The sequence below is a fragment of the Deinococcus peraridilitoris DSM 19664 genome, from assembly GCF_000317835.1.
In the GTDB taxonomy this organism is placed as follows: domain Bacteria; phylum Deinococcota; class Deinococci; order Deinococcales; family Deinococcaceae; genus Deinococcus_A; species Deinococcus_A peraridilitoris.
This window is the reverse complement of the sequence record NC_019793.1, coordinates 399,728-455,785: the sequence shown is the minus strand read 5'-3', so window position 1 is coordinate 455,785 and position 56,058 is coordinate 399,728. Positions and strand designations below refer to the sequence as shown.

The 56,058-nt window shown below is 64.9% G+C and carries 55 protein-coding genes and 1 tRNA gene (2 of these 56 only partly in view); 32 read left to right on the top strand and 24 right to left on the bottom strand.

The annotated features are described in order from the left end of the window. The 8 genes from DEIPE_RS02075 to DEIPE_RS02040 all read left to right on the top strand — a co-directional run. On the top strand, positions 1-538 hold the 3' portion of the coding sequence (locus tag DEIPE_RS02075) for a metallophosphoesterase (protein ID WP_015234330.1). It extends 305 nt beyond the left edge of the window; only the last 538 of its 843 coding nucleotides appear in the window; the start codon falls outside the window, past its left edge; the stop codon is at positions 536-538. A 66-nt stretch (positions 539-604) separates the two neighbouring features. After that, positions 605-1,171 carry a GNAT family N-acetyltransferase gene (locus tag DEIPE_RS02070; protein WP_015234329.1) on the top strand — a complete coding sequence of 189 codons (567 nt, stop codon included), beginning with the start codon at positions 605-607 and terminating at the stop codon, positions 1,169-1,171. Positions 1,172-1,199: 28 nt separating this feature from the next. Then, complete coding sequence (locus DEIPE_RS02065) at positions 1,200-2,582, top strand: dipeptidase (protein ID WP_015234328.1); 1,383 nt, start codon at positions 1,200-1,202, stop codon at positions 2,580-2,582. A 200-nt stretch (positions 2,583-2,782) separates the two neighbouring features. Further along, entirely contained in the window at positions 2,783-3,346 is a 564-nt protein-coding gene (locus DEIPE_RS02060; protein ID WP_015234327.1) for a PaaI family thioesterase, read from the top strand. Between the two features lie 37 nt (positions 3,347-3,383). Then, complete coding sequence (locus DEIPE_RS02055; RefSeq protein WP_015234326.1) at positions 3,384-3,830, top strand: hotdog fold thioesterase; 447 nt, start codon at positions 3,384-3,386, stop codon at positions 3,828-3,830. Positions 3,831-3,908: 78 nt separating this feature from the next. Continuing rightward, positions 3,909-4,883: an aldo/keto reductase gene (locus DEIPE_RS02050; protein WP_015234325.1), complete on the top strand. Its 975-nt coding sequence runs from the start codon at positions 3,909-3,911 to the stop codon at positions 4,881-4,883. A 148-nt stretch (positions 4,884-5,031) separates the two neighbouring features. Next, positions 5,032-5,121: transfer RNA gene (locus DEIPE_RS02045), tRNA-Ser, on the top strand. A 446-nt stretch (positions 5,122-5,567) separates the two neighbouring features. Beyond that, on the top strand, positions 5,568-5,843 hold the full coding sequence (locus DEIPE_RS02040) for a GlsB/YeaQ/YmgE family stress response membrane protein (protein ID WP_041231088.1): 276 nt from the start codon (positions 5,568-5,570) through the stop codon (positions 5,841-5,843). A gap of 249 nt (positions 5,844-6,092) precedes the next feature. On the opposite strand, the gene DEIPE_RS02035 is transcribed toward DEIPE_RS02040, so the two are convergent. Next, complete coding sequence (locus DEIPE_RS02035) at positions 6,093-6,401, bottom strand: hypothetical protein (protein WP_015234322.1); 309 nt, start codon at positions 6,399-6,401, stop codon at positions 6,093-6,095. Positions 6,402-6,821: 420 nt separating this feature from the next. Between DEIPE_RS02035 and miaB the strand changes: the two genes are divergently transcribed. Beyond that, on the top strand, positions 6,822-8,204 hold the full coding sequence (miaB, locus tag DEIPE_RS02030; RefSeq protein WP_015234321.1) for a tRNA (N6-isopentenyl adenosine(37)-C2)-methylthiotransferase MiaB: 1,383 nt from the start codon (positions 6,822-6,824) through the stop codon (positions 8,202-8,204). A 613-nt stretch (positions 8,205-8,817) separates the two neighbouring features. Here the strand turns inward: miaB and DEIPE_RS24640 are convergent. From DEIPE_RS24640 to DEIPE_RS01990, 7 genes are all read right to left on the bottom strand, one after another. Then, positions 8,818-9,687, bottom strand: a complete 870-nt coding sequence (locus tag DEIPE_RS24640) for a DUF7662 domain-containing protein (RefSeq protein WP_015234320.1) — start codon at positions 9,685-9,687, stop codon at positions 8,818-8,820. 150 nt (positions 9,688-9,837) lie between these two features. Next, the gene (locus DEIPE_RS02015; RefSeq protein WP_041230640.1) at positions 9,838-10,302 is read right to left on the bottom strand and encodes a hypothetical protein; all 465 of its coding nucleotides are present in this window, start codon (positions 10,300-10,302) and stop codon (positions 9,838-9,840) included. A 45-nt stretch (positions 10,303-10,347) separates the two neighbouring features. Continuing rightward, positions 10,348-12,159, bottom strand: coding sequence for an N-acetylmuramoyl-L-alanine amidase family protein (locus DEIPE_RS02010; RefSeq protein WP_015234318.1), 1,812 nt, complete (start codon positions 12,157-12,159; stop codon positions 10,348-10,350). 83 nt (positions 12,160-12,242) lie between these two features. Continuing rightward, positions 12,243-12,686 carry a hypothetical protein gene (locus DEIPE_RS02005; protein WP_015234317.1) on the bottom strand — a complete coding sequence of 148 codons (444 nt, stop codon included), beginning with the start codon at positions 12,684-12,686 and terminating at the stop codon, positions 12,243-12,245. 115 nt (positions 12,687-12,801) lie between these two features. After that, complete coding sequence (locus DEIPE_RS02000; RefSeq protein ID WP_015234316.1) at positions 12,802-13,221, bottom strand: hypothetical protein; 420 nt, start codon at positions 13,219-13,221, stop codon at positions 12,802-12,804. Further along, positions 13,218-14,378 carry an amidase gene (locus DEIPE_RS01995; RefSeq protein ID WP_015234315.1) on the bottom strand — a complete coding sequence of 387 codons (1,161 nt, stop codon included), beginning with the start codon at positions 14,376-14,378 and terminating at the stop codon, positions 13,218-13,220. Before DEIPE_RS01995 ends, DEIPE_RS02000 begins: the two co-directional genes overlap by 4 nt. Positions 14,379-14,420: 42 nt before the next feature. Next, complete coding sequence (locus tag DEIPE_RS01990) at positions 14,421-14,924, bottom strand: LEA/WHy family protein (RefSeq protein ID WP_015234314.1); 504 nt, start codon at positions 14,922-14,924, stop codon at positions 14,421-14,423. 155 nt (positions 14,925-15,079) lie between these two features. Here DEIPE_RS01990 and DEIPE_RS01985 point away from each other — a divergent pair, with 155 nt between their 5' ends. Together DEIPE_RS01985 and DEIPE_RS01980 are read left to right on the top strand one after the other, a co-directional pair. After that, a complete protein-coding gene (locus DEIPE_RS01985) occupies positions 15,080-15,961 on the top strand; it encodes a hypothetical protein (protein ID WP_015234313.1) in 882 nt (293 codons plus the stop codon). A 179-nt stretch (positions 15,962-16,140) separates the two neighbouring features. Next, complete coding sequence (locus tag DEIPE_RS01980; RefSeq protein ID WP_245557579.1) at positions 16,141-16,806, top strand: outer membrane lipoprotein carrier protein LolA; 666 nt, start codon at positions 16,141-16,143, stop codon at positions 16,804-16,806. Between the two features lie 137 nt (positions 16,807-16,943). On the opposite strand, the gene DEIPE_RS01975 is transcribed toward DEIPE_RS01980, so the two are convergent. Continuing rightward, positions 16,944-17,591, bottom strand: a complete 648-nt coding sequence (locus DEIPE_RS01975; RefSeq protein WP_041230639.1) for a C40 family peptidase — start codon at positions 17,589-17,591, stop codon at positions 16,944-16,946. Between the two features lie 197 nt (positions 17,592-17,788). Between DEIPE_RS01975 and DEIPE_RS01970 the strand changes: the two genes are divergently transcribed. From DEIPE_RS01970 to DEIPE_RS01930, 9 genes are all read left to right on the top strand, one after another. Beyond that, positions 17,789-18,151, top strand: coding sequence for a hypothetical protein (locus tag DEIPE_RS01970; protein ID WP_015234310.1), 363 nt, complete (start codon positions 17,789-17,791; stop codon positions 18,149-18,151). Positions 18,152-18,166: 15 nt separating this feature from the next. Then, positions 18,167-18,802 carry a uracil-DNA glycosylase gene (locus DEIPE_RS01965; RefSeq protein ID WP_015234309.1) on the top strand — a complete coding sequence of 212 codons (636 nt, stop codon included), beginning with the start codon at positions 18,167-18,169 and terminating at the stop codon, positions 18,800-18,802. Between the two features lie 97 nt (positions 18,803-18,899). Then, positions 18,900-19,160: a DUF1844 domain-containing protein gene (locus DEIPE_RS01960; RefSeq protein WP_041231085.1), complete on the top strand. Its 261-nt coding sequence runs from the start codon at positions 18,900-18,902 to the stop codon at positions 19,158-19,160. Positions 19,161-19,185: 25 nt separating this feature from the next. Further along, positions 19,186-19,623, top strand: a complete 438-nt coding sequence (gene dtd, locus DEIPE_RS01955; protein ID WP_015234307.1) for a D-aminoacyl-tRNA deacylase — start codon at positions 19,186-19,188, stop codon at positions 19,621-19,623. Between the two features lie 103 nt (positions 19,624-19,726). Continuing rightward, entirely contained in the window at positions 19,727-20,755 is a 1,029-nt protein-coding gene (locus DEIPE_RS01950; RefSeq protein ID WP_015234306.1) for a peptidoglycan DD-metalloendopeptidase family protein, read from the top strand. Between the two features lie 19 nt (positions 20,756-20,774). Further along, entirely contained in the window at positions 20,775-21,383 is a 609-nt protein-coding gene (gene aat, locus DEIPE_RS01945; RefSeq protein ID WP_015234305.1) for a leucyl/phenylalanyl-tRNA--protein transferase, read from the top strand. Positions 21,384-21,426: 43 nt separating this feature from the next. Beyond that, positions 21,427-23,046, top strand: coding sequence for a phosphoglycerate dehydrogenase (gene serA / locus DEIPE_RS01940; RefSeq protein ID WP_015234304.1), 1,620 nt, complete (start codon positions 21,427-21,429; stop codon positions 23,044-23,046). A gap of 7 nt (positions 23,047-23,053) precedes the next feature. Beyond that, a complete protein-coding gene (locus tag DEIPE_RS01935; RefSeq protein ID WP_015234303.1) occupies positions 23,054-24,241 on the top strand; it encodes a pyridoxal-phosphate-dependent aminotransferase family protein in 1,188 nt (395 codons plus the stop codon). A 237-nt stretch (positions 24,242-24,478) separates the two neighbouring features. Further along, entirely contained in the window at positions 24,479-24,796 is a 318-nt protein-coding gene (locus DEIPE_RS01930; protein WP_157448733.1) for a hypothetical protein, read from the top strand. Positions 24,797-24,897: 101 nt separating this feature from the next. Here the strand turns inward: DEIPE_RS01930 and DEIPE_RS01925 are convergent, their stop codons facing one another. Further along, positions 24,898-25,677, bottom strand: a complete 780-nt coding sequence (locus DEIPE_RS01925) for an alpha/beta fold hydrolase (protein WP_157448732.1) — start codon at positions 25,675-25,677, stop codon at positions 24,898-24,900. A gap of 238 nt (positions 25,678-25,915) precedes the next feature. Here DEIPE_RS01925 and xth point away from each other — a divergent pair, with 238 nt between their 5' ends. From xth to DEIPE_RS01910, 3 genes are all read left to right on the top strand, one after another. Next, on the top strand, positions 25,916-26,680 hold the full coding sequence (xth, locus tag DEIPE_RS01920; RefSeq protein WP_015234300.1) for an exodeoxyribonuclease III: 765 nt from the start codon (positions 25,916-25,918) through the stop codon (positions 26,678-26,680). Between the two features lie 95 nt (positions 26,681-26,775). After that, a complete protein-coding gene (recQ, locus tag DEIPE_RS01915; protein ID WP_015234299.1) occupies positions 26,776-28,956 on the top strand; it encodes a DNA helicase RecQ in 2,181 nt (726 codons plus the stop codon). Positions 28,957-29,083: 127 nt separating this feature from the next. Next, entirely contained in the window at positions 29,084-31,213 is a 2,130-nt protein-coding gene (locus DEIPE_RS01910; protein WP_015234298.1) for a S8 family serine peptidase, read from the top strand. A gap of 37 nt (positions 31,214-31,250) precedes the next feature. Here DEIPE_RS01910 and DEIPE_RS01905 read toward each other — a convergent pair whose 3' ends face one another. From DEIPE_RS01905 to DEIPE_RS01885, 5 genes are all read right to left on the bottom strand, one after another. Then, on the bottom strand, positions 31,251-32,141 hold the full coding sequence (locus DEIPE_RS01905) for an EamA family transporter (protein WP_015234297.1): 891 nt from the start codon (positions 32,139-32,141) through the stop codon (positions 31,251-31,253). A 132-nt stretch (positions 32,142-32,273) separates the two neighbouring features. After that, the gene (glgP, locus tag DEIPE_RS01900) at positions 32,274-34,787 is read right to left on the bottom strand and encodes an alpha-glucan family phosphorylase (protein ID WP_015234296.1); all 2,514 of its coding nucleotides are present in this window, start codon (positions 34,785-34,787) and stop codon (positions 32,274-32,276) included. Between the two features lie 149 nt (positions 34,788-34,936). Continuing rightward, the gene (gene dxs / locus DEIPE_RS01895) at positions 34,937-36,793 is read right to left on the bottom strand and encodes a 1-deoxy-D-xylulose-5-phosphate synthase (protein WP_015234295.1); all 1,857 of its coding nucleotides are present in this window, start codon (positions 36,791-36,793) and stop codon (positions 34,937-34,939) included. Positions 36,794-36,867: 74 nt separating this feature from the next. Then, a complete protein-coding gene (locus DEIPE_RS01890) occupies positions 36,868-37,545 on the bottom strand; it encodes a hypothetical protein (RefSeq protein ID WP_245557577.1) in 678 nt (225 codons plus the stop codon). Positions 37,546-37,870: 325 nt separating this feature from the next. Beyond that, positions 37,871-38,545 carry a PspA/IM30 family protein gene (locus DEIPE_RS01885; protein WP_015234293.1) on the bottom strand — a complete coding sequence of 225 codons (675 nt, stop codon included), beginning with the start codon at positions 38,543-38,545 and terminating at the stop codon, positions 37,871-37,873. Positions 38,546-38,767: 222 nt separating this feature from the next. On the opposite strand from DEIPE_RS01885, the gene DEIPE_RS01880 reads away from it, so the two are divergent. Then, positions 38,768-40,006, top strand: coding sequence for an MFS transporter (locus DEIPE_RS01880; protein WP_015234292.1), 1,239 nt, complete (start codon positions 38,768-38,770; stop codon positions 40,004-40,006). 96 nt (positions 40,007-40,102) lie between these two features. Here the strand turns inward: DEIPE_RS01880 and DEIPE_RS01875 are convergent, their stop codons facing one another. Further along, on the bottom strand, positions 40,103-41,167 hold the full coding sequence (locus DEIPE_RS01875) for an NADH:flavin oxidoreductase/NADH oxidase (protein WP_015234291.1): 1,065 nt from the start codon (positions 41,165-41,167) through the stop codon (positions 40,103-40,105). Between the two features lie 153 nt (positions 41,168-41,320). On the opposite strand from DEIPE_RS01875, the gene DEIPE_RS01870 reads away from it, so the two are divergent. Beyond that, positions 41,321-41,737 carry a hypothetical protein gene (locus tag DEIPE_RS01870; protein WP_015234290.1) on the top strand — a complete coding sequence of 139 codons (417 nt, stop codon included), beginning with the start codon at positions 41,321-41,323 and terminating at the stop codon, positions 41,735-41,737. 8 nt (positions 41,738-41,745) lie between these two features. Here the strand turns inward: DEIPE_RS01870 and DEIPE_RS01865 are convergent, their stop codons facing one another. Further along, a complete protein-coding gene (locus DEIPE_RS01865) occupies positions 41,746-42,213 on the bottom strand; it encodes an 8-oxo-dGTP diphosphatase (RefSeq protein WP_015234289.1) in 468 nt (155 codons plus the stop codon). 377 nt (positions 42,214-42,590) lie between these two features. On the opposite strand from DEIPE_RS01865, the gene trpE reads away from it, so the two are divergent. The 4 genes from trpE (at position 42,591) to trpD (ending at position 46,064) form a co-directional block, all read left to right on the top strand. Beyond that, on the top strand, positions 42,591-43,997 hold the full coding sequence (gene trpE / locus DEIPE_RS01860) for an anthranilate synthase component I (protein WP_015234288.1): 1,407 nt from the start codon (positions 42,591-42,593) through the stop codon (positions 43,995-43,997). After that, positions 43,997-44,377, top strand: a complete 381-nt coding sequence (locus DEIPE_RS01855; protein ID WP_015234287.1) for a tautomerase family protein — start codon at positions 43,997-43,999, stop codon at positions 44,375-44,377. Before trpE ends, DEIPE_RS01855 begins: the two co-directional genes overlap by 1 nt. After that, positions 44,374-44,970, top strand: a complete 597-nt coding sequence (locus DEIPE_RS01850; RefSeq protein ID WP_015234286.1) for an anthranilate synthase component II — start codon at positions 44,374-44,376, stop codon at positions 44,968-44,970. Before DEIPE_RS01855 ends, DEIPE_RS01850 begins: the two co-directional genes overlap by 4 nt. Positions 44,971-45,062: 92 nt before the next feature. After that, a complete protein-coding gene (gene trpD, locus DEIPE_RS01845) occupies positions 45,063-46,064 on the top strand; it encodes an anthranilate phosphoribosyltransferase (protein ID WP_041231077.1) in 1,002 nt (333 codons plus the stop codon). Positions 46,065-46,197: 133 nt separating this feature from the next. On the opposite strand, the gene alr is transcribed toward trpD, so the two are convergent. Genes alr through DEIPE_RS01830 form a run of 3 tightly spaced genes read right to left on the bottom strand, consistent with a single transcriptional unit; the run spans position 46,198 to position 49,211 of the window. After that, complete coding sequence (gene alr, locus DEIPE_RS01840) at positions 46,198-47,283, bottom strand: alanine racemase (RefSeq protein ID WP_015234284.1); 1,086 nt, start codon at positions 47,281-47,283, stop codon at positions 46,198-46,200. A gap of 9 nt (positions 47,284-47,292) precedes the next feature. Further along, on the bottom strand, positions 47,293-47,991 hold the full coding sequence (locus DEIPE_RS01835) for an ABC transporter ATP-binding protein (protein ID WP_015234283.1): 699 nt from the start codon (positions 47,989-47,991) through the stop codon (positions 47,293-47,295). Positions 47,992-48,047: 56 nt separating this feature from the next. After that, positions 48,048-49,211, bottom strand: coding sequence for an ABC transporter permease (locus DEIPE_RS01830; protein WP_015234282.1), 1,164 nt, complete (start codon positions 49,209-49,211; stop codon positions 48,048-48,050). 120 nt (positions 49,212-49,331) lie between these two features. Here DEIPE_RS01830 and DEIPE_RS01825 point away from each other — a divergent pair, with 120 nt between their 5' ends. Further along, positions 49,332-50,669 carry a DUF4127 family protein gene (locus DEIPE_RS01825; RefSeq protein ID WP_015234281.1) on the top strand — a complete coding sequence of 446 codons (1,338 nt, stop codon included), beginning with the start codon at positions 49,332-49,334 and terminating at the stop codon, positions 50,667-50,669. 118 nt (positions 50,670-50,787) lie between these two features. On the opposite strand, the gene DEIPE_RS01820 is transcribed toward DEIPE_RS01825, so the two are convergent. The 4 genes from DEIPE_RS01820 to rapZ all read right to left on the bottom strand — a co-directional run bounded on the left by DEIPE_RS01820 (position 50,788) and on the right by rapZ (position 54,698). Next, positions 50,788-51,684 carry a DMT family transporter gene (locus DEIPE_RS01820; RefSeq protein WP_015234280.1) on the bottom strand — a complete coding sequence of 299 codons (897 nt, stop codon included), beginning with the start codon at positions 51,682-51,684 and terminating at the stop codon, positions 50,788-50,790. 31 nt (positions 51,685-51,715) lie between these two features. Then, entirely contained in the window at positions 51,716-52,456 is a 741-nt protein-coding gene (locus DEIPE_RS01815) for a glucodextranase DOMON-like domain-containing protein (RefSeq protein WP_015234279.1), read from the bottom strand. 68 nt (positions 52,457-52,524) lie between these two features. Next, positions 52,525-53,865, bottom strand: a complete 1,341-nt coding sequence (locus DEIPE_RS01810; RefSeq protein ID WP_015234278.1) for a gluconeogenesis factor YvcK family protein — start codon at positions 53,863-53,865, stop codon at positions 52,525-52,527. Continuing rightward, positions 53,862-54,698 (bottom strand): RNase adapter RapZ, encoded by an 837-nt coding sequence (gene rapZ, locus DEIPE_RS01805; protein ID WP_015234277.1) that lies wholly within the window; start codon positions 54,696-54,698, stop codon positions 53,862-53,864. The genes DEIPE_RS01810 and rapZ overlap by 4 nt, the downstream gene beginning before the upstream one ends. Before the next feature lie 65 nt (positions 54,699-54,763). Between rapZ and recF the strand changes: the two genes are divergently transcribed. Further along, positions 54,764-55,840, top strand: a complete 1,077-nt coding sequence (gene recF / locus DEIPE_RS01800; protein ID WP_015234276.1) for a DNA replication/repair protein RecF — start codon at positions 54,764-54,766, stop codon at positions 55,838-55,840. After that, positions 55,837-56,058, top strand: partial view of a DciA family protein gene (locus tag DEIPE_RS01795; RefSeq protein ID WP_015234275.1) — the beginning only. Its footprint extends 633 nt past the window's final position; the window shows 222 of its 855 coding nt (coding positions 1-222); its start codon is at positions 55,837-55,839; the stop codon falls past the right edge of the window. The genes recF and DEIPE_RS01795 overlap by 4 nt, the downstream gene beginning before the upstream one ends.

Genomic DNA, 56,058 nt, shown 5'->3' with positions numbered 1-56,058 from the left:
GACGTTTCTGGAGCGATGGCGACACAACGGCGGGCAGACGCGTGATCTGTTGAATTTAACGCCTGCCCTGCTGGCCTGGCTGGTCGGGCGTCCCGCTGCTGTCCGGGTGGGCTCTTACCTCTTCATGCATGCCGACAGCCGTCTGCTGCTGCGTCACGGGTCAGACCTCGATTCCGTGAACAGCGCCTTCAGCCACCTTCTGGCAAGCAGCGATCCTCTCGTGTGGGACGCCCTGATCCGCGAGTTTGCCGAGCGGGATGCCTTTCGGGGCCCCGAGGGTGCGTCGGTGGTGGGGGAGCTGCTCGCTTCCTATGGCGGCGAGCGGCTTGTGCACGGACATACACCCATCGCGTACGTGCTGGACGTGCCGCCTCCGGCCGTGCAGAGTCCTCTGCTGTACGCGGATGGGCGCGGCCTGAACGTGGACGGCGGGCTGGCGTATCATCCCCGCGCCGGATTTCTGGTGCGTCTGGGCCCACTGGGAATCGAGCAGATCGTTTCTTTTGCGGCCGAGCCCGGTGAACTGCTGCCTGCCTGAGGGTGGCCCGACCGGCTGCGGGTTTTACCGGCGCGGCATGGCTGACTTGGCCGCTATGCTGCGCAGGTGACACGAGATGAACTTCGGTCCGTTCCCGAGCAGCTGTTCACTCCTCGTCTGCTGCTGCGCGCACCACGCGCAGGCGACGGCGACGCCATCTGCGCCGCGGTTCGGGCTTCCCTGACCGAGTTGAAACCCTGGATGGTCTTCGCGCAGGAAGAGCCCGAACCGGCGCGCTTCGAGGCGAACGTCCGTCGTGCCCAGGCGAATTTCGTGCTGCGTCGGGAGTTGCGCTACCTGCTGTTTCTGCGTGACGGAGAAGCGTTTGTCGGAGTGGCCGGCCTGCAGCACATCGATTGGGGCGTGCCCAAATTCGAGATCGGCTACTGGCAGGATTCCCGCTTTTCCCGCCAGGGCCTGATGACCGAGGCCGTCGGTGCACTGTGTGAGATGGCGCAGGGCGCGCTCGGTGCCCGCCGCCTCGAAATCCGGTGTGACGCCCTGAACCTGCGCAGCCAGGGCGTTCCGACGCGGCTGGGCTTCGAGCTTGAGGGGCGCCTGAGAAATGAGGACGTGGCCGCCGACGACCCATCGAGGCTGCGTGACACCCTGGTGTTCGCGCGGGTGCAGTGACACCGCGCGTCCCTGGTATCATCCGCGCATGACCTCGCTTCCTCCCCTGAACGATGCGCTCGACGCTGCACGCGCCGACGCCGAGCTGTTCGACTTTCTGCGTATTCCCTCCGTCTCCGCCGACTCCAGGCGCAAGGGTGACATGCTGCGCGCCGCCGAGTTTCTGCAAAGCAAGCTCGCCTCCCTGGGTTTCACGGCCCGCGTCGACCGGACGGCCGGGCACCCGGTGGTGTACGCCGAGCGCGTGGCGTCACCGGAGAGACCCACGGTGCTGATCTACGGACATTACGACGTGCAGCCCGAAGCGCCCGAGGGCGAGTGGCTCAGCGACCCCTTCGAGCCCACCGTGCGTGACGGGCGCATCTACGCGCGCGGCGCCACCGACGACAAGGGCCAGGCCTACGCGCACGTGCAGGGCGTGGAGCTGCTGCTCGGGCAGGGCGACCTGCCCGTCAACGTCAAGTTCCTGCTCGAAGGCGAGGAGGAGGTGGGCAGCCCGAACCTCGAAACCTACCTGCGTGAACGTGCCGAGGAGCTTGCCTGCGACGTCATCGTGATCTCGGACGGCTCGCGCTTCGCCAGGGACGTGCCCACCGTCACCTACGGCCTGCGAGGTCTTTCCTACATCGAGGTGCACGTGCAGGGCGCCAACCGGGACCTGCATAGCGGCAGCTACGGTGGGGCCGCGCCCAACCCGATCAACGCGCTCGCGCAGATCATCGCGCGGCTCAAGGACGAGCAGGGACGCATCACCATCCCCGGTTTTTATGACTCTATTGCGGAACTGACCGAGCAGGAACGCGCGATGTGGGCGCAGCTGCCGCACAGTGACCAGGAGTTCGCGGCCTCGATCGGCGTCAGTGCGCTGCCAGGCGAAGCGGGGTACAGCACCCTGGAACGTCTGTGGGCCCGCCCGACCCTCGACGTGAACGGCATCTGGGGCGGCTATCAGGGCGAGGGCAGCAAGACGGTCATCGCCGCCAAGGCGGGCGCCAAGATCAGCATGCGCCTCGTGCCCGGACAGGACCCAGCGCGCATCACCAAGCTCGCGCAGGACTACATCACCTCGCTCGCGCCGCAAGGAGTCAGCGTCAAGGTGATTGACCATCACGGCGGTCAGCCCATCGCCATGGACCTCGATTCACCGTACATCGCGGCTGCCGACCGCGCCCTGCAGCGCGTCTACGGCAAGAAGGCCGCTTTCGGTCGCACGGGCGGCTCGATTCCCATCGTGGCGAGCTTCCGCGCCATTCTGGGCGCGCCCGTGCTGCTGGTCGACCTGGGCCTCAACGAGGACGCCCCGCACTCCCCCAATGAATCGTTCGCGCTGGAGGACTACCACAACGGCATCCTGACCAGCGCGTACCTGCTGCAGGAGTTGGGCGCGGACGAGACTTCTCAGTCCGGCTGAATCTGGGGAAGTTTGCCGGCAAACGGGCTGTCTGCAGCAGGACGGTTCGGCTGAGGCCGGAGAAGTGCTGGCCGCTGTGTGGGCCGGGACGTCCGCGCCTATGCTGGCTTTTGAGCGGCATTACGCCTTAATGCGCTCGTGATTTGACCGCTGTTGCCGGGCGCTTTGCTTTTGCACCAGATTCAATGTTGGAGGTCCACATGTCCGATCCCGAATCCCCATCGCCGAATCCTGGGCCTCTGGCGGCTTCCGGGGCTTCGGGTTTCGGTCCGGAGCGTTCGCTCAGCGTCACCTGGTTTGATCCGCAGGTCAGTGCACGCGCCCTGCCCACCATGAGCGGGCTCGATTTTCTGCAGGCCATCGGGCGGGGAGACCTGCCAGAGCCGCCGATCTTCCGGCTGCTGGGCATCCGCCCGGTCACGGCACTACAGGGCCGAGTCGAGTTTGTCTTCACTCCCGACGAGCGGCACTACAACCCTATCGGCAGCGTGCATGGCGGCGTATTCGCGACCCTGCTGGATTCGGTGATGGGCTGCGCGGTGCATACCGCACTGCCCGCCGGGGTGGGTTACACCACGCTGGAGCTCAAGACCAACATCCTGCGGCCCCTCGGCGTGGACAGCGGTGAGGTTGCCTGCGTCGGAACGATCATTCACGTGGGCGCGCGCACCGCGACTGCGGAGGGCCGCATGCACGATGCCCGTGGCAAGCTCGTCGCGCACGCCACCACCACCTGCCTGATTCTGCGCCCTGACCGGACCTGAATTCGGTGCATTAACACGACCCGCAGAAGGAGAACCCGTGAAACAGCCCCTGATTGACCCTGAAGTTCAGCACCTGATGGACCAGATGGGTCAGCGGCAAGACGAAACGCTCATGCGTACTCTGGGCATCGAATTCGTCGAGGTGTCCAAGGAACGCGTGGTGGCCCGCATGCCCGTCGTCCGGCGGGTGCACCAGCCTTTTGGTCTGCTTCACGGCGGGGCTTCGGTGGCGCTTGCGGAAACCGTGGCGTCGGTGGGCGCGTGGCTCAACGTCGCCGAGCGGGGGCAGGGCGCGGTTGGCCTGGAGATCAACGCCAATCATCTGCGAGGGGTTCGCGAGGGCGAGGTCACCGCGACCGCCACTCCCTTGCATCGGGGCCGCAGCACTCATGTCTGGAACATCGAGATCGTGAACGGGCAGGGCCAGCGTATCTGCAGCTCCCGCTGCACCCTGGCCATCGTGTTAGCCAGCCAGGACGATTGATCGGCGACAAACTGCCTTCCAAGACCAAAAGGGCTGGCTGTTACTCTCTGTGCGGTGCCCTGCAAGGTAGGGTCGCTCATGGACTACGTGCGGCTGGGCAAGAGCGGTCTGAAGGTTTCGCGCATCTGTCTGGGCACCATGACCTACGGCGACCCGAAATGGCGCGACTGGGTGCTGGGAGAAGAAGAAAGCCGGCCCTTTGTGCAGCGCGCACTGGAGCTGGGGGTCAATTTCTTCGACACCGCTGACATGTATTCGGTCGGGCGCAGCGAGGAGGTGGTGGGACGCGCCCTCCGGGACTTTGCCCGCCGCGAAGAGGTGGTCATCGCCACCAAGGTCTTCAACCCCATGGGAAAAGGACCCAATGATCGTGGATTATCCCGCAAGCACATCATGGACGCCGTGCACGCCAGCCTGAAGCGTCTGGGCACCGATTACATCGACCTTTACCAGATTCACCGCTTCGACCCCGAAACACCGCTCGAAGAGACCTTGCAGGCGCTGCACGACCTGGTCAGGCTCGGCATGGTGCGCTACATCGGCGCGTCAAGCGGTCTGGCCTACCAGTTCGCAAAGAGCCTGTACCTGGCCGACCTGCACGGCTGGACGCGCTTTGTCAGCATGCAGAACCACTATAACCTCGTCTACCGCGAGGAAGAACGCGAGATGATGCCGCTCTGCTGCGAAGAGGGCGTCGGCGTGATTCCCTGGAGTCCGATCGCGCGTGGCTTTCTGGCCGGCAACCGCAAAGGTGGTGAAGCGCAGACCGTGCGGGCCCGGTCGGACGCTTTTGGTGAGCGGCTGTACCGCACCGAGGGCGACTACCAGATCGCCGAGCGCACGGTCCAGGTCGCGCAGCAGCTCGATGTGTCCTCGGCCCAGGTCGCGATTGCCTGGCTGCTGCAACAGGAAGGCGTGAGTGCCCCCATTGTCGGCGCGAGCAAGATGCACCATCTCGACGAGGCGGTGGACGCGCTGAGCGTGCGCCTCTCCGACGAGAACCGCCGGTTTCTCGAAGAGCCGTACCAGCCTCATCCGGTGCTCGGCATCTGAGCCCTCGAAAGGATGGAGCTAAAGCTGAAATGACCTGCAAAGGGCGGGCAGGACAATCAAGCGATCGACGCCGCGTCTTGGGACACGGGGACTTGTAACCGTCCTGCGCTTGATTTCCGCCCCCATCTGAGATAGCCTTCTGAACGCTGGAGAGGTGTCCGAGTGGTTGAAGGAGCACGCCTGGAAAGCGTGTATACGGGCAACCGTATCGAGGGTTCGAATCCCTCTCTCTCCGCCAAAATGTCGTGTTGCCGAAGCCCGTGCGAAAGTGCGGGCTTGTTTTTCTGTTTCACGGGGGCCGCCGCATTCCGCTCGCCCAATCCGCCCGAAGAAGACGCCATCCACACAGTTGCTCTTCGTGTGGCCGGCGCGCAGCAAGGTAAGGTCGGATCACCCGAGCTGGCATTGTCCGTGACGCTGTGCAGCGCCGCCATTAAGGTCGTTTCCTGCGGCTGGCTTGTCAGCTCATTCGCCTGCTTGATGCGGGTACCTTCGGTGGCCATTTTTCAGCACACAACAGCATGACCGGTCATGAAAAGTCTGCCCCAGTGGCCTCCATGAGGTGTTGAGGGACAGTAAGACTGATCTTGAAGCAAATTTCAGAAGGTAGTGGGTTGCCCATAGTTACAGGAGCACTTTTCTATGCTGGACCCAGGACAGCAATCATTGTCCGTGGAGGTGAATATGACTTGGATTATTGCCATTCTCGTCGGCGCGCTGGCAGGCTGGTTGGCCAGCATCATCATGAAGACGGACGCCCAACAAGGCGCGATTGCCAACATCCTGATTGGTATTTTCGGGGCCATGCTGGGCCGTTGGATTTTTGGTGACCTGCTGGGCATCGGTTCGGCAGCGGGAACAAGCGCCACTCAAGGCTTCAGTCTCTGGAACATTCTCTGGAGTATTGTCGGTGCGGTTGTGCTGATCGCCATCCTCAAAGCCCTGCGCGTACTGCGCTAAGCGAAGGAACCTGAGAACGGCGGCCCGTGTGGGCCGCCGTTTGTTCCTTCCAGCGGGGCACGCCAAAGGGGTGGACCCGAGGAGGGTCCACCGAGGATCAATGTTGCTCGTGACAAGTCGTGCACTCTCAGCGTGCGCCGTTCAGATCAGGTCACGCTTTACCTTGATCGGCGGCGTCACCCAAAAGCATACGTCCGGCCCCGGATGCCACAGAACATCAAGCACACCAAGCCGAGAGCGGCGTTGCTTTCAGGCGCCCAGGGAGTCGTACACTTCGTGGTTCGTGACCATTGGTTTCAGGTAAGGCCGCTCGGGCTGGTCGAGGCTGGACATGAGGCTGGCGAGTCGGCTTTCGAGGTCACACAGAAGCTGGCGCAGGTGTTCGGGACGCACACCGGGTGCGTGCAAGGCGTCGCCGAGAGCGGCGTCAATATCATTCAGTTCGCACAGAACGCGACCGAGCGTGTCTTCGTCGAGATAATGCTCGGCGACAGAACGCGAAGCGAGTGTCAGCGACTGGTAAAGCTGATGCAGGAGAACGTGTGTCGCCGTATCCATTGCTGTAGGCTACGAAAGTTATTTCCCGTGTAGGTACGAAGCCACTAATCCAATGCCAAGCCAGGGTTAACCAACGTCGCGGATGAGCCAAGAAACCGCGGTCCCTCAAATATTGGGACCGCAAAACCAGTAAAATTAAAATTTTCAACTACCAGCTGAGGCGCTCTGCCTGGCAGTATTAAAAACCCTGTCGCAGACGCCGCGGTGAGTCTGAGGTTCATTCATATTGAACGCTCACGTCAGTTCCACGTCAGGATCGGACCCTGATCGAGGTTGGCCTGTCACCAGTCGGCGTTCAGTGGCGGGGCGGCCAGTGTGGCGGCTATTCGACGAGTTGCGCTAAACTGGGCCGGTTGCCGGCGTGTGAAGCACGTGCGGGCGGAGCGACTCTGACGTCGCGCGGAGCGCAGCGAGGATTTCATGACGAAGGCACACATCATCACCTACGGGTGTCAGATGAACGAATACGACTCTCACCTGGTGGAAAGCCAGCTGGTGTCCCTGGGCCTGGACATGGTGGACAACGTCGACGCGGCAGATTTCGTACTGGTAAATACCTGTGCTGTTCGGGGAAAGCCGGTCGACAAAGTGCGCACGGTTCTGGGCGACCTGCGCAAGCAGAAGCACTCGCGGGGTCTGGTGGTCGGCATGATGGGTTGTCTCGCGCAACTCGAGGAGGGCCAGCAGATCGCCCGAAAATTCGAAGTGGACGTGTTGCTCGGGACGGGCAGTCTGCTCGATATCGGTGAGGCGCTGTCATCGAACGGACGTTTCTGGAATCTGGCTTTCAAGGACGAGATCCACGATCACATTCCGCCGCCGCCGCAGGGCAAGCTGCAGGCCCACCTGACAATCATGCGTGGCTGTGATCACCACTGTACGTACTGCATCGTGCCAACCACACGCGGTCCGCAGGTCTCGCGCACGCCCGAGAGCATTCTGCGTGAGCTGCACATGCAGCTGGAGGCAGGAGTGCAGGAGGTCACGCTGCTCGGGCAGAACGTGAACGCCTACGGCATCGATCAGGGCAGGCGCGTGCCCGGAATTCCCAGTTTCGCCGAATTGCTGCGCCTGGTGGGCGACACCGGCGTGAAACGCATCAAATTCACGACCTCACACCCCATGAACTTCACCGAGGACGTGGTACTCGCGATGCGCGATACACCCGCCGTGTGTGATTTCATTCACCTGCCGGTACAGTCGGGTTCCTCGCGGGTGCTGCGCCGCATGGCCCGCGAGTACAGCCGCGAAACGTACCTGGGGCACGTCGAGACCATCAAGAAGCACCTGCCGAACGCCGTGCTCTCCACCGACATCATCGTCGGCTTTCCCGGAGAAACAGAAGCAGACTTCCAGGAGACCCTCTCGTTGTACGACGAGGTGGGGTACGACAGTGCCTTCATGTTCATCTACAGCGCGCGTCCGGGCACGCCCAGCTACCGGCACTTTGAGGATCTGCCCCGCGAAGTCAAGACCGAACGCCTGCAGCGCCTGATCGAAAAACAAAAAGAATGGTCGGCACGCAAGAATGCCGCCTACGTCGGTCGCCATGTCGAGGTGCTGCTGCGCGGTGACGCCTACGATGCCAACTTCCTTGAGGGCCATACCCGGGGCAACCACCCGATCGTCGTGCCCAAAGCTGTGGGCGCCACGGGCGCAGGCATCTACACCGCCCGCATCGAGCACGCCACACCGCACACCATGTACGGCAAGCTGCTTGGATTGGACGGACAGGTGCTCCCAGAGCTGCCCAGGTTCAATCCTGAGGCGGCGGCCCTGAGCGCTCCCTTGCCGATGCTGTAAGCCGCGGTGAGCAACAGGACCGGGACTACCCGGTCCTGTTGCTCACCGCGTTCGCTGGAAGACTGCGGTCACGTGCGCTTAATAACAGCGTGCGTGAGATGGTGTCTGACAAGGGTTCGTAATTCAGGATCAAGGTCAGCAGGTGACCGAGCGTATCCACCAAGTGCCCTTTGGTGCACTTACGTTTCTTTGTACCATCGTACCCCACGCGATTCCCGCTTTTCGGCGTGCTCTGCAAGGTGCGACTGTCGATGATGATCGCGCTCGGCTCGGCCCCTTTGGCTGGCTGGAGTCGGGAGAGATCCGCAGGTCATGCAGCATGTTCTCAAAGCACCCCGCTTCCAACCTCCGCTTTGCTTGCTGCCGGACGATCTCGCTGGGTGGGAGGTAGTCTCACTGGACGCCGGTGCAGACCACGTAGAGCAGAGCGTTCAGGACTTCGTGCAACATCGTGTTTGCTTTGCAGGACGTACCCTGGAAGTGCCGCCAGTACCGGCGCCTGAAGTGGTACCTGTCGTCGAGGTCGCTGGGATAGGCGCGGCACGCCTCATGTTGTTACCCTCGCCCCGCCCTTTCTGAGTACGAGCCCCATCCATGCATCCTCTAGAGCAGCTCAGCTGCCAGCTGCTGCAGCGAGGTCGTCCTCCAAGGCCTTGAAAGTGATCGCTGCTGCCAGTATTGCAATTTCGCCTGGTGCCTCACTGCTGAGGACTACGTCTTTCCCTTCAAAGCGGCCACCAATTCTGCCGCACCATTCGCTTGATTTTTGCGTGAGCTGCAGGTCATGTCCGAGTTTCGTTCCGCCAAGGCGCCCTGTCGCCGTGGAATCGTGCAGGTCGATGCGCAGGTCTGCTCCGATGACGTCACCGCCAAGTCGAATTTCGATGCGCTCGGGTGTCAGTATTCCTTTGACATCGAAGCCGGAATTGCGTCCACCGACACGGCCTTGTACTCGTCCGTGTTCGATGCGGAGGTTGACGTCACTTCCGGACAGGGCGCCTCCTATCCGTCCTTTAAGTTCCTGCGCGCTCCAGATGAGGTTGAGGTCGTATCCAGCGGATTTACCTCCGACGCGTCCCGTGATGATGTGCATGTCTTCTCTTTTCTGGCGTTGGAAGGTGACGGTGGTGCGGGTGACTCCAGCAACTTTCCAGCCTGGATTGAGCCAGGCTGCGGCTTGCGAATGCCCAGTTGAGCTGTTGCTCCACCAGGCACGATGTTTTTTGGCAGATGCAGGGAGGGTGAAGCCAAGCAGGTTTTCAATATCCGCAAAGCTCAGCGTGAGAACGCTGTCGTCACTGTCGCTCAGGTACTCACTGAGAGGAAGGTATTTGCGGGTGGCGAGGGGGAGCGGGGGTGCTTGTTTAAGGCCGAAGAGTTGAGGGAGCAGGGCAAGGAGCTCTTCGGGTGTGAGGGCGGTGCGCCCTTCGGTGTCAAGAAGGGTATGCTCGTCTTCTTTGAGTTGGACTTTGAGAGTTCGCATGCCTTACTGTAGTTACTAGTAACGGAGACGTCAATACTAGTTACCATAAATCGGTTGAACGCTGTACCAGATGAAAGTTGCTCAATCTGCTGCCGCCTGATCAGCCCTCGCTAAGTTCTAGCCCCTCGCTGGTACCCTCTGGGTCGTTCGTCATTTCACGCTGACGCGAAGCGGGTCGGCGGGGATAAACACCATCTCGTCGTTCAGAAAACCCTTGGCCCAGACTTCAATCATGTACTCGCCTGCAGGAAGATTGAGCGTGCGTGAGAGCGTGACCGATCCCTGAGCTGGAACGCTTTCGCTGCGCAGTTCCTGGGTGCAAAAGCGCGGTTCGCCTGCCGGATAAACCACTTCCCGACTGCCGACCCGCAGCACGCGGACGTGTGGCGCGGTGGCGCACTCCTGAGCACTGCTGCGCCCGAACGACACGGTCTGTACCATGGTGCTGCTGTTTCGAAGCGTCAACGAGACGTTCACCCCCTGCGCGGCGGAGGCTGTTCGGGGCGCCGCACTCTGCGCGCTCAGTGCAGTGGCAGACTGCGCTCCCTGTGCCAGCACCGGAAAGAGGAGAAGCGTGCAGGCCATTGCCCGCGCCGACCTGAGAAATTGAGTCATGCTCTAGATGGTACGCCGCCTTGGTGACACGGTCCTGACGGCTACTCAGCGCCGTGGCAATGTCTGCGCGCGGTAGAAATCCTCGAGGCCGCGCGCAAGGGCGTCGGCCAGACGCTCTTGTCCGCTGGCCGACATCAACAGGCGCAGGTTGTCCGGGTCGGTCAGGTAAGCGGTTTCGATCAGTACGCTCAACTGGGCGCTGGGCCGCGTGAGTGCCAGGTTCTGGTAGTGAATGCCGTCATTGCCGACTTCGGGAACGCGCTGCAGCAGCGAGGCCAGCAGGGCGTCGGCCAGTGGTCGCGCCTGAGGCCAGTAATAGTAGACGCCCGCTCCCCGGTACCGTTTGGGGTCGACACCGTCGGGCAAGGCGTTGGCGTGCACCGAAAGCAGCACCTCGGCACCTTCGTTCTCAGCCTGCAGGGGACGAAGGTACAGCGGGACCGTGAGGTCCGCCGTGCGCGTCATGGTGACCGTGGCCCCAAGCGAGCGCAACTTCTCGGCCAGCCGCAGTGAGAGCGGCAGCATCAGGTCCTTTTCATTGACACGCAGCGCTCCTGCTCCGCCGCTTTCGGAGCCACCGTGCCCAGGGTCGATCAGGATCCGCCGACCTTCCAGTGGCCTCGGGGGCGACACGGTTGGAGGGCCGCGCAGTTGTACGACCAGGGTGGTACCGTCGAAGAAGGTCGTGTAACCCCACTGCTGCGGCCCAGCCAGTTCGATGCGAATCCGCGCGACACCGTCTTGCTCCTGGACCCAGCGAACGTCACGCACCACGGTGTCCGGAAAGGCCGAGACGATGGCGTCCACCTCCGCCCGCGTCTGGTAGAGGCGCACGTCGAGGTGCTGGTCATATCTGCCGGAGGTCTGCTCGACCGTGAACGGAACCCGGTCGGACAGCGGCACACGAATCTGGACGAACTCGGCTCCACCCTCAGGGACCCTGCGGGTCTCGATGCGTGAAAAGGATACGCGTGGCAACGGCGCGCCGGGCAGCAGGCGCACCTGCGATTTGAGCAGGTTCACGGTCTGCCCGGGAGCCAGCTGGGCGCGGTACGTATTGCCTTCCTCGCCGATCACCGTGAACTTCATGCCGTTTTTGAGAAAGACGATAAAATTTCCGCCAGCCCCATGGCGCGCCACTGCCGTGCCGGCATTCACCCCACGTCCAACGTCCTCCACTGTCACGATGCCGGTACGCGCTTCCCCGCCAACGCTGAGCGTTCCGGGAGCGCGGGCGCTGGCACGCCCCTGGTCCGCTCCGGTCAAGGTGACGGTGATGACGGCGTCTTGAAGGGAAATTGCTCCTGGAAGAACAAGGCTGCCCTCGTACAGACCTGGTGGGAGAGAAGTGCTTCCAGGAAAATCGGTTGCCGTTCGCTCGCGCATGGGGAAGGGTCCCAGTGAACCCAAGCGGAAGCTCGCCTGCCCTCCCGGCGAACCGCGAAAGGAGACGGTGACGCTTTGATTGCCGAGTGCAGGTCCGTACCACCGCACGTCGGTGATGGGTGTCACGCTGTCCGGCGCGATGGCCGTGGGCTTGGCCGCCAGCACCTGTGGCGGTACCGAACGCACCGGATACGTCCGTACGCTTCGCTCGGGGCCCAGCGTGCTTTCCAGTCGCAGCGTGTTGAGTCCTGACCGCAGGGGCAACCACTCGATGAACAGCCCGTCGGGGCCGGTGTTCACCACCCGGCCGTCGATGCGAAGGCTCGCGCCTGGCGGAACCGAGCCTTCGAAGAGCACGTGATCGAAGGGCACCGAATGGTTGATCGGCGGGTAGGCGACGTAGATGTCCGGCGGAGCGGCCAATGACGTGCCCAGGGAAAACAGCGCCGACCACAGTGTGCTGCGGTACATGCCTCAGTCCTGCCAATCGGTTTTCGGTGTGAATGGACGGATGAACGGCAAGTGGCAGCGGCTTCCGGCGTCTATGAGTCTCCTCAGTACCGGTAGTGCCACTCGGCACCCAGGCCAGCGTTGAGATGATTGGTCATCGGGTAGGAACGAAGCCCACCGCGCAGCGCGAACGCGCCAACCACCGGAAAATGCAGTCCGACCTCGACGTAAGGACGAGGATTCCTGAACAGGCCCTCGAACGCGACTCCACCGCCCAGATAGGCGTTGAGGTTGGTATCGGTGATCCGCACGTTGCGCGCCATGGCGCCCAGGGAAAACTCGTTGGCCGTGGTGCGGTAAGGCCGGTGCCAGCCGCCTTCGATCGCTACCGTTGTGCCGCCCGCCAGGGAAAACAGCCGAACGCCCCCCGAGGCTCCGTAACCGAACAGCGTCAGGTTTGCGCTGGCCCACATATCGGTGGCCTGCGCCTGTCCAGCCAGGAAGAGCGCCGATATGAGCGTCAGACCGCAACGCTTGACTTTCCTCATGGAGGGCATCTGTCATGAGTGTTTCAGTCCGGAATGGGAGAGGGCTTAGTGGGCGCTAAAGGAGAACTGACCCAGCACGCGGCATCATGAGGTTTTCGGCCCATGCTGCACATGTTCAGAAGCGCACTTCCGCACCCAGGGTGGCCCGCCCTGTTCCGGCGGCCGTCCTGACCGTTGCCTTGAGACCGAGAGGACCAAACAAAGGCGCGCGCAGGCCCGCTTCTACATACGGGTTTGGCGTGGGACTCCATTCCAGGCCCGCGCCCACGAAGGCGTCGATGCCGGTGGCCGGCAAGTTCACGTCACGCAGCGTTGCGCCCAGAGAATAGGTAGGAGCGCTGGTGGTGAAGGGCCGCTCGAGAGCGGCTTCCAGGCCAAGACGACCGATAAATGGCAGCGCCGCGAGGCCGAAGCCTGCCTGTACGCCCACGCCCGTCGTGGAAACGCCGACTGCTGCCCAGCCTCCCGCCAGGGAGGCTGGCGCGACGGCCAGCAGGCCGAACAGGGCCAGGATGCGTTTCGGCAAAGTGCTCACGCTCCAGCCTCGCACGCCAGACCGAGCGAGAGCAGCGCCGCATCGGCGCCCCAGGGCATGATGAGCTGTACTCCGGTCGAGAGTTGGCCCTGGGACTGCGGCAGCGCCAGCACCGGGGTGCCCAGCAGGCTCCAGGGCGCGGTGAGGCGCAACACAGCCTGCCGAACCGGGACAGTCAGGTTGCCCAGCGTGAGTTGTTCCTGGTCGATCAGCGGCGCGACATCCGGAACGGCGGGCGCCAGCAGGACGTCATAGGCTTGAAAGAGGGCGTCGAGGTGCCCACGGAGTGACGCTCTTTGCTGATGGGCGGCCCGAACCTCGTCGTGTGTCAGGGTCTGGCCACGCCGCAGCAATTCGAGGGTGCGCGGGGCAAAGCCCGGTTCGTCGCCTGCGAGGGCGTCAGCGTGGACCCGTGCGCCTTCTGCAAGCACGATCGGGGTGTAAACGTCCAGAACGTCAGGAAACTCGAAGAGTTCGACCGAGGCGCCCTGTGTGCGCAAACGCTCGGCAAAGCCCACGACCTGGGCCCAGGTTGTGGGCGTGGTCCAGTGAGGCACATTCCACAGGCCCACCCGCTGGCCCTGCCAACTTGCGGTGCTGGCAGCCTGACCCGTGACGGCTTCGTGCACACGCGCGATCACGCCGACGGTTCTGGCCAGTGGGCCGGCATGGTCGCAGGTCTGGCTCAGCGGCAGCACCCCCTCGGTGGAGTAGAGGCCGAAGGTGGGTTTGAAGCCGACTACACCGCAGAAGCTGGCAGGTACGCGAATCGAGCCGCCCGTATCGGTACCCAGGGCAAAATCCACCTCGCCCAGCGCAACCGACGCCGCGGCTCCACCGCTGGAGCCGCCGGCAATTCTCGCCGGATCGAGCGGATTGCGCGTTCCTCCAAAGGCGTTGAAGCCGATGATGCCCAGTGCCACTTCGTGCAACTGCGTGGAGCCAATCAGGTCCGCGCCGCGCTCCAGCAGTTGCCGGACCAGCAGGCTTTCCCCCACGTTCGGCAGGGGCGCCTGGGTCCCGGCGCGCAGCGGCCAGCCAGGAATACCGTACAGGTCCTTGGCGCTGAAGGTGAGTCCCGAAAGTGGCCCCGGCGCACGGGCGCGAAGGGGTTCACTCGGGCGGTGCGCCCAGATGCCTAGTGGATCGGTGTGCATGGCCGTCAGTGTACGTCAGGGAGAGGCGGCTGGGACAGCTGTTCAGGGCAGGATTCGGGGTTGGCGGAGGACACCCTGCGACAGGGTGTAAGGACCGAAGTTTGGCTTGCCGAACAGGCCGGCGTCCACGGTAAAGTTTCCGTCGATGCGGTAGCTGACGGCCTCGCCCCGTCCGACCCGCACGAACTGGCCCAGGTTGGCGAGCGTGATCGGCAGGCTCAGCAGCGCCTGCTGGCGCGCTTCACCATTGGCAGGCAGATCGATGTTGGGGAGCTCGACTGCGCCCACGTTCTGGCCTTCCAGGAAGAAGTGGCCCCCGGCCCGCGCCAGGCGCACCGGATACGGATTGGGGTTCTGCACGCGCAGCATCAAGGACAGCGTGGCCGTGGCCGGTGATCCGCCGCCTGGCAGGGTCAGGCTTTGCAATCGGACGCTTTCAGTCTGAAACGTCGGTACCTGCACGATGGCCTGGCGGGGTGCGCAGGCGGCCAGCAGCAACGGGACGGCGAGCAGGGGAGCGGCAAGTCGGGGCAACAGGGCTGGCATGCGCCCACTCTACACGCTGTCTTTTCCGCTCGGCTGACCGGAATCTGAAGGGGCGTGACTCGGGCGTGACTTGCCTGGTTACCCCGGCAGAGGTGCGGCTGAACACTGAAGGCGCGCTGGCGGCAATGCCTTTGCGAAATTGCTAGGGTAGCGCTATGACTCGACGTATCCTTCGCGCGTCCCTCGCACTGCTGTGCTCGGCAGGCCTGAGCGCAGGGGCCACCAACCTGGAGCTGGACGCCACAGCGCCCTTTTCGGTCGGCGTGGCGGGCCCCACCGTGCGCATCGGTGTTTCCGAACTGGAGTTTTCGGGCAGTTCCCTCGCCTTCGGTCTCAGTCACCGGGCGGTGGAACTGAGCGCGGGGCGGCGGCTTGACCTGTCGGTGGCCGGCACCGCCGGCGCGCGTCTGTCGGCCGGATATGCCTTCGTGGGCGGAGCGCGTTTGGCGCTCTCGGGCAACGCCACGCTGGGCGCGGTGGCCCTGAATGTTCAGTCGGCCTTGTGGACGACCCGACAGAGGGAATTCGATCCGCTGATCGAGTCGAGCTATGAGGGTGCGAGTACCCAGGAGCGTGGCTGGACGTTCGATGCGGCTGCCCGCTACCGGCTGCAGCGCGACCTGCTGCTGCTCGGCTCTGGCAATCTGGGGCAGCAGCCGAACCTGGCGGCGGGGCTGGAGTGGCGGCAGGGCGAACTCAGTCTGCGTGGTGGAGCGCGGTTCGGAGAGGGTGTGGTCGGGGCAATGCTGGGCGCGACCCTGCGCCGCGAGGACCTTACCCTGAGCGTCGACGCCCTCGTCGGGCCGTTGCCCGCCGTCACCGGAAGCCTGAACTATGCCGATCCGCTCAGTCTGCCGTCCAGCCTGCGCGTGTACGCAGCGTACGAGCTGTGGCGCCGGCACGTCGAGCCGTGGCGTGTGGGGGCCGAATTGCGCTTTGAGCAGGGTCCCGGCGAGTGGTCTGCCGACGTGCGGGGCACGTCCCGCTCGGTGGCTGCACGTCTCGGGTACCGTCTGCCGCTGAACGTGGAGGAGTAAGCCGGTGGAACGGGCAGCCGCGTGTCGTCACGGACGACTGCCGAAAGCTGACGAAGGCGGGCCGTTTCGGGGGCCCGCCAGCAGGGTTCGGGAAGCGGTACCGTGGCCACTTCTCGGCCATAAGGTGTGCGTCAGCCAGCCGCGCGCCTTCTCATGAGACCGGACGCCATACTGGGGGCGTGAAAAAACCTTTGCCTTTCGCGTTGGCGCTGATGGTGTTCGCATCGCTCGGTGCGGCGTTCGCTCAGAGCGCCTCTGAAGTCGTCGCCAAAGTACAGGCGACCCAGAAAAGCCTCAAGGATGTGAGTTTCAAGGTCAGCGGCACCGCCACGCTCGACGCGGGCGCGCAGAAGCTGGATTTTGACGTTCAGGCCATTCCCTCGCAGAACGTGGCGCGGATCAACTTCAATGCCCCCGATGCCCTCGCCGATAACGTCGTCGTAGTGGACAACAAGAAGGTGCGCAATTACCTGTACCTCACCAACCAGATCACTGAGCAGGACGCTGCGCGCAGCGCCTCGGCCGGGGGTTTCGATTTCGACTTCTCCCAACTCGCTGACGCCACGACGCTGCTGACCAGCCGTTACGACGTGAAGCTGCTCGAAACCCAGACGCAGAACGGCACCAAGGTGTACCTGCTCGAGGGCACTTCCAAGAATGGCGCGACCGAGCGCCAGCGGCTGTGGATTACCGAGCAGGGCTGGCGCCCGGTGCGCTCGCAGGTGCTCAACGGCGCGGGCAAGGTGATTTCGGACCTGAACATCACCAACTACAAGACCAACAGCGGTCTGACGGCGGCGCGGCTGCGGGCTTTGCCCAAGGACGCCGAGGTCATTCGGCGCTGAATTCAGGGGCGCAGACCCCCTGAAGTGTTTGGGCAGGGCAGCCGCGCGGCTGCCCTGCCCCGTTTTGCTGCCCCGTTTTGAAGCGTGCTGAGGCCGGGCAGGCGTAAATCCTGGGGAGAGTCGGCAGATTCCGAGGTTCAGCTGCTGGGAAGAACGCGGCGTGCGCCTACATAACGAAAGCGGTAGTACACACCGCTGATGTCGTCGATGGTCGTGCGCCCGAGGTACGAGTTGGCGTGCGCGAACTGTCCGTTGCCCAGATAGATGCCGACGTGGGAAATACCGTTGCCAAGGGTGTTGAAGAATACCAGATCACCCGAGCGGAGATCTTCCCGGGCAACCGGTGTTCCCTTGTTGAACTGTTCGCGGGTGGTGCGGGGCAGCAGGACGCCGATCTGTTGCATGACTGCGCGGGTAAACGCCGAGCAGTCGATGGCCTTGCCGCCGCTGGCGCCCAGTTGGTAGGGAATGCCCATGAAACGCATGGCCGCAGCGCGGACGACCCCGTTTTTGTTTTGGGATCTGGCGTTCTGGGTGTTGATGGGTGCCGCCGGAGCGGACTGCACTTTCGGTGGGGCGGCGCCTGTTCCGGTGACCTTGAGCTCCTGTCCGACCTGAATGGTCGTCGACGGCAGCTTGTTGAGGGTCATCAGCTCGGCCGGATCCATGTTGTGGATTCGGGCGACGTTGTAAAGCGTGTCACCCGCCTTGACTTTATAGGTATCTGCTGAGGCAATCGAGAACATTGCTCCTGCAGCGAAGAGGAGGGCCCGTACGGCAATCATTAGGGGCAAGTTTACCATTCACATCTTTAAGCAGTCTTTAATCTATGAGCAAAGTGTGTTTTTTATGCGTCTATACGCGCTTTATACGAACGTGAATTCGCTGACCAGATGGTCAATTTTCATAATCTGGGGGCCACGCTCTCACACACGTGAGAGCGTCTATACTGCCCCCAACCCAGGCACACGCGGAGGTGACGATGAAAGAAACCCTGACCACCGAACAAATCCTGCAAGGCCTCAAGCACTACCGCCGCATCGCGCGCCAGGACATGCTGCGCGCGCCCGAAACGCCCCATCCGGACGCCTTTTTAAAGCACGCCGAATCCCGGCGGGAAGTGTACGTGGCGCTCGCACAGCGGGCCGAACAGGGAAGTGCAGGCGACGTGGTCGAGCACGCCATCGATCTGTACCGCACCTTGCCCTTTGTCACGGGCACTCCCGAGCATGAATACCCCGAAATCAAGGGCAAGGAAAATGCCCTGGAAAATTTCTTTCTGATGGTCGGGCTCGATCCCAAACAGCGCCGCGAAGCGCGCAGCAGTCGCCCACGTCTGGGCTGACTCGAAGCGGACTTCATGAAGCTCGAAATGCTCGCGCAGGAAGCGCGGGACTGTCCGGCCTGCCGGCTTGCCAGTTCGCGCACCCAGGTGGTCTTTCACGACGGTGTCCCCGGCGCGGCGCTGCTGATCGTCGGAGAAGGCCCCGGCGCCGATGAGGACCGGACAGGACGGCCCTTCGTCGGGCGCGCCGGGGTCCTCCTCGACCGCATTCTGGCAGCAGTAGAGTTGGGTCGGCAGGACGTATACATCACCAACATCGTCAAATGCCGTCCTCCGGGCAACCACACGCCCGAACAAGACGAAATCGCCGCCTGTCAGCGCTGGCTGAGACCTCAGCTTGAATTGTTACGCCCAAAAGTGATCCTGACGCTCGGAAACACACCGACCCGGCACCTTCTCGATACCCGGCAAGGCATCACCAGCCTCCGTGGTCGCTGGCACCGCTACCGGCACCCTCCCGAGCGTACGTCCGGGTCCTCGTGGGAAGCATGGCTGATGCCAATGTTTCACCCCGCGTACCTGCTGCGCAACGACTCCCGCGCGCCCGGCGGTCCCAAAAGCCTGACCTGGCGTGACATTCGGGAGGTAAAAGCAGTCCTGGACGGGCGACTCGACCCCGCCCGGGAGAGGCGGGCGCAGGGCGCTCCCTGACGGCGTCGGACAGGTTCGAAACTGCCGGGTGCACTCAGCCTTGCGCCGGGCGTCTGCGCAGGTGCCGCACCGGGCTTTGGTCGGTATGCTGGGCAGCATGCCTCATCCTGAATTCATCGGTCTTGTGCAAAGCTTGCTGGCCACGGCCGAAGCTGCCCTGGGCGAATTTACTCCCACCACGGCGCGGGCGCGCAACGACGGCCTGCTGGAAACGCCGCAACGCGCGCGCCAGACCGCCGAGCGCAGCCTGCGTCTGCTGACCATGCTGGCCGAAAAAACCCGGGGCAATCTGGACCGCACCGAAGCAGAACTGCTCACCGAGGCCATAGCTTCCATTCGGTCCCGGCTGGCGTCATGAGTTCACGTCGACGGAGTCGTGGTCCGTGAAGGCCTTGTTGCAGCGTGTCGCGCGTGCCAGCGTCCGGGTCGACGGTCAGCTGGTGGGTCAGGTGGGTCAGGGGTTGCTGATTCTGCTGGGCGTCGGGCAAGGTGACGCTCCCGAGCAGGCGCACAAGCTGGCCGAGAAAATTGCGCGGCTGCGAATTTTTTCCGATGACGCGGGCAAGATGAACCTCAGCATCGTCCAGGTCGGTGGGGCGGTGCTGTCGGTGTCGCAATTCACCCTTTACGCGGACACCCGCAAGGGCAACCGGCCCAGCTTCGTGGACGCGGCGGCGCCCGAACAGGGCCGGGCCCTCTACCAGATCTTCAACGAAGCCCTGCGCGCGCAACTGCTCCAGGTCGAGGAAGGCATTTTCGGCGCCGACATGCAGGTGGAACTGGTGAACGACGGACCGGTCACCGTGCTGCTCGAAGCCTGACGCTGCCCGAGGTCTGATACTGCTCACGTCTGACGCGCACGGCCCGACCATGGTGCTCTCTGCGTTCACGCCGCGGTCAGGCCGTGCGGGTACACTTGAGCGCATGAAGCGCCGCGTTCCCGTCCTCGTCCAGACCTCGGCCCTGCTCCTTGCCCTCACCTCGGGTGTCACCTCTGCGTACACCGTTCAGAAAGGCGACACCCTCTACAGCCTGGCCCGACGCGAAGGTGTCACGGTCGAAGCGCTCGTGCAGCTCAACCGTCTTGCCGATACCACCCTCTCTGTCGGGCAGGAACTGGTGCTGCCCAGCGAGCAGAAAGCCCAGCAGATTGCGGGCGTGAAAGTGCTGGCCCCGGTGATGCTGAAAGAAGGCGACATCTTCACCCTGCGCCTGACCGGAGAGCGCAGCGCCGAGGCGCGCGTGCGTTTTCTGAGCGAGGTGAACGAGGACGTTCGCTCGCCCGCCGAGGACCTCGCCCCGTTCGGCGCCGCCGGAGAGTACGTGGTGCTGGGCCGCGTGGTGCTGGGGCAGCGCCGTCCGTTAACCTACGAAGTGCGCCTGGGCGACGAAAGGATCACGGGCAGCGTGCCCGTGTCCTCACGCGGACTGAAAGTACAGAACCTCAACTTGGCCCCGGAAATCGCCGCCAGGCGGCAGGACCCGAAACGCGTCGAGGAAGAGGCGCTGGTCGAGAAAGCCTACGCACGCCGGACACCGCAGGCCTGGTCGAGGCCGTTTCTGGGCGTGCCGGGGGTTCGCGTCGTCACGTCGCAGTTCGGCCAGCCGCGCCGCTACACCAAGGACGAGGAGCTCAAGTACCACTACGGTACCGATTACGCGGCGCCCACTGGCAGCCCGGTCCAGGCGCTCAACGACGGTACGGTGGTGGTGGCCGGAATGTACCCTGCCCGAGGTGGCCTGGTGGCCATCGATCATGGTGCGGGCGTCGTGAGCATGTATTTTCACCAGTCGAAGCTGCAAGTGAAGGTCGGCGATCAGGTCACGCGCGGCCAGATCATCGGACAGGTCGGCTCGACCGGCATCTCCAATGGTCCTCACCTGCATCTGGAAGTGCGTGTGCGCGGCGAGGCGGTCAATCCGGCGGCATTGTTCAACCGGATGCTGCCGTGACCAGCGCTTTCCAAGCCCGATGAAGAGCAAAGCGGACCGTCCGGACCTCATGGCCGTGCGGGACATTCTCACCGGTTACGCGTCGGGCGCGTTCCTGATGGACAACGGTGACGGGCTGCAGTGGTACACCTCCAAACGGCGGGCCCTGGTGCCACTCGACGAGCGCTTTCATGTTCCCAGCTCGCTGCGTCGTGCCATGCACAAGTTCGAGATTCGCCTGAACACCGACTTCGAGGGTGTGGTCGCAGGCTGCGCCGCCCGCGAGGAAACCTGGATCTCCGACGAGTTGCGCGCCGTCTATCGCGCGCTTCACCGTGCGGGATTCGCGCACAGCTTCGAAACCTGGCAAGACGGGCGCCTGGCGGGCGGCGTCCTGGGAATCACGCTGGGCGGTGCGTTTATTGGCGAGAGCATGTTTCACGTGGTGACGGACGCCAGCAAGGTCGCGCTGGTCCGTCTGGTCGGGCATCTGCGGACGCGCGGCTTCATCCTGTTCGATGCGCAGATTCAAAATCCTCACCTGGCGCGCTTCGGAACCTTCGAGGTCGGCGAGAGGCAGTACGCGGAGCTGTTGCAAAAGGCCCTGAGTGTTTCCGCGCACTTGAACTCCAAGGTGGGTGATGCCTAACCCTTTGCCCGCACCCGCCAGAGCGATGCGGTTAAATGGCCCCATGCACGCCGCCACCCAGAACGAGGAACGCACCCGCAACGAGGATGCCGTGAAGCTTCAGCGCGTTTTGATCTGCGATGAAATGAATCCAGGTGAACTCGATCATCCCGGTTTCGTCATCGACTACGTGCCGAACATGCCACGCGCCGACGTGCTGGCCCGGTTGCCCGAGTACGACGCGCTGATCACCCGCTCGCGCACCCGGGTCGATGCAGAGTTGCTCGCAGCGGGGCCTCGCCTGAAAGTGGTCGGGCGTGGTGGTGTGGGTGTCGATAACATCGACCTCGACGCGGCGTCACGGCGCGGTGTGCTGATCCTCAACGCGCCCGAATCGAACAATGTCAGTGCTGCCGAACTGGCGCTCGCGCACCTGCTGGCAGCGGCACGCGGCCTGACGCGCAGCGACGCGCATACCCGCGCGGGCGGTTGGGATCGCAAGTACCTGGGCATCGAACTGAAAGACAAGCGCCTGGGCATCGTGGGCCTGGGGCGCATCGGTTCGATCGTCGCCTCGCGCGCGCAGGGGATGCGCATGCAGGTGGTGGCGTTTGACCCATACATCGGGCAAGCTAACTTCGAGCGTCTGGAGGTCGCGCGCGCCGAAACGCTGGCGGAATTGCTTTCGCAGGTCGACTTCCTGACGGTGCACACGCCCCTCACGGACGAGACGCGTGGCATGATCGGTGCGACCGAACTGGCCCTGCTGAAGCCTGGAGCAATCGTAGTGAACGCGGCGCGTGGCGGCATCGTCGACGAGGAGGCCCTGGCGCAGGCCCTCACGAGCGGGCACCTGTTCGGTGCCGGGATCGACGTCTTCGTCGACGAGCCACCCCGACCTGACCATCCCCTGCTGCACGCTCCGAACCTCGGCATCACCGCCCACCTGGGCGCCAACACCTTCGAAGCGCAGGAACGTGTCGGGGCTGAGATCGTCGATCGCGTGCTCGCGGCCCTCAGGGGAGACGTGTCGCGCGGAGCGGTCAACGCGCCCGCCCTGGACGCCAGGACCCGCGAAGCGCTCGGTAGTTACCTCGATCTGGGTGAAAAGCTCGGCAAGATCCTGGGTCAGCTGCTTCCGGGAGCTTCCGAACTCGAAGTGGAGTTTCACGGTAGCCTGCCGGGAGACTCCGCGCCCATTGTCACGAGCGTGCTGATCGGCTACCTCAGCGGCGTCACGGACGAGGTGCCCAATCTGATCAACGCGCGCGCGATTGCCAAGGAGCGGGGTCTGCGCGTCCTGACACGTGAAGGACAGGAAAGCGAGTTCTACCAGAGCGAAATACTCGTGAGCGCCCGGGAGGGTGAGCGAAGGCGCCGGGTGGGTGGAACGGTGTTTGGTACCTTGCCGCGCCTGACCCGCCTGCGCAATTTCCGTGTCGAAGTCGCGCCGGAGGGCTTCATCCTGATTCTCTCCAACCGCGACCGGCCCGGCGCGGTCGCCAAGCTGTCGACCCTGCTGGGCAACTGGGGCGTGAACATCGCCGGCATGGCACTGGGTCGCGCCGAGAAGGGCGGGGAGGCATTGTTCACCCTGACCCTCGACGACGCGCTGACACCCGAGCAACTCGACGAGATTCGCGCGCTTGACGTGATCGATTCGGCGTACCTGGTCCGGGTCTGAGGTGAGCGTGTCCAGCCATGACCTTCAGCCCGGCCCTTCTTCCAGGCCCTCCGAACCTGTCGGGGCGCTGCTCCGTCCACGGCTGCTGGCTCCCGGTCCGGTTGAGACCGATCCTCGCACGATGCTGAGCCTGGCGCAGCCGCAAATTCACCACCGCACGCCCGAAGCGCGCGCCATCGTGCAAGAAGCGCGTGACCGACTGCGTCGGCTGCTGGGCGCGCCTTCCTGGGAAGTGCTGATCATGACGTCAAGTGGCACGGGCGCCTTCGAGACGGCGCTGCTGGGGCTGGTGCCCGAGGGCGCGCCAGTACTGGTCGCTTCGGCGGGCAAATTCGGCGAGCGCTGGGGTGAGATGGCCCGGGCGTTCGGGTATGTGGTGAGTAGCGTCAAAAAACCCTGGGGTGAAAGCCTCGACCCGCAGGAAGTCGCGGCCGCCTGCGGCGGCATGCGCGCGTTGCTGATCACCCATTCTGAAACCAGCACCGGCGCCCTGCATGACCTGGGCGCGATTGCGCGCGCCGCGAAGCAGGTCAATCCAGAACTGCTGATCATTGTGGACGCCGTGACCAGCTACGGCGTGGCGGAGCTGCGACCCGAGGAGTGGGACCTGGACACGGTCATCAGTGGTTCGCAGAAGGCCGTCGCGGGGCCGCCGGGGCTGGGTTTTGTCTTTCTGTCGCCGCGCGCCGTATCACGGTTGGGCGGTCACACGCACCGCTATTACTTCGATGCCCGCAAGGAACTCGCGTCGCAGCAGAAAGGAGAGACGGCGCAGACCCCGGCCATCAACCTGATTGCCAGCCTCAGCAGCAGCACCGAGCGGCTGCTCAGCGTGCCGCTGGACGTGTTGTGGGCAGAAAAGGCCCGCCTGAATGCGGCGTTGCTGGCGGCAGGTGAAGCGCTCGGTTGCCGTCCCTTTGCCTCGCGGCCCAGCCCGGCAGTCGCGGCGCTCGTGCCTCCCGAAGGTATAAGCGGCAAACAGGTCGCCGGCGCGCTCGCCTCTCTCGGTGCGCGCGCAGCGGCTGGCCAGGCGCCCCATCAGGACGACCTCTTCCGCATCTCGATGATGGGCTACTTCGACCGATACGACGCGTTGGGTGCAGCCGGGCTCCTGGAAGACGCCCTCGTGAGTCTGGGCGCGGCGGTGACCCGGGGAGCGGCCGTGAGCCGTGCCTGGAGCGTGCTGTCGAGCTGACGCGCACTGTCGTACGCCCGTGCCGATTGCGGGTACCAGGTGCCGAGCAGGAACTGGGGTTTCTGAATCGTTTGAGTCGAGTGAGAAGCGCGCCTGCTGAGCTTGACACTCACCTCAAAGTGTGACCCTGCGAACCGAACATCACCCTTTATTCTGGTTCGCTACAGCTACGCCAATATCAATGGTCTTCTCTGGCTTGGAGAAGACCTGAACCGTTGCGTTCGTTGCCCAGGAGGCGTGATGCTGGAGTTGGTGTACGACAAGGACGTGAGGATTGCCGAAAGCAGGCACATGCTCGAACTGTATCTGGACGAAAAGCATGGTGAGGCGCTGGCCGTGTTCATTCCGCAGGAACCGGGTGTACCACAGCCATGCCACGAGCTCCACGAGATCGCCCGGGCCCTGTTGCGGGAGTTCGTGCCGACCGCACGCCTCAAGGTGCTGCTGTGCAATCCGACTCAGCGCTCGTTTCAGTGGCTCGACATTAGTCCGACTGTACAGTGGCGCCCTGCGCCCGTAGACGAGGTGCGCGGCAGCGGCCTCGCCTGGGCCTGATCCGGATGCTGGTGGCAGAACGCTCACCTGCACGGTCTCCACAGAGCGTTGCCTGATGGGCCGAACGCTGCCTCTCGCAGCGGCAATTTCAGTGCAGTCGTTCAGTGCACTCGCGCAAATTCGCGGACCAGCTCGGTCACGGTCACCGGATACTTGTCGATCAGGGCGTGTGGGCCGTGTTCGATGCAGACCAGCTGACCTCGCGGCAAGCGGCACGCGAGGCGCCGAAGCGCCCGGCTGCGCACCACCTCGTCCGCTTCGCCCTGCAAGACCAGCGTGGGCGCCTGCACTTGTGGCGGCAGGGCGTCGGTGCCGGCATGACGCAGGTCGCGGTACAGGCGGATAACGCGGCGCGGTCCGGCGATCAGGTAGGACTGCGTGAGGCGCCAGACGTAGTAGCGGCGGTCCCTGAACCCATCGAGGAACACCCTCCATACCTGCTGGGCGACCGGCATCAGAGGTTGCAGGCCGGTGGGTGCGCTGAGCACCAGCCGTGGCGTGAGTTGTGGATGCCGGGCTGCCAAGTGAAGCAGCACCTGACCCCCCAGCGAATGACCGAGCAGGGTCGCGTTGGTCAGTCCATGGGCGACCAGCCAGGCGGCCAGCTGCTCGGTCAGACTCTCGACCGTCGTGAATCTGTTGGGCGCAGCGCGGGTGTACCCATGCCCCGGTGCGTCATAGGCCCACACCTCGAAATAAGGTGCCAGTGCCGACTGCAGGGCGGTGTAACACACGTGGCTGCAACCCAGGCCAGGAACGATCACCAACGGAGGGCCGCTGCCCTGCACGCGTGCGTAGGTCCGGACACCCTGCACTGTCAGCCAGACGTTGCGCGCGGCCAGGTGCGCTTCATTGCGGTTCACTTCGTGTGTTGCGGACAAGTTCAGATGCTCCCGGAACATTCTCCATGATTCTGGACCAGCGGTGTTTGCCCCGTCGAGCGCGGGCGGTGCCAGGACCACCGGCAGGCCCGTATGGTGCGTATCTCGGTTTTTCCCGAGCGAGTTGTAGGGCGGTGACAGAGAGTCAGGTACACGCCCGACGACCACGCTGCCGCGCGTGGCATGATCACCTCATGCCACGCGCCATGCCCAAGTTCGGCTGCCCTGGCGGGCAACCGTGAAAATCGCTTCCTGGAACGTCAATTCACTCAATGTGCGTTTGCCGCAGGTGCTGGCCTGGCTGCAAGAACACCGTCCCGACGTGCTTGCGCTGCAGGAGACCAAGCTGGAAGACGCCCGCTTTCCAGTCGCGGTGTTTGAAGAACTGGGCTACTGCGCCGTCTACTCGGGACAGAAAACCTACAACGGGGTCGCGCTCCTGTCCCGGACACCGCTGACAGAAGTGCAGATTGGAATTCCGCAGTACACCGACGAGCAGCGGCGGGTCGTGGCAGCGACGCTGGCGGGAGTCCGGGTGGTGTGCCTGTACGTTCCCAACGGTCAGGCGGTCGGATCGGCAAAATACCACTACAAACTGGAGTGGCTGTCTCACGTGCGGACCTGGCTGGAAGAAGAACTTGCCCGTCACACACGGCTCGCGGTTGTGGGAGACCTCAACATCGCTCCCGAGGACCGCGACGTCCACGATCCCCGGCGCTGGGAAGGTCAGGTTCTGGTGAGCGGGCCCGAACGCGCCGCCTTTCAGTCGCTGCTGGACCTGGGCCTGCAGGACGCCCTGCGCCTTTCACCACAGTCAGAGGGGATATTCAGCTGGTGGAATTACGGTGCCTTGGCCTTTCGGCGCAACTGGGGCTTGCGCATCGATCACGTCCTCCTCTCCGGGGAACTGGCTCGGGAGTGCCGGGCGTGCTGGGTCGACCGGCAGCCGCGCGGCAACGAGCGTCCCTCGGATCACGCTCCGGTGGTGGCCGAGTTCGCCTGATCCGGAGCAAAGCTGCCCCTTGACGGCAGCGCCGTTCAGCAAAGGTGTGCATTTTCGGTTGTTCTGTCCTCAGCGAAATGGCAGACTAAAAACCTGTGTTGAGCCAGACTGATTCCCCCGAAGTTCAAGTATTGAAAACCGTCTTTGGCTACGACGCGTTCCGCGGACCGCAGGCCGACATCGTACGTCACGTGGCCGCCGGAGCGGACGCCCTGGTGCTGATGCCCACCGGGGGCGGCAAGAGCCTGTGCTATCAGGTGCCGGCCCTGCTGCGCGGCGCTACCGCCATCGTGGTGTCTCCGCTCATCGCGCTGATGAAAGACCAGGTGGACGCCCTCAGGCAGCTCGGGGTGCGCGCCGCTTACCTGAACAGCAGCCTGGGAGCTTATGAAGCGCGCGAAGTCGAGGAGGCGCTGCGTCACGGGGAGCTGCAACTGCTCTACGTCGCGCCCGAGAGGCTGATGACCCCACGTTTCCTGGACCTGCTCGACCGCAGCGAGGTGTCGCTCTTTGCCATCGACGAGGCGCACTGTGTCAGTCAGTGGGGCCACGACTTCCGCCCGGAATACCTGCAGCTCGCGGTGCTGGCCGAGCGCTATCCACATGTGCCGCGCCTGGCACTGACGGCGACCGCCGATGAGGCCACCCGGCGTGAGATCGTCGAGAAGCTGCACCTGCAGGGCGCCCGGCAGTTCATCAGCTCGTTTGACCGGCCCAACATCCATTACCGCATCGTCGAAAAGAACAATGCGCTGAGGCAGCTGCTGGAATTCATTCGCGCCGAACACGACGGTGACGCTGGCATCGTGTATTGCCTGTCGCGCAAATCGGTCGAGGAGAGCGCCGCGTGGCTCGCTGCCCAGGGCGTGAGTGCCCTGCCGTACCACGCCGGCCTGGGCCCCGAGGTTCGTGCGCGCCACCAGGAACGTTTTCTGCGCGAGGAAGGCCTGGTAATGGTCGCCACGGTGGCCTTTGGGATGGGCATCGACAAACCCAACGTGCGTTTCGTCGCGCACCTCGATCTGCCCAAGAGCCTGGAAGGGTATTACCAGGAAACCGGGCGTGCCGGACGCGACGGGCTTCCCAGCACCGTCCTGATGACCTACGGACTTGCGGACGTCGTGTCGGTGCGCCGGATGCTCGCGTCGAGCACCGCGCCCGAACCGGTCCGGCGGGTCGAGGGCCAGAAACTCGACGCGCTGCTGGCCTTTGCCGAAAGTGCCCAGTGCCGCCGTCAGGTGTTGCTGCGCTACTTCGGCGAGGAGTTGAGCGCTCCCTGTGGCAACTGCGACACCTGCCAGAATCCCTGCGAAACCTGGGACGCGCTGGTGGCCGCGCAGAAGCTGCTTTCCGCCGCGGTGCGCACCGGCAACCGCTTTGGGGCGGGGCACCTGATCGACATTCTGCTGGGCAAGGACAGCCCCCGCGTGCGGGCGCTGGGGCATCATCAGCTCAGCGTGTACGGTCTGGGCAGTGAACTGAGCGAGCGTCAGTGGAGATCGGTGGTCCGGCAGCTGGTGGCCCTGGGTTACCTCACCACCGACGCGGGTGGCCACGGCAGCCTGATCGTCACCCCCGCCGCGCGGGCCCTGCTGAAAGGGGAGTGCGCGCTGCGCCTGCGCCGCGATTCCGACAAACCCGTCAAGAGTGCCCGGCGGCCCGCGGCCGAGCCGCTCGGGGCCCACGACGAGGGCCTGTTCGCCGAGTTGCGCGCCCTGCGTCTCCAGCTTGCCCAGGCCCAGAAGGTGCCGCCGTACGTGATCTTTCACGACGCCACCTTGAAGGCCATGGCCGAAAGCCGCCCGCAGACCCTGACGCAACTGGCTACCATCAGCGGCGTGGGACAGGGCAAGCTGGAACGCTATGGCGACGCTTTTCTGGCGGTTCTGCAAGGACACCCGCCTCGAGGCCCGGTCGCGTCAGGTTCGGGGCCGCTTGAGCGCTCCGTCGCGGTGGCCGTCGGCTCCAAGGCCGATACCCTGGAGGTGACCTTGCAGCTGCTGCGTGGCGGGTTGACCATCGCGGACATCGCACGCGAGCGCCAATTGACCGCGCAGACCGTGAGCGGTCACCTGGCCGAACTGGCGCGTGCCGGCGAAGTAACCCCGCAGGAAGCCACGGGATTCAGCGACTCCGATCTGCGCGCCATCGAGCAGGCGTGGCAGGCGCTGCCGAGCGACGCGCGCGGCAAACTCAAGCCGCTGCGCGAAGCGCTGGGGGGTGCGTACGACTATGACCGGCTGCGGGTGGCGCACGCCTGGATCGCGCGTCAGTAATGTTCCCCAACCGACCATGAGAAACGCGGGCTGCCTCGTCATGTGACCATCAGCTCAAAGCGCTTTAGTGAAAGCTCATGACCTGTCTTTGCAAATCCCTTTCGGGCACCGTGCCCTTGGAGACTGAATGAAACATCCTTTTCGCTGGCTTGCCCCGGCACTCATCGCCGGCCTGCTCGCTTGTGGCCAAACGAACCTCAACAACGGGCCTCTTGACGAGGACAGCCTGCCTCCGGCACCGAACACCCGGGGAAACTTTTCCGGAACGGTGGGCTACGTTCCCGATACCCTAGGTGTCCCTGCGGAGTCGCCGACCAGTGCCGAAAACATCGTGGCCGGCCAATTGATCGTGAAGTTCAAATCGGGCGTCTCGGCGCAGTCGCTGAGCCTTCTCAGCGTGAAGGGCGCGCCGGTCGAGCGGGTGCGCGCGCTGGCCATCGACGGTGCGGGCGTCTACCGCGTTCCCGGCGCCGACGCCCGGGCGACGCAGGCCGCGGCCCGTGAGCTCGCTGCGCGGCCCGACGTCGAATATGCCGAGCCCGACCGCATCGTCCGGGCGTGGCGTACACCCAACGATCCCAGCTACACCACCCGGCAGTGGAACTTGCAGGACGGCAGCGGCGGGATCAGGCTACCCACGGCCTGGAATACCACCATCGGCGCCAATTCGACGGTCGTGGCGATCATCGACACTGGAATTCTGTACCGGCGTGGCGACGTGGCGGCGAGCCACCCAGATCTGCCTTCCGAGCGTCTCCTGCCCGGCTACGACTTCATCACCAATGCCAACTGCAATACCGGAGCGGCCTGCTCAGGTGACGGCGATGGCCGGGACGGCGATCCGTACGATGTCGGTGATGACCCGACCAGCCCCTCATACCACGGCACCTTCGTGGTGGGCATCGTGGGCGCTGCGAGCGACAACCGCGTCGGAATGGCCGGCGTGAACTGGGGCACGCGCCTGTTGCCCGTGCGCGCGCTGGGACCTGGCGGCGGCACCTCCTCGGACATTATCGACGCGCTGCTCTACGCGGCGGGCGTGGCTTCGGCAGGTGTGCCCAACAACCCCACGCCGGCGGACGTCATCAATCTCAGCCTGGGCGGCGAGGGCACCTGCGGCACGGCTTTTCAGGCGGCCATCAACAAGGCGCTGGGTGGGCCGAAAAAGCCCCTCATCGTGGTCGCGGCGGGCAACGGCGGCAAGGATGGGGTGGGTGACAACGCCAGTGGGACCTTCCCGGCCAATTGCCAGGGCGTGATGGCGGTGGGCGCCACCACCCGCAGCGGTGCGCGCGCCAGTTATTCGAACTACGGCTCGGTGCTGAGCGTAATGGCGCCGGGGGGTGCCCCGGGCGACGGCGTGTGGAGCCTCACGCGCCACAGTGGGCAGTTCACCTATGCCGGCGGCGCCGGAACCTCGTACGCCGCGCCGCACGTGGCGGGCCTGGCGGCATTGATGCGCGCCGTCACTCCGGCTCTCAGCGCCCTCGAACTGCAGCGCCTGATGGAAAACACCGCGCAGCCGGTCAGTTGCAACACGCCAAACGGCGAGAGCTGTGGCGCCGGGCTGATCAACGCCGCAGCGGCCGTGCAAGCCGCACTGAGCGGCGCGCAGATCTTCGCGCTGTCACCGGCCAACAACCTGCAGATCGAGCAGGGCAGCTCGAGGAGCGTGACCATCAAGATCGAGCGGTCGGCCGGCTTCGGTGGCGCAGTGGACCTGTCCGTCGGCACTCTGCCCACGGGAGTTCGGGCCAGCTTCGACCCCGACCCTGCCACCGGGACGAGCAGCACCTTGACCCTCACCGTCGATACGAGCGCCAAAGAGGGTATCTACAGCGTGCCCATCACCGGGGTGAGCGGCGATCAGCGCGCGACCACCGCCCTGAACCTGCGGGTCGGTCCACCACTCGGGATTCGGGGCACCCACGTCAGGGCGGACTACTACCAGGGCAAGTGGGTGTACGACGAGTCCAAGTCCGGCAGTCTCGTGATCGACACCGATGGCACCACCAGCCCGTTCGCCATTCCGAACCGCGGGCCCGGCTGGTACTTTGTCTATGCCGTTCATGACACCAACAAGGACGACCAGCTGAACGCGGGCGACTACTTCGGTTACTCCGAGTACATGCTCAATCCGCCGGAAGGCGGCATCAAGCTGCAAATGGAACTGGTGACCGACATTGCCGACCTGAAGCTGACGGGCGCGCAGCTTCGCGGCGTTCAGAGAATGCTGGCGCGGCCGCCTGTTCGCTAACCTGAGCCTCGTCGGGTGCTTCCCGGACCATGCCGCGTCAGCTTCCTCCACCCTCGGGTGGAGGAAGCTTTTTGGACGAGGCGCTGAGGCTGGCACCCACGCTTGCCGCGATGACCAGGACCATCGCCAGCAACTGGCGACCGCTCAGCGCTTCGTGCAGCAGCACAAAGCCCATCATGGCGGCCACGGCCGGCTCCAGACTCATCAGGATGCTGAAGGTGCGCGAGGGCAGGCGTCTGAGCGCCGTCATTTCCAGCGAGTAAGGGAGAGCGGAAGACAGCAGTGCTACCCCCAGGCCGAGCACCAGGATATGCGGCGCCAGCAACGAACCCCCAGCCTCGGCCACCCCGAAAGGCAGGGCGATCAGCGCAGCGACCAGCATGCCGAGTGCCAGCCCCTGTCCGCCGCTGAAGGCGCGCCCGAGGCGTGCCCCGACCAGAATGTAAGCTGCCCAGAAACCACCGGCGAGTAACGCGAGGCCAACGCCCAGAGGGTCGATGGCGCTGCCCGGTGCCAGCGGTGAAATGAGCAGAATGCCGGCGCCTGCGAGCACTGCCCACAGGTAATCGAGCTTGCGCCGCGAAGCGAACACCGCCACGCCCAGCGGACCGACGAACTCGAGGGTGACCGCCAGTCCGAGTGGAATGCGCTCGATCGAGGCGTAAAAGCACAGGTTCATCAGTCCCAGCGCCGCCCCGAACAGCGCGGTGGTGGCAAGGTCGCCGCGCGAGTAGCGCGACAGGCGCGGACGCCACATCGCCAGCAGAATCAGGGCCGCGAAGCCGATGCGCAGCGCCGAGGTGCCGCCTGGACCGACAGCCGGAAAGAGGGACTTGGCCAGTGCCGCTCCACCCTGAATCGAAACGATGGCCATCAGCACGGCCGTGGTGGGCGGAAGTTCCCATTTCCGGGTGATGAGGGGCGTCATGACAGCCTCCCGGCGGCACGGTGCATGGGGGCCACTTTAACAGGTTGCTGTGGGCATGAAGGTGGGACAGTGTGCCTCCCAAAAGCCGGGCCGGGGCACTGCGGTGCCCCGGCCCGAACTCCAGTTTTCAGGTCAGGCCCATTTGATCAGCCCAAGCTCCAGTTCGCCGGCCAGCTCGGGCCGCGAGGGCAGCATGCGCGCCGATACGGTATACAGTCCGCTGTTCGAGAGCGCAATCTCTCCTTCGTAGCTGCCGTTGCCACCGTGCGAAAGGACCACGCGTTCGCGCTGTCCTTCGCGCTCCAGGATGGCTTCCACGCGCACATCACGCGGGGACAGGTTGGCAGCGTTCACCTGGGCACGGACCTTCAGGGTCTGGCCGGGCTCGGCAGTGGCGGGCACGTCGGCGCTGGCCTGAATGGTGGTATTCGGCCACTGCTCCAGCACGTAGCGCTTCCAGGCCGCCAACTCGCGCGCCAGTGCGAAGTCGTTCGCCCACACCTGCTGAGCACGCGCACTGAGCGGTAGGTAGTACTTCTGGGTGTAATCGATGACCTGACGCTGCATGCTGAACTGCGGCGCGACCGTGATGATGGCGCGGCGCACTTTTTCGAGCCAGCCGTGGTTGAAGCCGCGCTCATCGCGGCGGTAGTAGAGCGGCACGATCTGGTCTTCGAGGGTTTCGTACAGACTGAAGCTGTCGGCGTCGTCCTGCACGTCAAGGCTGGAAAACTCGCGCTCGTCCCCGATGGCGTAGCCGTTGGTCCCGTCGAAGCTTTCGCGCCACCAGCCGTCCAGGATCGAGAAATTCAGCGCGCCGTTGATGCTGGCCTTCATGCCCGAGGTGCCCGAAGCTTCCAGCGGACGGCGCGGATTGTTGAGCCAGATGTCCACGCCCTGCACTAGATGGCGCGCGACGTTCATGTCGTAATTCTCCAGAATCACGATCTTGCCGCGGAACTCCGCTTCCTGGCTCATGCGGTAGATTTCCTGAATGAAGGCCTTGCCGGGATTGTCGGCCGGGTGGGCCTTGCCGGCAAAGACGAACTGCACCGGTCTCGCCGGGTCGTTCAGAATGGCCGAGAGGCGCGCGCGGTCACGAAACAGCAGCGTGGCGCGCTTGTAGGTGGCAAAGCGGCGCGCGAAGCCGATGGTGAGCGCCTCGGGTGACAGCACCGAGCCCGCCGCCTTGATGTCAGCAGCGCTCGCGCCGTTGCGACGCAGCTGCTCTTGCAGGCGGCCACGCACGAACTGAATCATGTCGAGCTTCAGGTCGCGCAGGGCCGCCACGAGGTTCTCGTCGGGGATACCGGGAATGGCCGCTTCCCACATGGCCTGATCCTCGATCCGCTCCTGCCAGTCCTCGGGCAGTACGCTGGCGTACAGGTCCCGCAGCTTCTGTGCCAGGAAAGTCAGGGTATGGGCGCCGTTGGTGACGTGGCCCACCGGCACCTCGTCCTCGCTGGCGCCCGGGTACAGGAAGTTCCACATTTTACGGCTGACCTCGCCGTGCAGTTCCGAGACGCCGTTGGCCGCGCGCGAAAGGCGCAGGGCCAGCACGGTCATGCTGAAAGTCTGTCCCCAGGGCTGGTCGTGGCGGGCCAGCTCGGTCATGGCTTCCCAGCTGGTACCCAACTGTGCGGGCCAGTCGCCCAGGTAGCGTCCGACCAGGTCCAGCGGAAAGGCGTCATTTCCGGCTGGGACAGGAGTGTGGGTGGTGAAAATGGTTCCCGATGCGACCGCCTCGACGGCCGAAGCGAAGTCAAGCCCGCCTTGCACCAGTTCACGGATGCGCTCCAGACCCAGGAACGCGGCGTGTCCTTCGTTCATGTGAAAGACGGTGGCGTTGACGCCCAGTTGACGCAGCGCCCGCACGCCGCCCACGCCGAGCACCAGTTCCTGCTGAATGCGCAGATCCTGCCCTGGCCCGTACAGGCGCGCGGTGAGCGCGCGGTCAGCCTCACTGTTCTCGGGGACGTTGGTGTCGAGCAGGTAGACCGGGATGCGCCCGACGAGCAGCGTCCACACCCGGATATGCACGTCCCGACCGGCGACCGGAACGGCCAAGCGCACTTCCTTGCCTTCCGGGGTGCGGGCTGGCTTGATCGGGAGGGTGGTCAGGTCGAGCTCGTCGTACGCTTCTTCCTGCCAGCCGTCCTTGTTGATCATCTGGCGGAAGTACCCCTGGTGAAAGAGCAGCCCGACTGCCGCAAAAGGCAGGCCAAGGTCCGAGGCACTTTTGCAGTGATCACCGGCCAGAATGCCCAAGCCGCCCGAGTAGATCGGCAGGCTTTCGTAAAAGCCGTACTCCATGCTGAAATACGCGATCTGCCCCAGCTCGGCGGCGTTGTGCTTTGCCCAGGTGGTGGGAGCCTGCAGGTAGGCGTCGAAGTCAGCCAGTACCCGACGGACGCGCGCGAGGTAACGCGAGTCACGCGCGAGTTCGTCCAGCCGCGACTGCGCCACCTCGAGCAGCACGCGCAGCGGGTTATGATTGAAGCGCTCCCATAACGCCGGGTCGAGATCCTGATACAGCGCCTGCGCGTGCGGTGTCCAGCTCCAGTACAGGTTGTAGGCCAGCTCCTCCAGGCGCCGCAATTCTGCGGGCAGCTTGGGAAGCACCGTGACTTTGCCAAGAACGTTCATCCGATCGAGTCTACACCACAGTGTATTTCTCACGTTTTATTCAAGACCACATACGTCGAAGTGGTCGCCGAGCGCAGGCGCGTCGCCTGATACGGCACAGAGCGAGTGGCCTGCTCCTTTCCACGCGCTCCGTGCTCAAGACCTGCAGACTACACTTCCAGCGGAACGTCCACGCCCAGCTCGGCCAGCACGGTGTGAATGGCCTGTACGTCGATGCCGGCGCGGGCGTGCACGCGCGCCACCGTGGCGTGTTCCTGAAATTCATCCGGAATTCCCAGCACGCGCACGGGCGTACCCAGTCTCAGGTCGCTCAGCGCTTCGAGCACACCTGAGCCGAAGCCTCCGACGCGGGTGTTGTCCTCGATCGTCACCAATGCCCGCGCCTGCTGAGCCACTTCGCGCAGCATCTTCAGATCGAGCGGCTTGACGAAGCGGGCATTGACCACGCCCACGCCCGGCAGACCTTCGGCTGCGGCCAGTGCGTACTCCAGCGCTTTACCGCCTGCCAGCAGCACCACGTCGTCCCCCGCCCGCAGCCGCTCCCAGCTTCCCCAGGCGAGTTCGGGCCACTCACCCTCGGGTACGCGGTCGGTGTTGCCGCGCGGATAGCGGATGGCCACCGGCCCACCCACCTTGAGCGCGCCCCGCAGCATGCCGCGCAGCTCCCGGGTGTCTTTTGGCAGGGCGATCTGCACGTTGGGAATGGAGCGCAGGAAACTCAAATCGAACACGCCGTTGTGCGTCGCACCGTCCGCGCCGACCACGCCGCCCCGGTCGACCGCGAAAATCACGGGCAGGTTCTCCAGGGCCACGTCGTGGACGACCTGATCGTAACCGCGTTGCAGAAAGGTCGAGTAGATTGCCACGACCGGCCGCAGTCCCTGCAGGGCCATGCCCGCACCGGCAGTCACCGCGACGTCCTCGGCGATGCCCACGTCGAGGTAGCGACTGGGGTGAGCCTGGCTGTACTTCACGAGTCCGCTGCCCTCACGCATGGCGGGGGTGATCACGAACAGCCGCGGGTCTTCCTTGGCCAGCGCCGTGACGGCGTCACCGAAGGCGTTGGACCAGCTGTAAGCACTCGATTGGGGTGAGGCGCCCGTAGCGGGGTCGAACTTGCCCGGACCATGCCACTTGATGGGGTCCTCTTCGGCGTAGGGCAGGCCTTTGCCCTTCTTGGTCACCACGTGCAGGATGGTAGGACCATCGAGCTCATTGAGTTTCTCGATCAGGTATACCAGTTCGCGCACGTCGTGACCGTCCACCGGGCCGACGTAACGCAGGCCCATCGCGGCAAACGGGTTCACGCTGGCCGGATCGAAGAAGTGCCGGGCACTGTCCTTGGCGCGCGACAGCATGTCGGCCAGCGGCTTGCTGAGGGCGCCCACCGTCTTCTTGCCGGCACTTTCGGATTCCTGGAACCACTTCTGCACCTGCAGGGTGCGCATGAATTTATTGATCGCGCCGACGTTCTCCGAGATGCTCATCTCGTTGTCGTTGAGCACGATCAGCATTTTCTTGCCGCTGTCGCCGATGGTGTTCAGCGCAGCCAGCGCCATGCCACCCGTCAGGGCGCCGTCACCGATGACCGCCGCGATGCGGTAGTCCTGACCCAGGCTGTCGCGCGCGTAGGCCATGCCGAGCGCGTTGGCCAGCGAAGTGCTCGCGTGCCCGACCGTGATGGCGTCGTGTTCGGACTCGCCCACCTTGGTAAAGCCTGACAGGCCGCCTTCTTTCTTGATGGTCGGCATCCGGTCACGTCGACCGGTGAGCATCTTGTGGGCGTAAGCCTGATGTCCCACATCGAAGAGGATCCGGTCACGCGGTGAGTTCAGCATGTAGTGCAGCGCGACGATGATCTCGACAGCCCCCAGACTGGACGCCAGGTGGCCGCCGTCCAGCGAGCACACCCGGATGATCTCGTCACGCAGCTCCCGCGAAAGCTGGGGCAGCTCTTCCCTGGAAAGTTTCTTGAGATCGTCGGGTGAGTTGATGTTTTCGAGCACTACAAACCTCCGGTTGGGCGAAGTGGATCACGGCCGTGCAACGCTTGCTGCCCAGCCTTCGCAGAGCGCGACATTCAGCTTCCCCGGTAGTTCCGGCTGATCTGCAGCAGCCCTTCGGGTGTGCGCATCTCGCCGGCGTAAGGTGCAAACCAGAAGTTCTGGTTGGCCTCCGGAAACAGGCTCGCAGCACTGCCGCTGATCTGACGGTTGATGACCCACACGTCACGGGTGTCGCCCGGTACGCTGACGTTGCGTTTTTCCAGCACGGTGTAGCGGTATTGCACGGTGCCTTCCTGCACGACTTTGTTGTCGCTGATGACGCGGACGGTCGTTTGCCCCGACCAGGACAGGCCGGCGCGCCAGGCATTCACGGGCGGGTACTCACGCAGCGGAGGAGTGAGCGTCACGGTCAGCCCTGGCTTGGTGAAGCCCAGCAGAAACTGACCGTCGTCGCTGATCTGCCGGTAGTTTGTCTGCTCGGCCCCACGTCCGGAGAAACGAAAGGCCAGTGCGGCCTGGTCACCAAACAACGTGGCGCCCTGCGAGGCCAGGGTGTAGGGCGGGCTGGTCAGCGCTTCGCCCTCGGGCAGATAGCTCCAGCTCAGGCCCACCTGGGCCGGATAGAACGACACCGCCGTGACGTTGGTCGAGGCCGTCGCCTGCCTGGGCGCAGTTTCGCGCGGCGCGCACGCAGCAAGGGCGAGGGTGGAGAGCAACACGGCAAGCGCGCGCGAAACCTCACGGAAAGACACATTGTTCAGCATAGGGAAGAGGTTCTCCGCACAACTGTCAAATCTGACAGGTTTGACGAGCTACAGAAAGGGAGACGAAAGGCCTGAGGGGCCAGCCCGGTGTTGGGGCGCCTGACACTCCGGCGCCTCCCGGCGGGATGCTCGCCCTGGAATGCCAGGACGCAAGAAACAGCGTTCACTGGATTCAGTCTACTGTTTTCTGGTGAGCCGTTTCCGGCAAACGTCCCTGCAAGGCAACCTGAACAAGGCAACCTGAGCAAAAAAGAAGGCGAGCAGTTCGCTCGCCCCGGTGGCCGGACCATCATGGATATTTGCTCCACCGAACTCAACTGTTGCTGGAACCACCAATCTGCTGCTTGAGTTTTTCGAGTTCAGCGTCGATTTCGGCGTCACGGCCCAGATTCCTGAGCTGCGCGTCGATGTCACCTTCCTCGCGCAGCGAACCCATGGCGCGCGCGCGGTCTTCCTGGGCAGCGACCTTGCGCTCCATCTCGTCGAAGGCGTTGAGGGCGCCCTGCGAGCGATCAAAGCCGCTCATGCGCTCCAGGGTCTCGCTGGCCTTGGCCGTCGAGGACCGGGCCTGCAGGAGTTCCTTCTTGGCTTCCATCTCGTCGATCTTGGCTTCCAGCGCCCGCAACTGCGTTTTGAGCTGATCGACGGTCGTCTGGTGGACTTTGACCTGGTCGGCAAAACCGGCTGCCAGGTCCTCGTGGTTCTTTTTACGGCGCAGCGCTTCGCGCGCCAGATCCTCGCTGCCCAGTTTGAGCGCTTCAGCGGCCTTGTTGCCGTACTCCTGTGCGATTTTCTGGTTGGTGTTCTGTTCGCGTTCCAGCTTCGAAAGCTGCGCCATCGACTCGGCCACCTCGCTGCGGGCCTGCTGATAAGCGTCACGCATGTCGCGCAGCGACTGCTCGATGATCTTGCCGGGGTCCTCGGCCTTGGAGATCATGTCGTTGACATTGGCACGAAGCAGACGGGACAGGCGTTCAAGAATACTCATGGATTCCTCCTTGTGAGGGTAAGCTTGTGACGTTAAGTACGTGACGCGCGCTCAAAAAGTTTCCCGCCGGCCCTGAACGAACGCACGGTGGACGGCAGCCTGATACGTGGTGCTGTTGTACCACGCGCACCGCTTATAAAGCGGCGCGGACACGGCGTGCACATTGAGAAAAGGTATACTTTCGGGACTGCGCGGAAGTGGGCAGCGACCAAGGAGCAGCACATGACGACGATCGCAAAACAGCGCCTTTTTTACGGCTGGGTGGTGGTCGCGGTCACCGCCCTGGTCCTGCTGCTGGCCGCCGGAGCACGCAGCGCGCCCGGAGTATTTTTGCTGCCCATGCAAGGTGATCTGGGTTATTCACGCGCGACGTTGTCCTTTGCCGTTTCGCTGGGCCTCATCATGTTCGGCCTGGGTGGGCCCATCAGCGGCGCCCTGATGGACCGTTTCGGACCCCGGCACGTAACGGCGCTGGGCTTGCTGGTCACGGGTGTCAGTTTTGGCCTGAGCGCCCTGATCGGCAATTATTGGCAGCTTTACCTGCTGTGGGGGCTCCTCAGCGGCCTGGGCACCGGTCTGGTCGGCAGCGTGCTGGGTGCCACGGTGGCCACGCGCTGGTTCGTCGCGAAGCGCGGCCTGGTCACCGGGCTGTTCGGCGCGGCGAGCTCGGCCGGGCAGCTGCTCTTTCTGCCCTTGCTCGCCGGGCTTTCGGCGTCGGTGGGCTGGCGCAGCAGCACGCTGGTCATCGGTGCGCTGGCGCTGGCCTGTCTGCTGCCTGCCTGGCTGTTGATGCGCGATTCACCCGGCCAGATGGGTGAGCGACCGCTGGGACTGCACGAAAACCAGGCCCTGCCAGGTATCCGTCCGGATGTGGGCATCATGCGCCGGGCGCTGCGTTCCCGGGCGTTCTGGCTGCTGGCAACCACTTTTTTTGTGTGTGGCGCTACCAGCAACGGCATCATCGGTACGCATTTCATCGCTTACTGCACCGAGCAGGGCCTGACGCCCGGGGTCGCGGCCGGATTTCTGGCTTTGATGGGCGTCTTCAACTTCGTCGGCACCATCGCTTCGGGCGCCCTGACCGACCGGTACGATCCACGCGCCCTCTTGAGCCTGTACTACGCGTTTCGTGGCGTGAGCCTGTTCCTGCTGCTGTTCATTCCGCCTGGCCCGGGTCTGATTGCCTTCGCCGTGCTGTTCGGCCTCGATTACATTGCCACCGTGCCGCCCACCGTGGCCCTTGTGGCGGACACGTTCGGGCGCGGCAACGTCGGTATAGTCTACGGCTGGGTCTTTTTCGCACACATGCTGGGTGCCGCCCTGGCCGCCTGGTTGGGCGGCGTGGCGCGCGACGTGCTGGGCAGTTACGGGACCGCCTTTGTGGCCGCGGCGATCCTGTCCCTGGCAGCCGGAGCGCTTTCGCAGGGCATCCGCCGCGCTCCCAAACCCGCGCTCGCCTAGGGCCAGAAGGACGGGGCTGAATCTGACGACCCGGATCGTTTTTCGTGTTCCGGCTGAAGACCAGAAGGTGCCTGCAGCCAGAAATCATAGAGGACCTCAGAGCTTGGCGCGTTCGTACTGTACCGGCCAGGGGATGTCGACGCCCAGGACGTGCGCGGCATGCTGGGGCCAGTGCGGATCGCGCAAAAAGGCCCGCGCGACGGCCACCAGGTCAGCGGCGCCTTCACTGACCACCGCTTCGGCTTGCAGAGGTTCGGTGATCAGGCCGACCGCCATGGTTTTCATGCCGGCCTCGGCCCGCACGCGCGCCGCGAACGGCACCTGGTAACCAGGTTCGACCGTAATCTGCTGATCGGCACTGAGGCCGCCCGAGGACACGTCGATCACGTCGACCCCCTCGAGTGAAAGCATTGCGCTCACGCGCACTGTGTCCTCGATGCTCCAGCCTCCTTCCACCCAGTCGGTCGCCGAGAGCCTGACCAGCAGCGGCAGGTGGCTCGGCCAGGCCGTGCGCACCGCCCGCGTGACTTCCAGCAGCAACCGGGTACGGTTCTCGAAGTTTCCACCGTAGTCGTCGGTGCGTGCATTTGACAGGGGAGACAGGAACTGATGCAGCAGGTAGCCGTGGGCGGCGTGAATCTCCACGGCGTCAAAGCCGGCCAGGATGGCCCGCCGGGTGGCGTCGCGGAAATCGTTCACGACGCGCGCGATGTCTTCTGGTGTCATTTCACGCGGTGTGCGGTAAATGTCCGAGTAGGCCAGTGCGCTCGGTCCCAGGACGCTCCAGCCGCCCCCGATGTCGGGCACGGCCCCGCGACCTTTCCAGGGTGCGTAGGTGCTGGCCTTGCGACCGGCGTGTGCGAGCTGCACGGCACTAAAGCTGCCGTACTCGCGCACGAAGTCGGTGATCCGGGTGAGCGGCGCGATGTGCTCGTCGCGCCATAAGCCGAGGTCATCGGGACTGATGCGTCCCTCCGGGCTCACGGCAGTGGCCTCCACGACGATCATCCCCGCCCCGCCCAGCGCAAAACCGCCCAGGTGGACGAGGTGAAAGTCATTGGCCAGTCCCTCTTTCGCCGAGTACATGCACATCGGGGAAACGACCAGACGATTTTTCAAGCTGAGATCACGCAACGACAAAGACGAGAACAGGGCACTCACCACGCCAATGTACGGTTCGGCCTGTCACCGGATTACGGTGTTTCTCACCAAACGCTGAATGTCCAGAGCCCCACGGCCAGGCGGGACTTTTCTAAAGAGGCCCTTCGATTCTCGTAAGACTCGTGCAAGCCAGGCCTGCGTACACTGACGACGATGAACGACAGTCAATGCCAGGCGCGCCGCGCCATCGAGGCCGCCTTTCGGGAGACCGCCGAGCGCGACATCGAGCTGATCGCCGAGCAGGAGTGTCGTGAACGGGGAATCGACGAGGCGGCCAAGCGTTGCCGTTCGTCGGACGCGCTGATTTCCGACATGATCTGGTCACGCTTCGGTGAATTCGACTGGTTGGACGTCGCCTACGTCTACGACGGAACCTACGGGCACTCCAGCCGTTTCCTGTGGGCCAAGGTTGACCTCACGGTAGCCTGGGCGATGGCCGAGGGCCAGTTGACGCCCGAGGTCGAGGCGGCACTCCTGCGCGCCGTGAAACGGTTGCGTGACCTGTGGATCGAGTGGGCAGGCTGGAAGGCCACCACGTCCGATGATCTGGCCGTAGCCCTGCGCGAGTAAGGCAGGGGTCAGTGAGCGTGTTCCTCCAGGAGAGTGATCTGGGCGATGGTTTCGCCATCATCGGCGAACACGAACCGGTACTTGACCTGTTCGCCACGCAGGACCTGTGGCAGCCAGTGCGGCGCGTCGGCCCACATCCGCGCGTAAGGCAGGGCCGCCGTTTCGAACCACTCCGGCGCGATCTCGTCCGATTCGCAGGGTACGCCCTCCCAGCGGTGGGTGACGAACACGAAAACGTGCAGGTTCAGGTCAGGCCGTGCGGAGAACTCGAAGATCACCTCTCCGGCCGCGTGGGTATCCAGGGCCTGCAAGTTGGACTCTTCGTGCAGCTCGCGCCGTGCCGTGTCGTCGGGTGACTCGCCCGGTTCGATCTTGCCGCCGAGCTCGACGATCTTTCCCTGACCAAAGCCTCGTTTCTTGAGGCCCAGCAGCACGCGCTTCCCATCGGTGGGCAGGAGGACCGCGCAGCGTTTCATGTCGCTGCAGTTTAAAGCAGGGGTCGGTGCAGTCTCGAACAGGCCGGCCACGTGTGCTGGGCCCGGAGCGTAAAAGACGCCCCTGGAGGCAGGCGGCCGCCGTGTTCGACCCGGCTAGACAACTCAGGGCGCCTGGTTTCCGGTGTCGGCCTATCCTGAAGCCATGAACGCGCCGCGCGCCGTCTCGTTTCCGGGTCCTGTACGGCCCGCGAGCACGGACATCTGCGCCCTGCGCCCGTGGTGGTGGCCCAGCTAGTCCTGGGTGCCGCTCTGCTTTCGTGTTCCGCCCAGGACAATCGCCTGGGCGGCTTTTTGTATCCCCAGATGTCCATCCTCCCAGAAGCCGACGTTTGTCTCCCCAGAAGGAAGTGACTTTCGTGGAAACCCTTGCCCAACCTGCCGTCCGCGTCCGCGAACTTTTCGCGGACCTCGACACGCCCGTCACCGCGTACCTGAAAGTCGCCCAGAGCCCCAGCTTTCTGCTGGAATCCGTCGAAGCGGGTGAGCGCCTTGGGCGGTACTCGTTCATCGGTGTGGGCGAACGTGGCCGCTTCGAGTACCGAAGCGGCCACGTTCGCCTGAGCGGCGTGTTCGGCGAAGGAGAACACACCACGCAGGACCCGCTTGCCTTGCTGTACGACAAGGTGGTGCGCAAAGTCGAGATTCCGCAGGGCCTCCCGGCGTTCGTGGGCGGCGCGGTCGGGTACACCAGCTACGACCTGATCCGCTCGTACGAACGCCTGCCGGAGGAAAACCCTGACGAACTCGGAGTGCCCGACGCGCTGTTCGTGGTCCCGGAAGGCATGGTGGTGTTCGATCACCTGGCGCACCGGCTGTTCGTCGTGGCCGTCGATGACGACGCTTCACGCGCCGAGCGCACCGTGGACCGCCTGGTGCGCCAGTTGCGCGGGCCCCTGCCGGGCGTACCCGGAGACCGGCCCACCCGCAAGCCCACCTTTGAAAGCAACTTCACGCGCGAAAGCTTTATGGCCGCCGTCGAGCGCTGCCTGGAGTACATCCGTGCCGGGGACGTGTTTCAGGTGGTGCCCAGCCAGCGTTTCAGTGCGCCGCTCAGCGCGCATCCCTTTGCGCTGTACCGGGCCTTGCGCGCCCTGAACCCCAGTCCTTACCTGGGCTACCTCGATCTCGGGGACGTCACGCTGGTGGCGAGCAGCCCGGAAAGCCTGCTGAAAAGCGACGGCGAAACGGTGGTCACGCGACCGATCGCGGGAACGCGCAAACGCGGAAAGACCCCGGCCGAGGACGAAGCGCTCGCACGCGAACTCCTCGCCGATGAGAAGGAACGCGCGGAGCACCTGATGCTGGTCGACCTGGGCCGCAACGACCTCGGGCGCGTCGCGCAGTACGGCAGCGTCAAGGTCGAGGACGCCTTCAGCGTCGAGAAGTACAGCCACGTGATGCACCTCGTGAGCGGCGTGCGCGCCCGGCTCGCGCCCGGAAAGACGCCCCTGCACGCACTCGCGAGCGTCCTGCCGATGGGCACTGTCTCCGGCGCGCCGAAAATCCGCGCGATGGAGATCATCGAGGAAGTCGAATCCACCCGGCGCGGACCGTACGGCGGCGCGTTCGGGTACATCAGCCACAGCGGCGCCCTTGACATGGCGCTTACCCTGCGCACGATGGTCATCAAGGACGGCATGATGCACATTCAGGCGGGTGGCGGTGTGGTCGCGGACAGCAGCCCCGCCGAGGAATACCAGGAATCGATCAACAAGGCTGCGGCCCTGATGCGGGCAGTCGAACTTGCCAGTGAGGGTCTGTGATGGCGCCGCTGCAAGAGTCCGGTGTGCATGGCAGAGGGCCGCAACTCCTGTTGCAGACCATGCTCGGGTGCCTGATGCGTGTCCTGAAGTTGCCTGAAAAGAAGCGGTTTCACCGTTCTGTCCTGCAGAACGAGGCAGACTTCATCTGTTCGGATAACCGCAGCGAGCACGACCTGATTGCGGAACTCCCGATGTTCGGGGGCCGCGCCACGGAACCAGGAAAGCGGCTGATGAACGAACTTTGTCGCTCGCTGCATGCCGGTGTGAGGCTGGCAACGAGCGATCTGGAAATCACCTTTTTTAAAACGCCCCGCGCACACTGGGGAATTCGTGGTGTGTGCGCTGACGAGCATCACCTTCCGTACGAGGTCCACGTATGAAACGCGTTCTGGTCATCGACAATTACGACAGCTTCACTTACAACCTCGTGCAGTACCTCGGCGAACTCGGCGCCGACCTCACCGTGTGGCGCAACGACGCCTTCTCGCTCGAAGAGATCGGCACGCTCAACCCCGACGCCATCGTCATTTCTCCTGGTCCCTGCACGCCCACCGAAGCCGGACATTCGGTGGCCGTCATCGAGCGGTACAAGGGTGAGTACCCCATGCTGGGCGTGTGCCTCGGTCACCAGAGCATGGGTCAGGCATTCGGCGCCAAGGTCGTGCGGGCCAAAATTCCCATGCACGGCAAAACCAGCGTTATCGAACACCGGGGAGAAGATGTCTTCAGCGGCCTGCCCGAAGCCCTGACCGTCACGCGCTACCACAGCCTGGTCGTGGAAGACCTGCCCGACACCCTGATTCCCACCGCCTGGGTGACCGAAACCGACGGCACGCGCACCCTGATGGCCCTGCGTCACCGCGATTTGCCGATTTACGGTGTGCAGTTTCACCCGGAAAGCATTGCCAGTGAGGGTGGCCTGACGATGCTGGCGAATTTCCTGGCGTTGACCGATTCACCGGACCCGAGCTGAGGCGCGTGTACTTCGCTATTTTGCCTTTTCCTCGCTGAACGCCGAAGGCGCAAGGCGGACAGGAGTTTCCTTTGAGCACCCACGGCAAACTGATGAACGGTGAAGCCCTCAACCAGCAGGAAGCGGCGAGCTTCATGCGTGAAGTCATGGCAGGAGACATGAGCGGTGTGCGTCTCGCGGCGGCCCTCGCGGCCTTGCGGGTGCGCGGCGAGACGCCCGAGGAAATCGCTGGTTTCGCACGTGCCATGCGTGAATTCGCGGTGAAGCTGCCCATCGCGCGTGGCGGTGTGCTGCTCGACACCTGCGGAACCGGCGGAGATGGCGCGCACACCTTCAACATCTCCACCACGGCGGCGTTCGTTGTCGCGGCGGGGGGCGTGCGGGTCGCCAAGCACGGCAACCGCGCCGCAAGCAGCCGTGCGGGCAGTGCCGACCTGCTCGAAGCACTCGGCGTGAACCTCGAAGCGACCCCGGAAGTCATCGCGGGCGCCGTGAACGAACTGGGTGTGGGATTCATGTTTGCCCGCAATTACCATCCCGCCATGCGCTTCGCGGCGCCGGTGCGTGCCGAGCTGGGAACCCGCACCGTATTCAACATGCTGGGACCCATCACCAACCCCGCGGGAGCGACGCATCAGGTCATCGGCGTGTTCCAGCCCGAACTGACCCACAAGCTGGCGCAGGTCCTGCGGCTGCTCGGCAGTGAAGCCGCACTGGTCGTGCATGGAAGCGGCCTCGACGAACTGACGGTGTGCGGTCCGACGACCGTGTCCGAACTGCGCGGTGGTGAGGTGCGTGATTTCGTGGTTCACCCGGAGGACCTCGGCATGCCGCTGCATCCCCGCAGTGCCCTCACCGGCGGCGACGCTCAAGAGAACGCCACGATCACGCGCCACCTCCTGCAAGGGAGCGGCACGCAGGCGCAGCAGGACATCGTGGCGCTCAACGCGGGAGCGGGCCTCTACCTCGCCGGAAAGTCGGATGATCTCCGCGCAGGTGTGGAGCTTGCCCGCTCCGTGCTGGCCAGCGGCGCGGCCTGGGAAACCCTGCGAACCTACGCCGCCTGGACACGTGGCGAAGCTCCCGCCGCGTAAACGTGAGGTCCGGCGGAGCGCTTCAGGCTCCCGCGTGAACGGACGCTGGTTTGCTGCTGCACTTCGGGCGGCATGGCCAGTCCTCCGAGGCGATCCGGTGTACCAATGGTGTCCGCTTCACGAACTGCGCAGGTCAGGCCATGCCACGCCTGGTTTCCACCGGCACCAGTGTCCGCCGGACACGTCGCCCGATGCCCGTCAGCACCTCGTAGCTGATGGTGCCGGACCACTCGCCCACGTGGTCGGCGTCGATCGGACCGGGCCCGAGGACTTCCACCCAGCCGCCCGGCTGCACGTTCAGGCCGCTGACGTCCACCATGCACTGGTCCATACAGATGCGCCCCACCACCGGACGCATCTCTCCGTGGACGATCACCTGCGCCCGCCCGGTCGCGGGGCGTGGGTAGCCATCGGCGTAACCGATGCCCAGCACCGCGATCTCGCTCTCACGCTCGGCGCGCCACAGGGCGCCGTAACTGACCGCCTCACCGGCTTGTACCCGGTGAACGTGCCCGATCCGCGCGCGAAGACGCAGCACCGGCTGCAGCGGCAGTTGTCCTTTCAGGTGCGCATCGGGCGCGTATCCGTAAGCGGCAATGCCCGGCCGGATCAGATCGAACGCGGCGCGGCGACCGAAATTGAAGACCCCACCCGAGTTGCAGGCATGCGCCAGCACCCTCGGCGCGGTGCTCAGGACCTCACGAAAGGCGCTCAGCTGCGCTTCGGCACGCGTGAGGTCCGGACCCTCCGAACTGGCGAAATGCGTGAATATTCCTTCCAGCTGCCCGCGTGCCGCCAGCGCGTGGGCCACGTCGGCGGCCTCGGCGGGGCGCACTCCGAGGCGGTTCATGCCGGTATTGACCTTGAGATGCACGCGCGCCGAAGCCGGCAGCCCGCGCAACTCGCGTGCCGAGGACACCGTGACCCGCACGCCCAGTTTTGACAGTTCGGGCAGGTCCTCACCGGGCGCAGGAGTCAGCAGCAGGACCGGTTTGCGCACGCCCGCCTCGATCAGTTCGAGCGCTTCATCGGCCGAAGCGACCCCGTAACCCCACAGTTCGGGCAGCTCGTCCACTGCGCGGCTCACCAGCACGGCGCCGTGCCCGTACGCATCTGCCTTGACGGGAAGCAGGACGGGCGCGCCGGCATGGCGCGAAAGCAGCTGCAGGTTCTGTTGCAGTGCGGCTTGCGAAATCAGGGCCTCGGCACGCGGCAGCATCGACGCATGCTAGCGGCCTGCCGCCGGAAGCGGGACGCTCAGGGCCACGTTCTCCTGCAGGACACCGTCGCGGATGTGCAGCACCTGATCCGCGCGGGCGGCCACCTCCGGATCGTGCGTGATCAGCACCACCGTTTTGCCGTCGCGGGCCGGCTGCACCAGGAGTTCCAGAATGGCGCTGCCGGTTTTGGAGTCGAGGTTCCCGGTCGGCTCGTCGGCCAGGATGATATCGGGCCCGGTGACCAGGGCGCGGGCGATCGCCACCCGTTGTTGCTCGCCGCCCGAAAGCTGCGGGGGCAGGTGACGCGTGCGTTGGCCCAGCCCGACCTGTTCCAGCATCGCTTTTGCTCGCTCACGTCGCTCGGCGGGCGCCAGGCCCAGCAGGGTCAGCGGAAACTCGACGTTCTCACCGGCGTTCAGGATCGCCACCAGGTTGTAGCTCTGAAACACGAAACCAAAGTGGCGCAGCCGCAAGGCGGCCCGTCCGGCCTCGCTCAGCCCTCCCAGGTCCTGTCCGTTCACCAGCACCGCGCCTCGGGAAGGAGTGTCGAACCCGGCCATCAGGTTCAGTAAAGTGCTCTTGCCGCTGCCGGAAGGCCCGACGATCGCCGTCAGCCCCGGGCCGAAAGTGTGGCTGACCTCGCGCAGAGCGTGAATGGAGGTTTCGCCGCTGGGATACGTCTTGGTGACCTGCCGAAGTTCGAGCATGTGGTGCCTTTCCGTGAGTCTTGAATGGGTTTGCGGGCCTGGCGGCCACCTCGCCGTCAGATTCGTCCGAGCGCCTCGGTGATGCGCATTTTCGAAGCGGCCCGTGCGGGCAGCAGCCCGGCCAGCAGGCCGAGCAGCAGTGAAATGCCCAGCGCCAGCAAGGTGAGGCGCAACGTCAATGCGGCCGCGTTGATGCCCGCCAGATTCTGGGTGTAGAGGTTCACACCCCAGATGCCCAGGGCGCCCAGCAGCAGGCCACCGACACCGCCCACCAGCGCCAGCAGCAGACTCTCGGTCAGCACCAGCCGCCGCACGAACACCGGAGGTGCGCCCAGCGCCCGCAGCGTTCCGAATTCGCGGGTCCGTTCGAACACACCCATCATTACGGTATTCGCCACCGCCAGCCCGCCCACGATCAGGGCGATGAGTGAGATTCCGAAACGCACCGCGTCGGAAATGCGCAGGGCGCGGTCCACGAAACGCAGGAAGTCGCCTTGCGTCTGCGCTTCGAGTTCCAGCCGTTCGGTGATGGTCTTTGCCGCCGCCTGTGCAGTGGTGGGCTCGCGCAGTTTGAGTGCGACCGTCGAGACGCGTCCCTGTGCGCTTGAAGCCCGTTGCAGGGTGCGAATGGGCAACAGGATGAACGAATCGGTGAAACTGCCTGCCGGGGCCAGAATACCCACCACCTGCACGCTGTCACGGCGGTTGAGCCGCAAGGTCGAGCCGAGCTTCAGCCCGGCATTCTCGGCAGCTTTGGCACCTACGACCGCCACCGCCTGATTTTCGTCCGGAGGACGCAGCAGCCGGCCCTGCGCGGCCTGAACGTTCGGAAACACCGCCGCCACGCCCTGTGCGGCAGGCAGCCCGTACAGCACGTAGCTCTGCGAGGGATCAAGTCCGCCGCGCACGCCGATGACCACGGGCGTGATGCGCTCGATGCCCAGTTCCGAGCGCAGGCCCTCGAGCCGGGCGACGGTATCTGCCTCCGGCAGTTCGGGGGATGGGGTGAAGCCCTGAGTGAAGCCGCTGAGCGACACCTGGACGTCCGGGCCGATATTGCTCAGTTCCTGCGCGAAGACGCGCCGCAGGCCCTCGCCCAGCGACAGGAAAATCACCATGCTGGCGACTGCCACGGTGATGCCCAGCGCCGTCAGGACCGTACGGACGGGTCGGCGCAGCAGGCCACGGAACGCGAGTTGCCACAGATCACGCACTGACATGGCGTCACGATACGGCGAAACCTCACGGGCATTGCCATCATTTGCGACGATTCAGTTTGCACCCTGCCCAAAAGATCTCGCTCGGAGTCTTCTCAAGGTCGCTTTGTAGACTGCCCGGTAATGCGACGCCTGCTCTCCCTCTCTTTGACCCTCGCGACCTGGGCGGGCGCCCAGGTCGTGCTGCTGCCCCTCGATTCACGGCCGGCCACGTCCACGCTGCCATCTGAAATCGCCGCCCTGTCCGGTCAGTATGTGAGCGCGCCCTCGCCTGACCTGCTGGGCGACGCCACGCGCGGCGCCGATCCCGAAGCGCTCACGCGGTGGCTGGCCGCGCAAAGTCCCGGCACGCTGATCATCTCGCTTGACGCGCTGGCGTACGGGGGGCTGGTGCAGTCACGCACAAGTGAACTTTCGGTCGAGGAAGTCCTGGCGCGCCTGCAAAGCGTGCGTGCCTGGTACGCGCGCGGTGAGAAAGTGTACGCCTTCATCACCCTGCCACGCGAACCCGACGCTATCAACCGGGCGCGCAATTACGAGGTCGCGCGCCGCATGATCGAGTGGGCCCGCGAGGGTGTGTTTGCCGAACTGCACATCACCTGGGACGACGCCAAGACCGGCTCGCCCGCGCCGCAGGAAGGCGCCCGCCTGCGCCAGGACGCCCCGGCGAGCGTGCGGGTGTATCCGGGTGCCGACGAGGTACTCGCTTCGCTGGCCGCGCGGGCCCTGGCCCCCGAAGGAGCGCGCCTCAGCGTCGAATACAGCAACGCCTCCCAGGCGGCGCGTGTAGCGCAGTACGAAGGCATCGCGCTGACTGAAAGCGTGCGCCTGCACGCCGAAGCGGCGGGCTGGAGTGTCGTTCCGACCGTCGAAGCGCCCATCCTGACCCCGTTCGGTGGTCGCGGCACCCGACCCGGTGCCACGAGCGACCTGTACCTGTACGTTTACAACGGCGGCGATACCCGCGCCGCCGCCCTGCGCATCTCGCAGCTGATGCGCTCGGGTCCGGTGGCGGTTGCCGACGTGCGCAGCGTGAATCTGGGGAACTTTCCGATGTGGAGTGACCTGCAGACCCTGAACCGCCCACAGGACATGGCTTCGCTGGCCGCCTGGGGAACGCCCGGCAACAATATCGGTACGGCGCTCGCGCACGCCAAGATCTATCTCAGCGAGGCGGCGCGTGAGTCACCGGACTTCACCGTGCGCCAAGACGCCCTGCTCGCGCGTCAGTATGCCAACGACGTGATTTTCAGCGCCAAAGTGCGCGCCGAGCTGCGCCGGGCTATTCCCGAGGCCAACCTCGTCGGTCCGCAGGTCTCGGAAATACTCACCCGGTTGGCCCGCGAGTATTTCCCGGTGCGGATGGGCCGTCTGTACCTCTTACAGGAAGCCTCGCTTCCCTGGAACCGCTCGTTCGAGTGGCGTTTCGAGCTGGTTCCGGCCGGGCAGCTCAGCGACTGACAGGCGGGCGCTGAGCTGCCCGGCTCAGGAATGCTCGGGCACAAAGGCGGACGACGAGTGTCGATCCGGTGAGCCGAGGGCGCACAGAGGGGAGGCGTAGGTGAGCTGCTTTCCTCACCTACGCGCCGCGCCGGGGAGCGAGTGACAGCGCCAGGGCCGACAGAATCACCAGCGCGGCGCCCAAGAGTGCCAGGGACGTGAAGCGCTCCGCGAACAACAGCGCCGCGAGCGCGGTGGCGACCACAGGTTCCAGCGACGCGATGACGCTGGCACGGGTGGCGTTCAGTCCCCGCAGGCCAAAGCCATAGGCCAGATAAGCCAGGTAGGTCGAAAACAGTGCGATTGCCAGCAGGGCGCCCCACGCCGTGGGTGACTTGTGCTCGAACGGAACGAGCGGCAGCAGCCCGAGCGCTCCGACCGGCAATGCCACCGCCAGCAGCGCGTGCGGCGCGAAGCGCGAAAAGAAGGCCTTGCCGTACAGGTAGTACAGCGCGTACGTCAGACCACTGATGAGCCCATAGCCCATCGCCGCGAGGGTGACGTTCACGCCCGAGCCACCACCAAGCGAGATCAACGCGACTCCCCCAATGGTGATTGCCACACCCACGAGTTCGCGTCTGCCGATCTTTTCGTGCAGAAAACGCCAGGCCAGCAGGGCCACGAACGCGGGCGCGGTGTAGAGCAGCACGCTCGCCAGGCTGGCACCACCGGCCTGCACCGCCAGCAGGTAAGCCCCGTAAAACACGCTCACCCCTGTCAGCCCGAAGACCACCGTGACGAGCAGGTCGCGGCCACGCGGCAAGGGGGCCCGGGTCACCAGCGCGTGCAGCGCAAACAGCGAGCCTCCCAGCACGGCTCGCCAGAAGGCGGTTTCGAGCGGGTGAAGTCCCTGCGCCAGCGCGAACTTGCCGAAAATACCCAGCAGACCCCACAGGACCGCCGCGGCGAGAATCAGCAGCGTCGAACTGAGGATCGAAAAGGCCCCGGTCGTCTGCAGCAGCGACCGGCTGCTCACGCGCGGCGCTCCTGGGCGATGAGCCCCGACTTCACTGCTTGCGCCACGCGCGCACCGTCGCGATCACGGCCAGCAACAGTGCCAGGCCGGCCAGGACCAGCAGGGCCAGTGGACGACGGTCGTGCAGCTCACCGCTGATCGGCAGGACGCGGTCGTGAAACGTGCGGATCTGGTCGTCGCCGAACAGCACGTCCACGGCGCTGGGCATTCCCGAGCGCACCACGGACAGGCTGGCGCTGTCGCCACCCACGCGCGGCGGCAGGTAACCGTCCGGTGTGAGCGGCGAGTAGACCCGGCTGGTCACCCAGTATCCGTACCGACCGGCGGGCAGGTTGGTGTTCACGATGATCGAACTGCCTTCCAGCTGCACGACGGGTCGGTCGTCTGTAGGCGCGACGGAGCCTTCACGGCTGGCTTTCCAGGCCCTGGTTCCAAAACCGCTGATTTGATAGCGAAGGTGCCAGCCGCTGCCGGGCGGTGTGGTGAAGCCGGTGTCGGCCAGCTCACGGGTTCCTCCGAAGTCCGTTTTGATGAACACGTCGAGCAGCGGTGCCGAAAAACCACTGGGGGCCTTCCAGGGATTGTCGGCGCCGCCCAGGCCGATGACCAGCCGCAGCTTGCCACCCTCGTTCTCGGCCCGCAGTTCACGCAAGTCAACGCTGCGTTCCATGCCGCTCAGCAACGCGCTGGGCAGGACGTAGCTGCCGTCACCACGCACGTCGCCGGCAGGATCGGGAACCACAAGCAAAACGGCGGGCGGCGCGTCGGTCACGCGCGGAATTATAGCCTGTTTGCCGAAGCGTCAGTGCAGTCAGTGCAAGAGGTGCCAGGAGGCGCGGCTCACTTCTGGCGGGTCAGCAGGCGCAGCAGTGCCGCGGCCAGCTTGTCGGGGTCATGCTGCCCGGTGCCCTCGCGCAGCACCGGAGCGAAGCGCACGCGCGAACGAAAGGCAGGAGAAGCGCCCCGGCTGCTCAACAGGTGAGCACCTTCGTCGGCGTAGCGGTCACGTACGGCCATGCCGATGGGAGCGCTGTTGACCAGCACCCAGTCCGGAGTGCGGCCCAGGTGATCGGAGAGCAGGCGTTCGTGGGCTTCCAGGTCGAGTCCGTCGGTTTCTCCCGGCTCGCTCATGATGTTGGCCACGTACACCAGCTTGGCGGGTGAACGGCAGATGGCGTGGGCGACCGACGGAACCAGCACTGCCGGAATAAGCGAGGTAAGCAGGCTGCCCGGACCGATCACGATCAGCTCGGCCTCGTCGATGGCACGCACCACCTCGCTCAGTGCGGGTACCTCGACCGGGTCGAGGCTCATGCGCAGCACGCGGCGACCGGCGCGCTCCCGTTGCAGCGCGCTCTCGCCGCGCACCTGCGAACCGTCCTCGAGGTGAGCCACCAGCGTGGCGGGCATGGGTGTGGCCGGGAATACCTGTCCGCGCACCTTGAGTACCTCGTGTACGTCGCTCATGGCGTAGGCCAGACCGCCCTGCTCCTCGGAGAGGGTCGCGAGCATCAGGTTGCCGAAGGTGTGCCCGGCGAGGCCTTCGCCGCGCTGAAAGCGGTGCAGCAGCAACCGGGCCAGCACGGGCGAATCGGACAGCGCGGCGTAGCAGTCGGTGAGATCGCCGGGCGCGATCATCTGCAAGTCCTTGCGCAGTCGGCCACTCGAGCCGCCGTCATCGCTGACCGCCACGATCGCGGTGATGTTGGAACTGAAGTTCTTGAGGCCCGCCAGCAGGTTTGACAATCCGGTGCCGCCGCCCAGCGTCACGATGTGCGGACCGCGCGCCAGCGTTCTGCGGGTGTAGATGTGGTCCACGACCTCGGATGGTTTGGTGCCGGTGGCCTGCAGCATCGAACGGTTGAGCATGACCACGCTGATGATCGCGCCCGCGAACGCCAGGGTCATCACCAGACCGCCCACCACCCACAGCGGCAACACGTCAGGATCACCCACGGCGTTGAGCCACAAAATCCAGCGGGTGGCGACCCAGTGCATCGGGCCGGTCCACACGAAGTGCAGAAAACCCACTGCCAGAAAGAAGGCGCACACGATCAGCACGCTCACCCAGCGTTTGATGTGCATGCCGGGCGCCATCCATTTGCGTGCCCGCAAGCCGGCGTCACGGACCCGCTCCCCCGAGGGCGCGCGCAGGTTGTGCCGAAGGTGCTCGTGTTTCAATGGTCCTCGCCTTTGTCGGTGTCCCGGTGACTCACCACGCGGGCATTCAGTTCGCGCAGATCACGCGCCAGACGCTCACTCACCGCGATGCTGCGGTGCCGTCCTCCGGTACAGCCGATGGCCACATTGTAACTGCGCCGTCCCGCCGCGCGTGCCCGAGTGGCGCTGTCACGTATAAAGGCCTCGACCTGGCGGTAAAAGGCGTCTCCCTCCGAAAACACGTGCGCGGCCACGTCCGCCTCCAGGCCGCTCTTGGGGCGCAGGTGCTCCTGGTAGTAGGGATTGGGCAGGGTGCGCACGTCCAGGACCAGGTCGGCGTCGCGTGGCGGCGCGTGCTTGAAGCCAAAGGACTGGAGGCGGAGTTCGAAGTCCGTTTCCAGCCCGAGCAGCCCCAGCACCCGCTCGGCGAGGCCTTTGGCCGAAAGCTCGGTCGTGTCGATCACGTTGTCGGCCCGTTCACGCAGTGCGCCCAGCAGACGCCGTTCGAGCTCGAAGTCCACCAGCAGGCTCGGCTCGCCCAGCGGATGAGCACGGCGCGTGAGGTTGTAGCGCTGCAGCAATACCTCGTTGCTGGCCTCCAGAAACAGTAGGCGCACCCCACCACGCGTCCGCAGCGCGTCCCACTTCGGGGGCAGCGCGTCGAGAAAGTCGCGCGTGCGCGCGTCGCTGCACACCGCGACCTTGCCCAGACCACGCGTCAGCGCCAGGTCGTACATGGCTTCCCACAGATGCGGGGGCAGATTGTCGACAGCGTAAAACCCGGCGTCCTCCAGGGCGTTGAGGCTGGTATGTTTGCCCGCGCCCGAGAGCCCCGAGACGACCACGAAATCCATGACTCCATTGTACGGACCCGGAAAGGCGGGCGGCGGAAAGGACCCGGCTGCCCTACAATGGCCGGGTGCGGCTGCGCGCCCTGACCACCCTCAACTTCCGAAACCTGACGCCGGATACCCTGGAACTGCCCGCCGGGCTGGTCAGCGTGTCAGGCGCCAACGGTGCGGGCAAGACCAACCTGCTCGAAGCAGCCTACCTGGTGCTGACGGGCCTCACCGAAGCGGGACGGCTCGAGCAGCTTGTGGCGCGCGGCAGCGGTGAGGCGTACGTGCGTGCTGATCTGGAGCGTCAGGACGGCGTGAGCATTCTGGAAGTCGGCCTGGGGCGGGGGCGCCGCGTCGCCAAGGTGGACGGAGTGCGCGTCCGGAGCGGGGCCTTGCCGCCGGGCAGCGCGGTGTGGATCCGCCCGGAGGACAGCGAGCTGATCCTCGGTGCGCCCGGCGTGCGGCGCACGTTTCTCGACGCGCTGCTTTCCAGGCTCAGCCAGCGCTACGCCCATCAGCTGAGCCTCTACGAGCGTCACCTCGCGCAGCGCAACGCTGCCCTGCGCGCCATGACCTCGCGCGTGGGCGAGGGGCGGGCCGAGCCCTGGGCGCTCGATGTCTGGGACGCCAAGGTCGTGGAGCTGGGCACGGAGATCCTCAGTTTGCGCCGCCGTGTGCTCGCGCGCCTTACCCCTCTGGCGCAGGAAGCGCACGAAGCGCTGGGCGGTCACAAGGCGCTGACGCTGAACCTTGACGAGACCACCACGCCCGAGGATTTTCACGCGGACCTGCTGCGGCGGCGCGACGAGGAACTCGCGCGCGGCGTGACCCTGTCGGGGCCGCACCGTGACGATCTGGCGATGCGCCTCGACGATTTTCCGGCGGGCGACTTTGTCAGCCGCGGCGAGGCCCGCACGATCGCACTCGCGCTGCGCAAAGCCGAACTCGACCTGCTCACCGAACGCTATGGCGAACCCCCGGTACTCCTCGTCGACGACTGGACGGCAGAACTCGATCCGCAGCGGCGCAATTTTCTGCTGGGCCTGGCGCGCGCCTTGCCGCAGGCCCTCATCACCGGCACCGACGCCGTGCCCGGCGCGGCCGGCTGCTACGCAGCGCATGACGGGTCATTCAGCTGGCAAGGCGGGTCTGCGTGACGCGCCGGCGCACCGGGGGCACGCGTGACTGGCGCCTGCTGCTGTCACAGACGCTCAGCCGCAACCGGCTGGCGCGCGGCGTGGCGCGCGCCCGCGCGGTGCTGCTGTGGCCCGAGGTGGTCGGCCCAGAGCTCGCGCGCCTGACCCGGGCACGCGCCCAGCAGGGACGGGTGCTGTTCGTGGAAGCCCAGGACTCGGTGCTGGCCAATTTCCTGACC

What these genes read in the sequence shown, in the direction of transcription:
- DEIPE_RS02065 (WP_015234328.1), top strand. Translation starts at nt 1,200, where the DNA reads ATGACCTCGCTTCCTCCCCTGAACGATGCGCTCGACGCTGCACGCGCC.
- DEIPE_RS24640 (WP_015234320.1), bottom strand. Translation starts at nt 9,687, where the DNA reads ATGCGAACTCTCAAAGTCCAACTCAAAGAAGACGAGCATACCCTTCTT.
- DEIPE_RS01970 (WP_015234310.1), top strand. Translation starts at nt 17,789, where the DNA reads ATGAAAGAAACCCTGACCACCGAACAAATCCTGCAAGGCCTCAAGCAC.
- DEIPE_RS02005 (WP_015234317.1), bottom strand. Translation starts at nt 12,686, where the DNA reads ATGAGGAAAGTCAAGCGTTGCGGTCTGACGCTCATATCGGCGCTCTTC.
- DEIPE_RS01880 (WP_015234292.1), top strand. Translation starts at nt 38,768, where the DNA reads ATGACGACGATCGCAAAACAGCGCCTTTTTTACGGCTGGGTGGTGGTC.
- rapZ (WP_015234277.1), bottom strand. Translation starts at nt 54,698, where the DNA reads ATGGATTTCGTGGTCGTCTCGGGGCTCTCGGGCGCGGGCAAACATACC.
- DEIPE_RS02010 (WP_015234318.1), bottom strand. Translation starts at nt 12,159, where the DNA reads ATGTACCGCAGCACACTGTGGTCGGCGCTGTTTTCCCTGGGCACGTCA.
- DEIPE_RS01950 (WP_015234306.1), top strand. Translation starts at nt 19,727, where the DNA reads ATGAAGCGCCGCGTTCCCGTCCTCGTCCAGACCTCGGCCCTGCTCCTT.
- trpD (WP_041231077.1), top strand. Translation starts at nt 45,063, where the DNA reads ATGAACGGTGAAGCCCTCAACCAGCAGGAAGCGGCGAGCTTCATGCGT.
- DEIPE_RS01990 (WP_015234314.1), bottom strand. Translation starts at nt 14,924, where the DNA reads ATGCCAGCCCTGTTGCCCCGACTTGCCGCTCCCCTGCTCGCCGTCCCG.
- alr (WP_015234284.1), bottom strand. Translation starts at nt 47,283, where the DNA reads ATGCTGCCGCGTGCCGAGGCCCTGATTTCGCAAGCCGCACTGCAACAG.
- DEIPE_RS01830 (WP_015234282.1), bottom strand. Translation starts at nt 49,211, where the DNA reads ATGTCAGTGCGTGATCTGTGGCAACTCGCGTTCCGTGGCCTGCTGCGC.
- DEIPE_RS01885 (WP_015234293.1), bottom strand. Translation starts at nt 38,545, where the DNA reads ATGAGTATTCTTGAACGCCTGTCCCGTCTGCTTCGTGCCAATGTCAAC.
- glgP (WP_015234296.1), bottom strand. Translation starts at nt 34,787, where the DNA reads ATGAACGTTCTTGGCAAAGTCACGGTGCTTCCCAAGCTGCCCGCAGAA.
- DEIPE_RS01910 (WP_015234298.1), top strand. Translation starts at nt 29,084, where the DNA reads ATGAAACATCCTTTTCGCTGGCTTGCCCCGGCACTCATCGCCGGCCTG.
- miaB (WP_015234321.1), top strand. Translation starts at nt 6,822, where the DNA reads ATGACGAAGGCACACATCATCACCTACGGGTGTCAGATGAACGAATAC.
- DEIPE_RS01965 (WP_015234309.1), top strand. Translation starts at nt 18,167, where the DNA reads ATGAAGCTCGAAATGCTCGCGCAGGAAGCGCGGGACTGTCCGGCCTGC.
- DEIPE_RS02060 (WP_015234327.1), top strand. Translation starts at nt 2,783, where the DNA reads ATGTCCGATCCCGAATCCCCATCGCCGAATCCTGGGCCTCTGGCGGCT.
- DEIPE_RS01825 (WP_015234281.1), top strand. Translation starts at nt 49,332, where the DNA reads ATGCGACGCCTGCTCTCCCTCTCTTTGACCCTCGCGACCTGGGCGGGC.
- DEIPE_RS02050 (WP_015234325.1), top strand. Translation starts at nt 3,909, where the DNA reads ATGGACTACGTGCGGCTGGGCAAGAGCGGTCTGAAGGTTTCGCGCATC.
- DEIPE_RS02015 (WP_041230640.1), bottom strand. Translation starts at nt 10,302, where the DNA reads ATGACTCAATTTCTCAGGTCGGCGCGGGCAATGGCCTGCACGCTTCTC.
- DEIPE_RS01835 (WP_015234283.1), bottom strand. Translation starts at nt 47,991, where the DNA reads ATGCTCGAACTTCGGCAGGTCACCAAGACGTATCCCAGCGGCGAAACC.
- DEIPE_RS01960 (WP_041231085.1), top strand. Translation starts at nt 18,900, where the DNA reads ATGCCTCATCCTGAATTCATCGGTCTTGTGCAAAGCTTGCTGGCCACG.
- DEIPE_RS02035 (WP_015234322.1), bottom strand. Translation starts at nt 6,401, where the DNA reads ATGGATACGGCGACACACGTTCTCCTGCATCAGCTTTACCAGTCGCTG.
- DEIPE_RS01995 (WP_015234315.1), bottom strand. Translation starts at nt 14,378, where the DNA reads ATGCACACCGATCCACTAGGCATCTGGGCGCACCGCCCGAGTGAACCC.
- DEIPE_RS01975 (WP_041230639.1), bottom strand. Translation starts at nt 17,591, where the DNA reads ATGATTGCCGTACGGGCCCTCCTCTTCGCTGCAGGAGCAATGTTCTCG.
- serA (WP_015234304.1), top strand. Translation starts at nt 21,427, where the DNA reads ATGCACGCCGCCACCCAGAACGAGGAACGCACCCGCAACGAGGATGCC.
- DEIPE_RS01855 (WP_015234287.1), top strand. Translation starts at nt 43,997, where the DNA reads ATGGCGCCGCTGCAAGAGTCCGGTGTGCATGGCAGAGGGCCGCAACTC.
- DEIPE_RS01850 (WP_015234286.1), top strand. Translation starts at nt 44,374, where the DNA reads ATGAAACGCGTTCTGGTCATCGACAATTACGACAGCTTCACTTACAAC.
- DEIPE_RS01985 (WP_015234313.1), top strand. Translation starts at nt 15,080, where the DNA reads ATGACTCGACGTATCCTTCGCGCGTCCCTCGCACTGCTGTGCTCGGCA.
- aat (WP_015234305.1), top strand. Translation starts at nt 20,775, where the DNA reads ATGAAGAGCAAAGCGGACCGTCCGGACCTCATGGCCGTGCGGGACATT.
- DEIPE_RS01905 (WP_015234297.1), bottom strand. Translation starts at nt 32,141, where the DNA reads ATGACGCCCCTCATCACCCGGAAATGGGAACTTCCGCCCACCACGGCC.
- DEIPE_RS01870 (WP_015234290.1), top strand. Translation starts at nt 41,321, where the DNA reads ATGAACGACAGTCAATGCCAGGCGCGCCGCGCCATCGAGGCCGCCTTT.
- DEIPE_RS02040 (WP_041231088.1), top strand. Translation starts at nt 5,568, where the DNA reads ATGACTTGGATTATTGCCATTCTCGTCGGCGCGCTGGCAGGCTGGTTG.
- DEIPE_RS01865 (WP_015234289.1), bottom strand. Translation starts at nt 42,213, where the DNA reads ATGAAACGCTGCGCGGTCCTCCTGCCCACCGATGGGAAGCGCGTGCTG.